Origin of the sequence: Alkalimonas delamerensis, from assembly GCF_030717955.1 — a bacterium.
GTDB lineage: Bacteria > Pseudomonadota > Gammaproteobacteria > Enterobacterales > Alteromonadaceae > Alkalimonas > Alkalimonas delamerensis.
Map to the genome: position 1 here is coordinate 170,283 of NZ_JAUZVY010000007.1, position 57,671 is coordinate 227,953.

Below are 57,671 nucleotides of genomic sequence, written 5' to 3' on the forward strand. Positions count from 1 at the left end.
CTGCAATTTCGGTATCATTTAACCGTTTGTCTTCAGGCCTAAAGCTCTTAATCGTTGTGACGTTGATCTTGCCTTTAATCGCCATTCCATTTCCCTGTGTAGCACCAGTGTAGCAAGTTGAGTATGCTTCCCTGAAACTGAATGAACACTGAAGAACAATGGTGAATTTTTATCTTGCTGAATTACAATGGTTTATTTGTTCATTTTTGCGGGTGGGTGTTCACCTAAGTTCATGGTGACACAGGGTTTTTTCGGCCTCCGGAGGCAGAGGTCTCAGGTTCGAATCCTGACGGGTGCGCCATAAATGAATAAACCGCCACTTCGGCGGTTTTTTCATTTACAGCACCTCGTAGGATGAGAACCTCCTTCGACCAATTTGCCAGGAGCAAATTTGAACCGCTTCAGCGGGCCCGTTAGGGCGAGGGCAGGGATAGCCCGAGTAATCCTGACGGGTGCGCCAAAACAAACAACCGCCACCTCGGCGGATTTTTGTTTTTCATACTTCCACGTAGCGCTGTTTACCCAAGCAGTCGCTGGCTATATCTGTGCATCCCTTCAAAGATGGGGTCGGCAATAAAACCTGGAAAATCAGCGGGCAGTTCAGCAGCAACCTGATTGATCACCGCTGCGGTCCTGGTTCCCATATCGTGCAGTATCTGTTCCATGGTCGATTGTGGAAAACCGACTTCATTCGCAGTGGCGAAAAAGTGCTTTGGGCCGATCAACCGGCATTCGGTTTTTCTTCCTTTAGAGCCTTTTAGTGACATCGCCAGGCGTAGGTTTTTATCATGCCGGCCCTTTTTAGATAGGGCAGGGAAGGCAGACAAGATATCGTATAGCGGTGTCAGCCTGTAGTGATCTTGTCGCTCAATAAAAATGGAGAAGTTTTTAGCGTGGCCATCTGTTGCGCCCAGCAGCCAGAATAAAACCTGGGTGCGCATGAAGGTTTCCCTGTCATGTTTGGGATTTGTCGCACCGAGTAGTTCCTGCATGATGTCCGAAATGCCTGGTCCACCGTCTGGTTCATATTTTCTGGCGGGGGAGATGCCTTTCACCTGACAGAAATCCTCTTGCGGTAGTCGCATGATCCAGCTGTTATCGGGGGACATTGTGCGATCAAAGCGCTCCACCGCCAGCGCCTTAACGCCGTCTGGTACAATCATCTGACAGTTTGCGGCTTTAAAGCCATAGGCTTTGGCGATCTTAAGGCACAGATACTCGTTCTCAACACTGTGTGTCATATCAATGACACGATCATGGGAGCGTATCTCGCCTATTGGCAGCTTGAGTATGTGGGTTGTTGGTGTGGCGTTATGCGGTAAGCACCAATGGCCTTGATGGAACAATAATGCTGTTTTCTCCTGCGCACCGGCCAGTGAAATACGAAAATCCTGCGTATCATCCAGCATGCCCAAGGGCTTTTTCGATTGATAGCCGTTTAATATCTTTGCTATTTCAGCATCTGTCAGTGCGCTTGCCTCGATGCGTTTTATGGCTGGTACATCTGCACCTGATGGCATCAGTTGTATTGCACCGACGCAATCTCTTCCAACCTGTTTCAGGATATCAAAGGGCTCCGTTGAGCTTGCTTTGAAGCGTGCAACCATCCGCTCGCGAATTTCGTGTGAGTCGGGCAGCAAGTTGTCAAAAAAGTTATAGACTTCCGGCCCTGCATAGCGCTCTGGTCGAAGTGTTAAAGAAAGCGATAAGCTTCGACGTCCGGGCGAGCATAGCCAATCCGTATCGTAAATGAACGCATTCGCCCCCCGACTATCTCGCTGGTACTCACCAACCCTGATCCCATTCATGTAAACATCCAGCCTGTCCAATTTACCAACCCTCCTGCCATGAGCTCTGGCCTGGCTCTGAAACCTGATCGCGGGGGCTGATATCCAGCTGTAACTGCAGCGCGGCAAGGATTTTAAAAAAAGTGGCTAACTTGCACGATTCGGGTTTGTTCTCAAAATCAGAAATGGTCGCCACCCGAAGGCCTACGAGCTGCGCTATTTCGGCCTGAGTGACCTTGTGTTTTTTGCGATACGCTTTAATTAGCGTACTAAGCTGCTCCGGGCGGGTGATATGCATGAAAGTTTATGCCAAATCTTGTTGGGTCTTAACTTTATACGCCTTAGCGTAATTAGTGTCAATATACGCTTTACCGTAATTTTTGTTCTTATACGCTAAGGCGTAATTTACGTGTGCTATTTCGCTGTTTATTTAAGTAAAACTAAATCCTGGCGGGCGTGCCAAAACAAACAACCATCCTGTATGAAAACCACCGCGCCAACATCATGTCAACGAACATCACCCGGTTAAAGCAGCACTAAAGTACTAAATCGAAATCACGGCAGCTCCCCTATAGTGGTTTGGCACCCCAGCTTGCTACCGGGGGAGTCAGAGGTCGAAACAAGGAGTCGTAGCGTCGCTGAGGTGTTCACTTACAACGAATAAAGATAAGGAACAACAGACGTGAAAATTCAAGTATTTAGCCGGGCCGGTGTTGTGCTGGCCACGGTGCTGTTCGCAGCTGGTTTGTTTGGCAAGCCTGCTGCGGCTGGCAGTTGGCAGCAGAATGTCAATCGTGGTGGTTTCAACAATGTTCATATCTACACGCCCGACAGTGTCTCGTCCATTGGTCAGGGGCGCGGCTTATTGTTGGTGCTGCATGGCTGTACCCAGTCGATCAACGCCTACCTTACTGCCAATTTAGAGCAGGCCGCAGACCAGTATGGCTTGGTGATCGCGGTGCCTGATGCGATGAACAAAGCCGGTTTTGGCTGCTGGTCGTATTGGCAGGGTACCAAATCCCGCAATGCCGGCGATTACCAAAACCTGATCAACCTGGCCAACAATCTGGTCGCGGATACTCAGTATCAGATTGATCCCAATCAGGTGTATATTGCCGGGTTATCTTCGGGCGCCAGCTTTGCCAATACCACGGCTTGCCTGGCTCCTGATGTGTTTGCCGGCATGGGCATTAGTGCCGGCCCCAGCATCGGCACCAGCTCCAGCGGTGCCATCGGCCCTTGTGAAACGGCCAATGTGGCTGCCCGCTGCGCTCAGTATGCCGGCAGTTTCGCCAGCCACTTTGAGACCCAGATTGCCTCCATTGCTCATGGCCGCAACGATACCACCGTCAATCAGTGCTACAACGAGCAAAATGCCAACGGCATGGCCACACTCTACGGCGTCAGCCAGTTAAGCGGCGAGAACCTGATTAGCCATGGCGCAGGCCGTACCGCCGATGAAACCTTGTGGCAGGATGGCCGGGTCTCGATGCTGTGGCTCAATAATGTGGATCACGCCTGGTCAGGTGGTCAGGGTGCCAGCGGTGCTTACATCAATAGCAATGGCATTAACTATGCACTCTATCTGGGACAATACTTTCTGGAGCACAACCAGCGGGTTAACCGCAACAGTGCCCCCGAGCTAAGCGCTATCAGTGTCAGCCAGCAGAGCAGTGTAGTGACGGTGACCGGCACGGCGACCGATGCCGATGGCGATTCCATTGTTGTTACGGCCAGTTTTACTGACAGCCTGGGTCTGCAGCAACTGGTGAGTGATGCACCGGATGCCTCCGGCAATTTTAGTTTGACCAGTCCGGTACTGGCGGATGACTGGTACCAACTGACAGTAACCGCTACCGATAGTGGCGGCTTGGTCAGCACGGCTTATACCGAGCAGCTGCTGATTGGGCCACCGCCGCCACCGGTACCACCGGAGCTGTCTGAATTGGCGGTGGTGATGGATGGTCAGTGCGCTACGGTCAGCGGTCGGGTATTTGATCTGAATCGCGATTTGGATACCGTCACCGTAGAGTTTAGCAATGGCATTGTGGTTGCTAGTGTCGATGGCGAGGTGTTCAGTGCCGAGCAGTGCCAGTTGGCCGGTGGTGAGCAAACTGCTTTGATCACAGCGACCGATCTGGAGGGTTTGCTTAGCGCTGAGGTGGTGACCTTCACCATTGATGCAGGCCAAAGCGGTACTCTGGATCAGCACATCAGTGCCGGCCGGCTGGATTACACCAATTACGCCAACTGTTATCTGCAATACGGCACCGCCAGCTTTGTGCTGCGTGAGCACGTCGTCAGTGGCGATCAATGTCGCTGGCAAGATGATGATGGCAGCTGCTTTGGGCCAACCCAGACTTGCAGCGGAGCCGCCCCGGGCAATGACGGCGATCAGGGCGGTACGCCACCCCCCAGCGATTGCGTCGCCTTTACCACCAACAATTACAGCCACAAAGTAGCCGGGCGCGCCTACAGTACCGGCAATGTCTTTTTACCGGATTACTTTGCCAATGGCAGCAATGCTGCGATGGCTGGTTCAACCTGGGGAATCACAACGCTGTCATCCTATGATGGCAGTTATTGGGAACTGGGTGCTTGCCCGCAGTAAAGGCTGTGGACTATGAGGTGAGCATCGGTCAGAAAAGACCGGTGCTCATCCAATTGCTGTGGCGCTGGACTGACAGTTTTTGTCAGCTTCTTTGGTGATAAAAGGGCCGGTGAGGCGAAACCAATCAGCCCTTGTTTTTATCAGCGCACCAGATGCCACTGGCTTTGCCGCCCTGCCAGAAAATCACTTATTGCCCGTCAAAATAAGTCCTCTGCTCCAGCATCTATTTGCAATGGAGGTATTCTGTTTGCCTCGCTCAGCCGGTTAATTGGCAATTACCTCTAAAATCAGTTCTATACTAATCTATAAATAGGCATAGCGACATGTTCTGGGTGTTGTCGCTTGCGGCCTTTTTTCGATGCAAGGCAATCCATGGTTGAGCTGATACCTTGTGAGCCTGAATGGTTTTGGAGCACACGCAGTGGTAAAAAGTAAGTCAATTTTGTGGCTCGTGTTGCTGCTGGGTGTTGTCTGCCTGGTATCAACCGGCCATGCTGCAGAGCGCGAGCCCGGATTGGAAGCACGGCTGGATGAGGCCTTTGGTTTAAGCCTGGTATCGCGGGAGCCACAAGCACTGCCTTTAATTTTGCGTGAACTGGACACCCAAATCCCCAGCGCGACCTATGCCCGGGTGCGGGCCTATCAGGCACTGGCCCTCGCCATACAAGACCATGCGGTGGATGAGGCTTTGGCCATGCTGGCTGGCACCCTCAACCAGCCTGCTGTTGCGGACAGTCCTCATGCGCAAGCCGAGCTGCTGCTTGCCCGGGGCGAAATCTACCTGCATGCGCAAAAGCGCGAGGACATGCGTGAATTGCTGGCTGAACTGCAGGCTTTAAACACCGATGAAGCCAGAGTGCAGTTTCATCAACTGCACTTAATTGGACGTGGTTACGATCTACTGCACAACCATGAGCGAGCTCTTCATTACTTATTGCAAGCACACGAGGTGGTGATGACCTTGCAGGACGATAAGCTGCAGCACCGCCGTCAGTTTATTAACTTGCATGTGGGGCGAACGCATGCCCGCTTGCGTCATTTCGAACGCGCCCGTCAAACCCTGGATAACACCATCGAAGAGGCCTACCGTTATGGCATACCCGATCGGTTACCCGAACTTTACATGGTGCGTGGCTTTGTGATTCAAGTCACCGAAGGACATACCGATGTTGCGGAGTCCGACTTCTTAAAGGCAACCACGCCACCACCGGGGGAGCCGGTTGGCCGCACCCAAATGCTGGCTTTCAATAATCTTGGCACCTTGAATCTGCATCGAGAGAATTTCGAGGTGGCTGAACAGTATTTTATCGAGGGTATCCGGATTGGGCGGCAGATAGGCAATAGCTACGAGCTGCACATTATGCGGTTTAACCAGGGCTATGTGATGGTGAAGCAGGGGAATTACGAGCAGGGCTTTCCGATTATGGAGGCTGCCTTTGCCGATTTTAGTCAGCTGGCGCCTGCCGGGATCCAGGCCGATATGCTGAACTACCTGGCCGATGCCTATCAAACCGCTGGCATGGTTGAACGGGCGCTCTCCATTGTACGGCAGCAACTGCAGTTGCGTGAAGCCTCGTATCAAGCCGAACGTGAGCGGTCACTGGCTGAGCTGCAAGTACGTTACGATACGCAGGAAGCCAGTTTGCGCATTCAGTTGCTCGAGCAAGAGTCGGCTTTACGTGATGCCCGCATTGCCGATCAGCAGCGCAATCAGCGCTGGGTGATGTTGCTCTCGGCGGTGCTCTTTATTGCGCTGGCTTTCGCGCTTTTTGGGGCGCGCTATGTGCGCACGCTGAATCGGCAGTTATCAGCCGCCAATCAGGAGCTCACCGAGCTGTCCAATCGAGACCCACTCACTCAGCTTTACAACCGCCGTGCCTTATCGACGTTCCCGGAGCAGCCGGGCGATTTGGTCATCCTGTTCGATCTCGATCAATTCAAGCAGATCAATGACAGCTTTGGCCACGATGTGGGCGATCTGGTTCTGAAAAGCGTCAGCGCACGTTTAACGGACATACTGCGAGCTGAAGATCTGCTGATACGCTGGGGTGGAGAAGAGTTTCTGCTGGTAGTTCGAAGGCTTGACGCTAAAGGACTCGACACAGTGAAAGAAAAAATCCGCGCTGCCATCGTCCATTCACCGGCTGAAGGCGTTCATGTTAATGCCTCGGGCGGTGCTGTGATGATCAAAGCGCCCACCGACACCTGGCAAGCGGCTATTGAGCGAGCCGATGCCTTGTTGTACCAGGCCAAAGAAAACGGGCGGGCACAAGTATGGCTTGAACTGGACGGTGAGCCGCAGGTTTGGCACCTGTCCGATGCAGAGACTGAGAGAGGCTCATCCCGCCCATACTGAAAATAAGCTATTGTATACGCTACATCATGTTGAGCCTATGACGATCAACAGTGCTAAAAACTGCTGGCAGAGGCCATGGCTAGCGAACCAAATGCCACTCGGTCTGCCGCCCGGCCAGATAAATCACCCGCTGCCCATCAAAGTAAGCACTTTGCTCCAGCATAATCTGAATGGTTTGATTGCCCCATTCCGGTAACGGCTGTTTGATATTGCCTTCAATGGCATAGGCCGTATTTGGATAGAGTGGCCAATCACCATTCACTGCGGTAGGTCCCTGATTATCCCACATGCCAATGGTGGGCCCTGGCGCATGGCCAAAAAAGCCAATCGGGTGGGTGTAGGTGCTGCTGTTAAGTCCTGCAGCCTTGCTGGCTATCTGGGTTGCCGCCAGGATTTCATTGCCGCTACGACCGGTTTTAAATTCGGCGGTGAGGATATCCTGCCAGCGGTTGCCCTGGCGCAGTGCATCGCGCAGACCTTGCGGTGCCTCGGTTTCATCGAGCTTCAGCACATAGGCCATTTCCTGAGTATCGGTACACATTTTTAGGTAGCAAATGCCAACATCGGTATGCAGCACATCGCCCCGTTGAATCACCCCTTGGTTGATGCTGCAAAACGGTTGCTCATCGCTGCAGCTTTCCCCCTGACGCTGAAAAGTGACATAGGGCATAAACCAAATGGGCAGGCCCAAATCCTCAAAGCGTTGCCGTAAGTACCAGGCGACATCGTCGGTGGTGGTAACGCCAGGGGTAATCACCCGCGAGCTAAAGCCTTCCGCAATAACGCCGCGTGCCAGGCCAACCGCATGCACATACACACTAAGCTCTGCCTCGGTGCGGGTTTCCAGCCACCGAACCACCAGGTTCTCGGCCGGCTCCAGCCGTTGTTGATACTGCTCTGGCAGCACGGCCAGCAGTCGCTGATGCATGCCCTTGGTCAGGCCATCGGCTTCCGGCCAGTGTTTTGAGACATTGATGCCGATGCGCTTAGGGTCTTTTGCCACAATGAGATCGGCCAGTGCCTGCCATTGCTCGTCCAAATCGCCGCCCGACCAGACCGATTCATAAGGCGCCCCAAAGGGGTAGGTGTTGACCGAGAGCTTCTCAACCGAGCCATCTGCCAGCCGGTTAAAAATCAGCATGGTGGTCCGTCGCGCCGCAAAAGTGGGCTGGGGAACTAAGCTAAAAAACACCGGATCTTCCACGTATTCGCGGTTAATCACCAACCACATATCAAGCTCTGTCTCGGCCATCAGCGCAGGCAGCAGGCTGCTCAAGCGCTCGTTCAGCATGGCATTTTCCGGTGCAATGCGATCGCGGTGAGCGAGCACACTGAATTGATCAGCCGATGCAATCACCCGCCCCTGTGCAGGCGTTTCGGTGGCAGCCTGAGCAGATTGAACACAAAGGCCAAGCAGCAAGCTGGCAACCAGCATGGGCATTTTCGCTTTAAACATGAAGGGCATATCCTTGGTAGTGTTAGCACGATAATTTTTATTCTTAACACACTTTGGTGGCGGGGCAAACTGGCTTTGCTGCGCTTGGGCGGGTAAGTTTTCTAAGTTGTTCGGTGCAAGCCTATCATGCAGTCAATAGTGGCGGTGATCAGACGGTCATCTGAGCCAATGGTTGTATCTGTGCGTACTCATACCCATTGATGCCGTACAACGATTTGGAGGAACGATGAAAAAAGTACTGATTTTTTTGACCAACCACGCCACCCTTGGCGATACCGATGAAGCCAATGGCACCTATGCGCCCGAGCTAACCCATGCACTGGATGTGTTGCTGCAAGCTGGGGTGGATTATGAATTAGCGTCCATCCAAGGCGGTAAAGCGCCGCTTTACGGCACCGATATTGAAGGCGATGCCATCAATGCAAAAATCCTGGCCGATGAGAAATTCCAACAGCGCATCAATAACACCACCGCTGTCGAGCAGTTGACCATTGATGACTACGATGCGATTTTTTACCCAGGTGGCTTTGGTTTGCTGTCGGACTTGGCAACTCATGAGGGCGTGGCCAGGTTAAGTGCCCGGCACTATGAACAAGGCGGGCTGTTGGCGGCTGTTTGCCATGGCCCGGCGGGGTTGCTGCCCATTACGCTGAGCAGTGGTAACAAATTGCTGGCAGAGGCTATTGTGACTGGCTTTACCCGGGAAGAGGAAGTCGATTACGGCACCATCGACAAAATCCCATTCTTGTTGGAAGAGTCACTGGCCCGTACGGCCAAGCAATACCGCAAAGGGCAGCCGTGGGGCGAATTGGTGATTGAAGACAACCGGGTGATTACCGGCCAGAACCCAGCCAGCGCGCATGGCGTTGCGGCTGCTTTGGTGAAACATTTGGTGTAGCTTTAGCAACAGCAGCATGTCTTGGCAGATATGCTGCTGTTGTCTTGACGACTACTTATTGGCTTCAATAAAAGGCACGGTAGCGTTCGGCAGCATGGTGGTAGGCAGTTTGCCATCCCAACGCTCTGCTTTTACCAGCTCCACCAACAGCGGGTTGTTAGCAAGCGCCGCGGCCCGCTCGCGAATGGCTTCCGCCTCGGCGTTACCGCGCAGCCGTATGCTGTCGGCTTCGGCCTGGGCCTGAGCCCGCACCCGATCCGCTTCGGCTGCAGCCCGGGTTCGCACGATATCGGCTTCCACCCGCTCACGCTCCAGGTTTTGCCGTTCACGCTCAACGGCCACTTCTGCCAGCATGCGCTGTTCGACGCTTTCTTCATAGGCCGCACTGAAGGACACGTCTTCCACCTGCACACCCAGAATAATCACTGGCCCGGTGACCGACCTTTGCACCGCTTGCGCCATTTCCAAATTCAAGCGGCCACGCTCACGAATGGAGGTGGCGGCATTGAACTGACCCAGCACAGTTTTGGCTTCTTCCAGCACAATCCGTGTCACCTGGCGGTCAATCAACGCCTGGCGGGTGCCAAAATTCCGGTACACTTCATCCACCCGGCTGCTGTCGATTTGGTAGCGTACCGACAGGTTCATTACCGCCGGTTGCTGGTCATTACTGTAGGCTTCCATATTGCGGTACAGCTCTACCTGCTCTTGCACTGAAATTTTGCGCACACTGTCGATCACCGGCAGTTTAAAATGCAAACCCGGCTCGGCCACGTTGATCAGGCTGCCGTAGCGGATCACCACGCCACGCTCACCTTCATCCACGGTGTAGAAACTGCCGACTGCAAACAGCAGGATAAGAATCCCCAATGCCGCAGCAGCTGCGGTAAAAATGTTTTTATTTTTTGCCATTATTGATCGTCCTTCTTCTTCTTTGACTTGCCGCTAATGATTTCATAGGCCTTAATCGAGCCCAGAATCACCAGCACTAACACAACGAAAAAGCCGATCAGTGATAATCCAAATCCCATAGCTCGCTCCTTCAAAAACAAGAACGGCTATGATAACGGGGTTTTAAGGCAAAATAACAATTTTTAACTCCGAAATTGCAACATTTTGTTACGAAGTAAAAATATATTCATTGCTACCCGAGTGGACTATGCCGCCGGTCTGCAGCTGAGCTTTTAAAGGCTCTCATTTGTGGGTTCACTCAGCATCCATCCGTGACTTGAGGCTGTCATGCTGCGGAAACATAAAGCTTTTACTCTAAAGTTTTTCTCTGGAGTGATGGCATGTCCACTGTTTCCCGTAGGGACTTTTTAAAATTTTCAATGTCTTGTCTCGCTGTCGCTGGTGTTTCAACCGTACTGACAGGGTGCAATCCTTTCACAGGGCCACAGGCACTGAGTCCTGTGGTGTTTAGTCATGGTGTGGCCAGCGGCGATGCCAGCCAAACGGCGGTTATTCTCTGGACCAGAGCTTTGCCTGCCGTGGCCTCGCAGGCCAGCGTCACGGTCGGGTGGCAGTTGGCGACAGATCCTGCATTTACCAACCTTGTTCGCAGCGGTCAGGTAAGCACCTCGGCGGATAAAGATTTTACCGTGAAAATTGACGTGCAGCAGTTGGGCGCAGGTAAGCACTATTACTACCGCTTTGTGGCGGCCGATGGCGAAAGCCGGGTGGGCCAGACACGGACTCTGCCGGCAGAAGGATTGGCGCCCTGGAAACTGGCGGTCTTCTCCTGCTCGAATTATCCGGCCGGTTATTTTCATGTATACCGGGAAGCCTGCAAGCGGCAGGATCTGGATGCCGTGGTGCACTTGGGCGACTACATCTACGAGTACCCGGCCGATGGTTATGCCACCGAGTATGCCGAGCGGCTTGGGCGAACCCTGGCACCGGATAACGCCACAGAAACCATTAGCCTGACCGATTACCGCAAACGGTATGCGCTGTACCGGACCGATCCGGACTTGCAAGAACTGCATGCCACCTTGCCCTGGTACCTGGTATGGGATGATCATGAAATCAGCAACGATACCTGGCACAGTGGGGCCGAAAATCATCAGCCCGAGACCGAGGGCGATTTTTTCGTCCGCCGGGCCGCAGCCGTGCAGGCGTACTACGAGTGGTTGCCCATTCGTCCACCCATGGGGGAAGAGAGCATCCAGATCTACCGCAGCTTTCAGTGCGGCGATTTAGCCAGCCTGCATTTGCTCGATACCCGTTTGATTGCCCGCGATCAGCAGCTGGACTACAAAGATTTTGTCGATCCGCAAAGCGGAGCCTTTGCCACAGACGCATTTCGTCAGGCCATGGGGGCGGAGCGGGCTTTATTGGGGGCAGAGCAGTTGCAGTGGCTGAGCGGGCAGTTGGATGCGTCCACAGCCAAATGGCAGCTCTTGGGACAGCAGGTGCTGATGGCGAAAATGCATTTGCCGGCAGAGTTGCTGGCTGTGACCGATTACAGTACTTTACCGGCGAAACTGCAGGACTTAACCGCCGCCAAACAACGGGTGTTGTTGGCACAGCAGCAGGGGCAGGATCCCGAGCCAACCGATCTGGCCAGAGTCTCACAGCTGATGCCCTACAACCTGGATGCCTGGGATGGCTACCCGCGTGAACGGGAACAGCTGTTTGCGACCGCCAAAATGCTGAATAAACCTTTGGTTGTACTGGCCGGCGACACCCACAATGCCTGGCACAGCGTGCTGAGCGATCAGCATGGAGAATTGGTTGGGGTCGAGTTTGCCACTGCCAGTGTTAGTTCGCCGGGCATTGAAAAGTACCTGTCAATCGCGCCAGAGCAGGCCGCTGGGCTGGCGGCTGCTTTTCAACTGCTGATCCCGGATCTACAATGGTGCAACGTGCATCAGCGTGGTTTTATGATGCTGGACATTTCGGCTGCGCAGGTGCAATGCCAATGGCAGTTTGTTGAAGACGTGCTAACCGAGGACTACCGGCTGGGCACAGCGCATCAGGCCAGCTTTACCGGTTAGCCAGCTGGCGTATACAAAGCCCCTGCGTCGCAGGGGTTATTGGGTGGGCTAGGGCGCTTCGTGACGGAACTGCCAGGACATGCCTGTGTCGTACCTGGCCGGAAAGCCTGGCCAGCCACTTTGCTCCGGGCTGGTTACTTGCCCCTCGCCAGGGGTTGGGCTCAGCTGCAAATAGGCGCACTGCTCTGCCATTTTTTTCAAATGGCAATCGAGCATGGCCAGTGCAAAGTGTTGATTAATAGCATTAATGCTTTGTATCGACCAACTTGGCTCGTGGTAATGGGCAAAGTCCATCGCATCGTGTCGTGCGACTGCAGGGGCTGGGTGTGGCGCAATGTTGTGGCGGGCATGGTGATAGGTCAGCAGGTATTTGCTGGGACTGCCGCTGTGATCATACAACCATTGCATACCCGCATAATCCGATACATCGTCTTGATCGCCCGCCCAGAACATGATCGGAACCTGCATCTGCTGCAGTGCACTGGCAGAGAACAGCCGATGCTGTCCGCCCCAGGGGGCGATGGCGATAGCGGCTTGCCAGGCCGGATCAATCTGACTATCGGCGACCTGACCTCCGGCACAGCTGTTCAACAATTGCTGCAGTGCCGCTGTTTGCTCGGGATCGGAGCTGCCGGTCAAGGCCTGAATGCTCGCAGCCGGGAAGTCAAAACAGCCACCCACCGTATTGATGGCGCCATAGCCACCCATTGAATAGCCAATCACAGCCGCGGTGTCCGTATCGATAACACGATGCAATGGGCTATTGGGTTGCCGAAAGTGTTCAAGTACAAACTGCTGATCGCGTGAGCGATGGTACAGGGTGTTTAAAAATCCCTGAAAAGGCGCTTGAACGGCATCGATTTCGGCGTTGGTTGAATGAGGATGATCCAGCGCAGCCACTACATAACCATGCGATGCCAGATGCTCACCCAGGTAAAACATCAGGGTGCGGTAACCGGTGTAGCCATGCGATAACACCACCAGGGGGAAACTATGTTCCTGCACGGCTTCAGCATCGCGCCAGGCGTGGCCCTGCAGCCGGAAGGGAAGGCCACTTTTGGTCACGTTGTTGTAGGTGGCAGGCACCGCGTTTACAGCGACTGTCGCCGGGTACCAAACCTCCAGCACCAGAGTGCGATCTTCATGCCGTTGGCTGGCCGGTTCCCACTGATGCGGATGAACGGCCTGCATGGTCGTTACCCCCACTGCATAGGGACCCGGTTGTGAAAGACTGGGTTGCAAAGCCGCAGGGCGGGCCGGATACAACTGCTCGGCGGCACGATCCGTGTTGGGTGTCATGGCTGCAAGCAGCAAGCCTGAAAGCAATGCAAAGGTCATGGGGTGAGACTTCCTTAAAAAAGGCTAGGCAGCGGGTGGAGGCTGAAGCCTGCACCCGCGTTGTGGAGGTTACATAAAGGTTTTGCGAAGCTCCAGCCCTACCATCCGTGGAGGTCCGGCAATAAAGCTAGGGTAACCGAAAGCGGCGCCGGTATTGCCAGCATCGACCAGGTACTCTTTATTGAACATATTGTTGGCAAACAAGGTAATCGCCCAGTTGTGCTGGCTGTTCTCCAGCCCTAGCCGGAGGCTGGTTTGCTGCACTGCGGCCTGACTGATATCAAAACCGGCCACTGGCGCATTGTCCTCTTCGAAGAAAACATCGCTGCGGAAGGTGTAGAGCACAGAGCCGGTCATGCGGTAGTGGCGACTCAGATCACGGCCGTATAGCACACCGGTACCAACCGTGTACTCAGGCTGCAAACGGAAGCGATTGCCAGCCAGGTCGCCATTGCTGCTGTTTTCATCTATTTTGGCATCAATCCAGGCCAGGTTGGCAAACCATTCCAAATCCGGTGTAATGGTCGCTTTAAGCTCGGCTTCCACCCCAATGTTGTTGGCATCGCCGGCGTTGTCGACAAAAAAGTTTCCGGCATCATCCTGCAGCGTCACCTGGAAATTGGTGTAGTCCTGGTAAAAGAAAGAGACCGCGTAACGCAAGCGATTGGCATTCAGGCTGCCTTTCAAGCCGGCTTCATAGTTCCAGACGGTTTCCGCCGGAATGATATCAACCCGCGGTACCACACCTTCTGCACTTTGTGTTGACCCTACATCCACCACTTCCGAGCGACGACCTTTGGACACGGTAGCATAAAAATTGAGATTGTCGTTTAAACGGTACAAGGCATTGAAGCGTGGCAACCAGCTGGAAAAGCGGCCGTCGGCACTGAAAATGACATCATTGGTCGATGCCACTGGCAACAAGGGCACGCCAGCCAGCACGGAATTGCCAAAGTTTGAGGCATAGCGGCTGGTTTTGTCTTCACGCACATAACGCAAACCCGCCGTCAGTTCCAACCGCTTGGTGACGGCATAACTCAGATCAAAGAAAGCCGAGTACGCCGTATGCTCACCAAAGTTCTGGAAATAACCCTGGTAGGGCAAGACGTCAAAGGCACCTTGGGTCAGCAAAGGAGTCAGCACAGTGACAGAGCCATCGGCATTGATGCAGGGTACTCCAGACGGAAGCATGCCCATGCAATTTAAGAAAATGGATTCTTCCGTACTAAAAGGAACGCGCTGATGGCCTTCTTCATCAAAATAACTGACGCCTACAAAACCATTCAGTTTTTGCCCGCTGTATGCCAAGCGCAGCTCCTGACTGAACTGTTTGCCGGTAGCATCCTCCGCAAACTCCAAAAACCACGCCTGAGTGCCGTCAGCATCGAACACTTCCAGTGAATCAAAACGACGCTGAGCGCTGATGCTGGTTAATTGCCAATGCTCATTGAGATCCCAGTTCAGGGTCAGGTTCAGATCTTTGACCGTGCGGTCAATGCCCAAATCGGCTTTGCCCAACACCTCGGCAGCAACCGGACTGCCGCTGGCTTCCACAAAGCTAAAGGGACTGGTGTCGCCACCGGTTGGTGCAAAGCGGCGGCTTTTAAACGAGGTGCCGGTATCCGAGTTTCTCTCGTAGTTGTACACCAGATCGATGGTAAGATCTTCACTGGGGGTAAACCGCAGCGAAGGACGGATACCAAAACGCTCAATGCCGTTCAAATCAGGTTGGTTGACGGCAATGTTTTCAATGTACCCCGCCCGTTCACGGTAGGTGAAGGCCAGACGACCCTGGACTGTCGGTTGCCCACCGGTGATATACCCCTGAACGCTTCGGGCAGAAAAGTTACCTAAACCGGCCGTGATACCCGCCTCAAAGTCTTCCTGTGGCTTGCGGGTGGTGACACTCAAAGCGCCAACCGAGGCGGCTGTACCAAACAAGGTAGCCTGTGGGCCTTTCACCACTTCAACCCGTTCAATGTCGAACAGCTCAAAGTAAGAACCGCGCGATCGCGAAATATCGGTGCCATTGTAATACACCGAAACGCGTGGAGCCGCCTGGGACGAACCGCTGTCCGAGGTAATGCCACGAATGACAAAACCCGGATTATTTGGGCTTTGCTCTTGAATAATAAGCCCAGGGGTGATTTCAGACAGCACATCCAAATCCACAATACCCAATTGCTCCAGCATTTCGCCGTTGAAGGCGCTAACCGTAACCGGCACATCCTGAATGGCCTGAACCCGTTTTTGTGTGGTCACCGTGATGCGCTCAACGTCATCCAGCTCTGCATAGGCTGCCATGGAAACACCGGTAAGGCAGGCAGCAACAACTGAACTCACTAAAGAGCGTGGAAAATGTACGGTTGTGAATAAAGCCATAAAATACACCCAAGTCATCCGAGAAAGCAGCTAGAGTAGTTGCTCTAAATGACAATTGGGTGATGATTTGTTGATGAAATGATGAAAATTTTAAGGCAAAACCCTTGCAAAAAAGCCCATCCGGCTGCGAAGCGCGGCCGCTCAGTTCAGACAGGCTGCGCTTGCTTTCATCGAGCAATCAATGCGCCAGGCTATGCAGCACCTCAGTACCATGCAACAAATTATCATGCAGTGGGCAACGGGCGCAGACTTCATCCAGAAACTGCTGCTTTTCTGCATCCGTTAAATCGGCATCAATGCTGGCGCTGATGCGGATTTGCGCAAAACCTACCCGGTCATCGCTCGGCTTGCCCATCAGGCCGGCCGGGTTGTAATCGCCTTCTACCGTAATTTGCATGCTGCGCAGGGTAATTTTTTGCTGAAAAGCCGCAATCCGGCCAATGGTGCCAATGCAACCACCCACCGCAAACAGCATCATTTGCAATGGCGTAGGCCCGGTGCCAGTGCCTTTGGCCGCCACCGGTTGGTCAATCATCACTTTGTGGCCATCAATGTCTGCGGCGATTGCAAAGCCATCGGCCATAGTGGCTTGTACGGTTACGGTTTTATTGCTCATAAAGTTATCCTTAGCCTTGATTACAAAAGCCCTAGCATAACGGTTGTGGCGAAGGCGTGTATGCGGCAGATCAAATTCAAACTCATTAAATTAATTTATTCTAATTTAAATCGCGGGGCAGCGCTGCTGTAGCAAAACAGAGACAAGCTTTTGACTAAAAGTCGTGTTCAGATCAAAGCAAGCCAGGTTCGTTTTGCTAATCTAATAGTCTGGGTTTCACATAGGAAGAGTAGCATGCCTACCACCAAGTTTACCCTCTGGCGTGAGCAGCGCGTGCTATTGGCGCGTGTCAAAGGCAGTTGGAACCGTCTCACTGCCGAGGATTTCAGTACCCAGTTTAAAGCCGAGGCGGCTCCCTTGTGCAACCAGCCTTGGGCGCACATCGTCTACCTGGACGACTGGCAACTGGGTGTGCCGGAAATGGAGCCCGTGATTCAGGATCTGGTGGGCTGGTGCATCCAACACCAACTGCGTTACGTTGCACAGGTCTACTGCCCTAGCATGATCAAAAAATACCAGCTCGACAAAATGATTCGCGACAGCAGTTCGGGCTTTGAAAAGCGGGTTTACCCGTCCGAGCAAGAAGCCTTTGCCTGGCTGGCATCGGTGGGCTTTGGCACCGACACTGCCAGCTTGCAGCAAGCCGGTTAGCATGCAGCAAAACATCCAGCCAAGATAGGAACAGCGCGGCGTACAAGGTGGGCGAAATCTGCTAAGCTGGCAGCCTGATTGTTTATTCTTGCTACTTAGAAGGAACCAGCCATGAGCCGTCATTATGAAAGCGCCCCCGGCCTGTGCGAGCAGCGCGATCCGGCCACCAACGACTTTGTCTTTAACCAAACCATGCTGCGCATTAAAGATCCGGCCGTAAGCCTGGATTTTTACACCCGGGTGCTCGGCATGACATTGGTACGCAAGCTGGATTTCCCCGAAATGACCTTTTCGCTGTTCTTCCTGGCGGCGCTCAGCGAGCAAGAAGCACAGCAGTGGTCCAAGGATACCGATGAGCGCACCATCCAAACCTTCAGCCGCCCGGCCATGCTGGAGCTCACCTGGAACTGGGGCAGCGAAAACGACGACAACTGCCAGTACCACAACGGCAACGACGAGCCCAAAGGATTCGGCCACATCGGCTTCGCCGTCCCCGACCTAACCGCCGCCTGCCAGCGTTTTGAAGCGCTGGGCGTGTCTTTTGTGAAAAAACCAGCCGATGGCAAAATGAAAGACATCGCCTTTATCCGCGACCCGGATGGTTACTGGATTGAGATTTTTGAGCCCGCCAAGCTGCCTGAAGGGCTGGCTGAGTTTTTGGGGTGAATTCTTTTAGGCATAGTATTTATTTTTTTACCTCACATGGGTAAGCCGTGCTGTTATGAGTAAAAATGTTGATATCTATCACAGGCAGGCAAAGCTGTTTGCAGCTCAATACGATGCGCTGAGTTTCGAGCAGGTACATGCGTGTTGGCGGTCGTTTTGGCCCAAAGAACAGCTGGTGCTGGATATTGGCGCTGGCAGTGGCCGAGACGCTCAATGGCTTTCTCGGCAGGGGTGTCAGGTGATAGCTGTCGAGCCAGCTAATGATTTGTTGCAGTTGGGCAAGCTAAAAACAGCTGAGCAAGTTAAGTGGTTGCAAGACAGCTTGCCTGAGCTTAAGGCGGTTTATCAGCTTAATCTCCAGTTCCAAACTATTTTACTCAGTGCTGTGTGGATGCATATTTTGCCGTCTGATCGTGAGCGAGCTTTTCGGAAAATTACCAATTTACTGGCACCTGGTGGCCGTTTTGTTTTAAGCCTGCGTTATGGCAGTTTCAGTGACAACCGGGTGGCTTACCCGGTAGGTATCGATGAAATTTCTGACTTGGCGAAGAAGTTTGGTTTGGTTGTTCGTTATATCAGTGAGCGCACAGCAGACAGTGGCGGACGAAGTGATGTTGAGTGGCAAACTTTAGTCCTAGAGTTGCCTGATGATGGCAGCGGTAGTCTAAGCAAGGTCCGGCATATTGTTGTGAATGACAACAAATCGTCTACTTACAAGTTGGCCTTGCTCCGCTCTTTGGTGCGTATAGCTGATGCGCATCCTGGCGCCGTTGTTGATAAACAAGATGGAACTGTGGCTATCTCCCTTGGTTTGGTGGCGCTTTATTGGATCCGTTTATTTAAGCGTCTGGTTGACAACAATATCCAGCAAAACTCTGATCCTGCGAAAGGGTTAGGGTTTGTTAAAGCGAACGGCTGGGATTTACTCAGTCATCTGACGGCTGATGATTTCGCTATCGGTAACTTTTACACTGGCCAGGATGCACTAGCTCTGCAGCAGTTAATGGTTGATACATTGGCTACTATCAAAGCCGGACCAGTGACTTATATCTGGCAAGGGCACAGAGATAACCGCTTGTTTGCCATCGAGCGTTCCAAGGTTAAGCGACAGAGCTCTGTATTGCTGGATAAAACCTTTCTTGATAGTTTTGGTCGCTTCATTTTAAAAGATGATATGTGGCATTGCTTTCGCCAGTATGGCTGTTGGATTGAGCCTCTATTGGTGCAGCAATGGATTACTGAAATGCAAAAGTATGAGCGGAACCAACAGCAGCAGATATCACTGGATACATACCATCATCAACTGCGTTGGTTAGAGCATCAACACGACACGGCTATGGTTCGAAAGAAGGTTGAGCAGTTGCGCCAACAAGGCATGGATGTCTGTAGCGTCTGGAGTGGTGAGCGGCTTTACAGTTATGACATTGATCATTGTGTTCCATTCAGCTATTGGCCAAATAATGACCTGTGGAATTTACTTCCGGCCAGTACAAAAGAAAATAGGCAAAAACGTGATCGACTTCCGAGTCAGTTGAGGCTTAAATCCTCAAGCTGGTTTATTATCGAGTGGTGGCAACAGGCCTGGCAGAGCGAGTCAGAACAGCGGCGTTTTTTTACAGAGGCGAGTTTGTCGCTGCCAAACCTCTCCGAGGAATGCCAAGATTTTGATGAAGTTTTTGATGCACTGCAGTACCAGGTGCTTGGTGTGAAACAGCGACTTCAGATGGGCGAATGGTAATAACCCCCTGATTAACAAAGCCGATTAATTTTTGTTCCGCTGCCATTTGTTAACTGGTACAATGAGCGTGTTTTTTAACCGCATATTTGAGGGATCAAAATGTCTTTAGCACTTGTTCGTACCGTAGTAGGTGCTGCTGTATTGGCAGTAGCGAGTTTTAGCAGCCAAGCGTCGTTGATTGTAAACGGCGATTTTGAAGCCAACCCGATTAACCCCAATTCCTGGACCTGGAAACCATCCAGCGAAGTGCCAGGCTGGCAGGGCAGCAACATTGAAATCTGGAACTCGATGAATGGTGTGCAGGCGATGACCGGCAATCATTTTATTGAGCTGAATGCGCATGGTGGCAATACCGGCGCCTGGTCCATTTTCCAGAGCTTTGCCACGGATATTGGCCAGAGCTATGAGCTGAGCTTTTATTACCGCGCCCGGAACGGCAGCAATGAACAGTTCGAAGTGACGGTAGCGGATTTGAGCCAAACGCTGAACGAACACACCAACCAAGGCTGGAGCTTCTTTAGCAGCAGCTTTGTCGCCACCGATACCAATACCACCTTGCGCTTTACTTCGCACAACAGCGGCACCATCGGCAACTTTCTGGATGGTGTGAGCGTGGTGGCGCAACAAGGTGTGGCAGCAGTGTCTGCCCCGGCAACCTTTGGTGTGTTTGCTGCTGGTTTATTGGCGTTAGGCCTGACTCGCCGCAGCCGTCACAAGGGCTAAGTTTGCTTCATCTTCGTTAAAGCCGCCTTGTGCGGCTTTTTTGTTGCCAGTGCTCTGGCGACTGTTCCTAGGCTTCAGCCAACCAACGCCCAAAGCCTGCCATTAACCGTGCCTTTTTCCGCTGTCGTTGCACCTGTGCTAAAGTAGCCGGCGGTTTAACGACAGAGGATAACCCATGGTTCCTTTCTTCTCCGGCCGCCTGACGGCGGTTCTGACTTTATCGGCCAGCCTGCTGTGGACTGGCCTGGCCCAGGCCGAGGCGCCAAGACCCCTGACGCCTGAAGACCTGTGGGCGGTACAACGGCCATCGGCACCGGTGATGGCGCCGGATGGTAAAAGTGCGCTGTACGGTGTGAGCAGCTACAGCATGGAAACCGACCGCGGCACCACAGCCCTGCATTGGCTGAACCTGCAAACTGGCCAAAGCCAACAGCTGACCTTTCCGGCCAGTGGCAGCGACAGCGGGGCGGTGTGGCGGCCCGATGGCAGCAAGATTGCCTTTGTGTCGCGCCGTCAGGCCGAGCGCAACCAGATTTTTGTGATGCGGATGGATGGTGGTGAGCCACGCCAGCTGACCGATTTGCCGGTAGCGGTGTCGGCCGTGCAGTGGATGCCGGATGGCCAGAGCCTGGTGTTTATGGCCCAGGTGCCAGCCGACTTTGACGGCGACTTTGCTGCATTGAAAGAGCAGCAAGCTGAAAAGGCCAAATCCAAAGTCTCGGCCTTTGTCACCGAAAACCGTTTGTACCGGCATTGGGATCGCTTCTTAGAGCAAGATGCGTATCCGCGGCTGTTTCGGGTGCAACTGGCCAGCGGCGATGTCACTGAGCTGACACCGGGTTGGCAGCGGTATTTCAACATTGGCGGTGGCATCAGCTACGACATCTCGCCCGATGGCCGGCAAATTGCGCTGACGGCCAATACCACCGAGCCCCCTTTTGATGACTTTAAAGCCGATGTGCTGTTGCTGCAAACCGATGGCAGTGGCAGCTACGTTAATCTGAGCGCGGACAATACCGGTCGCGACATCAATCCGGTGTTTAGCCCGGATGGTCGCTACCTGCTGTGGGGCCGCAGCTTGCGCACGGATTTCTACGCCGATCAGATCAATTTAGTGCAATACGACTTGCGCAACGGCCAGAGCCGCATTTTGACCCAGGATTTTGATCTTACTCCGGTCAACTGGCAGTATTCGCGCAATGGCCGGCAGATCTTCTTCCAGGCCGATGACAGGGCCATGACCTCCCTGTTTGCCATGCCGGCGCGAGGCGGTGCCATTCGTGAGGTGCTGCGAGGCGGTACCAATACTGGCCTGGCTGAGACCGCCGATGGCCGCTTGCTGTTTGTGCATCACGGCCTGACCCAGATGCCGGAGCTGTTCAGTGTGCGGGTAAACGGCCGTGACCGCCGCCAGATCACTCAGCTGAATCAGGCGCTGCAAGACAGCATCGACTGGGGCAAGGTCGAGAATGTGACCTACGCTGGCGCCAACGATGCCCCGGTGCAGATGTTTGTGGTTTATCCGCCGAACTTTGATGCCAGCAAAAAGTGGCCAGTCTTAAACCTGCTGCACGGTGGCCCGCACGGCTTCTTTGGTGATACCTTTCATTTTCGCTGGAACGCTCAGGTGTTTGCCGCTGCCGGTTACATCACCATTCTGCCTAATTTCCATGGCTCCACCAGCTTTGGCCAGGACTTTGCCATTTCGATTCATGGCGATCACCCAACCAAGCCTTTTATCGACTCGGAGCGGGCCGTCGACTTTATGCTGCAGCGTCCCTATGTCGACGGCAATCGGCTGGCAGCAGCCGGCGGCAGCTACGGTGGCTACCTGGTGAGCTGGATAGCCGGCCATACCGACCGTTATCAGGCGCTGATTAACCACGCCGGGGTCTACAACCTGAAAGGTCAGTTTGCCTCCGATACCACAGCGCACCGGGTGCATGCCTATGGCGGAGCGCCCTGGGATGGCATGGAGAACGTGCTGCGTTTTAGCCCTTCGATGCATGCCGCCAACTTTAAAACCCCAATGCTGATCATCCACGGTGAGCTGGATTACCGGGTGCCGGTGACCCAGGGTTTTGAAATCTATGGTGTCTACAAAGGCATGGGGCTGGATGCGCGGCTGGTGTACTTCCCGGATGAAAATCACTGGATCTTAAAGCCGAACAACTCGGTGTTCTGGTTCAATGAATTCACCGGCTGGCTGGACCGCTACTTAGGCCCAGGCCCGAAAGAGTAAGCTTCGCGCATTAAAAAATGCATAAAAAAGCCCCGCCAGTGACCTGGCGGGGCTTTTTTTAGCTTGGTGCTATTTCAGATCAAAGCGATCGTTGTTCATCACCTTGACCCAGGCGTTGACAAAGTCCTGCACAAACTTGGCTTTGTTGTCGTCCTGAGCATAGACCTCGGCGTAAGACCGCAGGATGGAGTTGGAACCAAACACCAGGTCGACCCGGGTTGCCGTCCACTTGGTGGCACCGGTTTTACGCTCGACAATGTTGTACTGGTTCTTGCCGGTTGGCTCCCACTTATAGCTCATGTCGGTCAGGTTGACAAAGAAGTCATTGCTCAGCACGCCGACTTTGTCGGTAAAGACACCATGCTTGCTGCCGCCATGGTTGGTACCCAGCACCCGCATACCACCCAGCAGCACCGTCATTTCCGGTGCAGACAGGCCCATCAATTGGGCACGGTCCAGCATCATTTCTTCCGGCTGCACGCTGTAATCGGCTTTCAGCCAGTTGCGGAAGGCATCGTGCAAGGGCTCCAGCACCTCAAACGACTCGGCATCGGTCATCTCCTGCGTGGCATCGCCACGGCCCGGTGCGAAGGGTACTGTGATGTCGACACCTGCGTCTTTGGCCGCTTTTTCCACTGCCGCACTGCCACCCAGTACAATCAAGTCGGCCATACTGACTTTTTTACTCAGCGAGGCCTGAATGGCTTGCAGTACCTTCAGCACTTTTTGCAGCCGCTCTGGTTCGTTGCCGGCCCAGTCTTTTTGCGGCGCCAACCGGATACGGGCACCATTGGCGCCGCCGCGGTAATCAGAACCCCGGAAGGTACGGGCGCTGTCCCAGGCGGTCGCCACCAGCTCGGACACCGACAAGCCACTGGCCAGTACTTTGGCTTTCAGCTCGCTGATTTCGGCTTCGGTCAGGGTATAATCGGCTTTGGGCACCGGATCTTGCCAAATCAAATCTTCTTTTGGCACATCCGGCCCTAAATAACGGCTTTTCGGTCCCAGATCGCGGTGGGTCAGCTTGAACCAGGCGCGGCGGAAGGTCTCGGCAAAGTACTCCGGATCCTTGTAGAAACGCTCGGAGATTTTGCGGTAGTCCGGGTCCATCTTCATTGCCATGTCGGCATCGGTCATGATGGGGTTATGGCGAATGGATGGATCTTCCGCGTCCGGCACCTTGTGCTCTTCTTTAATGTTGACCGGCTCCCACTGCCAGGCACCGGCCGGGCTCTTTTTCAGCTCCCAGTCGTAGTTTAGCAGCAGCTCAAAGTAGCCGTTGTCCCATTGCGTTGGGTTGCTGGTCCAGGCGCCTTCCAGGCCGCTGGTGACGGCATCGCGGCCAACACCGCGGGTTTTGTGGTTCATCCAGCCAAAACCTTGCTCGTGAAGTTCAGCGCCCTCAGGTGCCGGGCCTAAGTTGGCCGCATCGCCATTGCCGTGTGCTTTACCGACGGTATGGCCACCGGCGGTCAGGGCCACGGTTTCTTCATCGTTCATTGCCATGCGCTGGAAGGTGACCCGTACGTCGTGTGCGGTTTTCAGAGGGTCTGGCTTGCCATCCACCCCTTCCGGGTTGACGTAAATCAGGCCCATCATTACGGCAGCCAGAGGGTTTTCTAAGTCGCGCTCACCAGAATAACGGCTGCCTTCGCTGCCGGATGGTGCCAGCCATTCTTTTTCTGAACCCCAGTAGGTGTCTTTTTCCGGGTGCCAGATGTCTTTGCGACCACCGCCAAAGCCAAAGGTTTTTAAACCCATGGATTCATAAGCCATGTTGCCGGCCAGAATCATCAGATCGGCCCAGGACAGCTTGTTGCCGTATTTTTTCTTAATGGGCCACAGCAAACGGCGGGCCTTGTCCAGGTTGCCGTTATCCGGCCAGCTGTTTAACGGCGCAAAGCGCAGGTTGCCGGTGCCAGCACCACCCCGGCCATCGGCAATCCGGTAACTGCCCGCGCTGTGCCAGGCCATGCGGATAAACAAGCCACCGTAGTGGCCCCAGTCGGCTGGCCACCAGTCCTGGCTATCGGTCATCAGGGCTTTGAGATCGGTTTTTACCGCTTCGAGATCGAGCGATTTAAAGGCTTCGGCGTAGTTAAAGTCGTTGCCGAGAGGGTCGGTTTTGCTGTCGTGCTGGTGCAAAATATCGAGGTTGAGGGCTTTGGGCCACCAGCTCATTACATTGTCGGTGGCAGCGGTGTTGGCGCCGTGCATCACCGGGCATTTGCCGGTGCTTTGATTACTCTTGTCCATGCATCACTCCTTGTTCAGGTTGGTTTTACTGAGCGTACTGCAGGTACTCACGCTTTAGCTGTATCAACTATAGACAGCAAACCACTGTGTCGAAAGTAAATTTTCCTGAATAGGGTAATCGCTTTTTTTGATGACAAGCTGGGCTTTTAATTGTGTACGCTCGTGAGACAGGATGCTGTAGTTGTTCATTGTCACCAAAAAAAAGCCAAAGCCGCTCAGTGGGCGTATACCTGACAATAACTGCTACACTTAAGCGTGATCTGAAACAGGATAACGAACTGATGTTCGGTTATACTGAAGGTAAGCCAACCGCATTTTGGAGCCCCTATGAGCAAATTTATGGCCTCGGTCGATCAGCGAACCAACCTGGTTGGCCAGAACCGTTTGGAATTACTGATTTTTCGGTTAAATGGCGCTCAGCCTTATGGCATCAACGTGTTTAAAGTACGGGAAGTGTTGCAGTGCCCTGAGTTAACGGAAATGCCCGGTGCTTCGCCCCATGTGCGCGGTATTGCCCATCTTCGTGGTGAAGCCATCACTGTGATTGATCTAAGCCAGGCCACCGGTGGCAAAGGCATTCAGGATTTGAAAAAGGCCTTTATTCTGGTAACCGAATACAACCGCACCACCCAGGGCTTCCTGGTGGGGGGCGTGGACCGCATCGTCAACATCAATTGGGAGCAGATCAGCCCACCACCGAAAGGCTCAGGTGCCAATCATTACCTGACGGCGGTGACCAAAGTGGATGACCGTTTGGTGCAGGTGCTGGATGTCGAAAAAGTCTTTGCTGAAATTTCCCCACCGGATGAAGAAGTCAGCGAGAGCCTGAAAAAAGAAGCAGCTCAGATGAATCTGGCAGATATGATTGTGCTTGTTGCTGATGATTCTGCGGTCGCTCGGGGCCAGGTCAAGCGTGCGCTCACCTCGATTGGGGTGAACATTGAGCTGGTTAACGATGGCAAGCAAGCCCTGCAGTGGTTGAAGAAAAAAGCCGAAGAGCTCGGTGGTGATATTTCCAAGAAAGTGCCACTGCTGATTTCAGACATTGAAATGCCGGAGATGGATGGTTATACCTTAACGGCGCAAGTGAAAGCGGACCCTGATTTGGCCAGAATGCATGTGGTGCTGCACTCGTCTTTAAGCGGTGTTTTCAACGAAGCCATGGTGAAAAAAGTCGGTGCCGATCAGTTTATTGCCAAATTCCACCCGGATGAGCTGGCTGCCGCGGTGGAGCATTGGATGAAAGCGGATAATTGACATCATAAAGATAAGCTCAAGCAAAGAGGGGGCCTGACAGCCCCCTATTTTTTTCCCTGAACATGGTAACTGATTTGAGCGCAAGGGTTCAGGTATTCCAGCACCTGGCTGGGTACTTGCTGAGGTTTCAATACTTTGTCGATGGCGATATCGCCGTCTGCCAATGACAGTACCGGCGCTTCCAGTCTTGGGATATCGGGTTCATACACCATAATATCCGGCTGCAACAAGGCGTCGCTGTTGACGGTAATCACCATCCCAACCCGCTCATCGCTGAGTAGCACCAAAGTGCCAGGTGGGTAGACACCCATTTGTTTGATCAACAGCTTTAACTCGGTTTCCGGTAATTTTTCCCGCATTTTTTTGTACATGTACGACAGGGCGGTATGCGGCGAGCGTGTCGCCTGGCCTGGTCCTGGGTGGCAGAGGTTATCAAAGGTGTTCACCACCATCACAATGCGGGCCAAGGGGTCAATGGCATCGCCTTTTAAACCTTTGGGGAAGCCGCTGCCGTCCATGTACTCGTGATGCTGAAAGAGTACAGGAATGGCTTCGGGCGGAAAATCCCCCAGCTTTTCGGCCAGCTCAGCACCGTATTGGGTGTGCAGGTTCAGCAGGTTTTGCTCTGGCTGAGTGAGCGGTTCTTTTTTGCGCATGATCTGGCTTGGTAAGCGCAGCTTGCCGATATCGTGAAACAAGGCCGCAAAACCAACCAAGCGAACCTGAGATTCGCTCAATCCGAGGTTTTTTGCCAACACCATGGCGATGGTGGAGACATTGAGCGCATGGTAGTAGAGGTTTTCCTGATCTTTTTGCGCTGTGGCGATCATGTGCATGGACAAGGCATCGGGCTTGACGATGTCTTCGGCCATTTTGGCGGCCAGCTCGGTTGCTTCTTCGATGGCGGTGACCGGCTGGCTGCTGAGCTTTTTCATCAGCGCATGCAGTTGGTTGAAGGATTGAGAGAAGGCCTTTTCCGTTTTCTGAATGCTGCGACGTCGTGCTTTTGAGGCTTCGATCCTGGCGGATTTTTGTTGCTGCAACTGGGCGCGGTATTCTGCGGCTTCATCAATTTGCTTGAGCACCTCATCGCCTGATGGGGGGGCGCTGGGTGCTGCCGCCAGGCTTTTTTCTGGGTAATGGTAAACAAAGTCCAGTTTCAGCGACTGAATGATCCGGATTTGATGAATGTTTTCAATGGTCAGTTTACTCGACATAAAAGGATGCTGCAGCCAGCTGAGGGGCAGCTTAATGGCATAGCCAATACGGAGTTTGGTCGGACTAATTTTCTCAGGCACCTGTCTTTCCTGTTGATGTAAATCCAGATTTCAGAATTGCAAGTCTAGTACAGTCGCAGGTCCTTCGCTTTGCGCAGGATCAGCGTTCAGGCTTCAGGATCTGTTGAGCCCAGTAGACGGCATCATGGTACAGCATCGCCAAATCTGCGTCGGTATGCAGCTGGCTGGCAAGGTGTTCGGCTTGCTGCCAGTTGGCAGCTTCATAAGCCTCAATCAGGCATAAAAACTGGCCAAGTCGGCCCTGTCGCTCTTCCAATGCCAGCCGAATGCTGTCGGGCAGCGGCAATTGACTCAACACCTGCGTCATTGGCATTTCGACCAACTCATCGACCTTGGAAAAAAGTCCGGTTAAAAAAGCCGTAGGTGGATCTTTGGGTTCGTTGCAGAAGCGGGCCAGTTCATCGCAGTAGCGTGCGCGTACCAGCGAGGTGATGATACGTGCATCATCCTCTCCAGAAGCCAGGTTGGACAAGGCCAACAAGGCAATAAACTTTTTCAGCTCGGCTTCGCCCATATACACCATGGCCAGTTTCAGGGATTCGATGCGCTGCTCTTTGGCGTAGGCGGAGTTGTTGATAAAGCGCAGCAGTCGAAATGACAACGCCACGTCACGTTCCACAATTTGGCTTAGCCGGTCAAAGTTGAGCTGCTCAGCACAGGATTCGCCAATCAGCTCCAGCAGGTTGAGTTTGTTGCTGCTTAGTTGACGGTGCTTCAGCATCTCAGGCCGGGCAAACAAATAGCCCTGAAACAGAGAGAAACCCAACAGTTTTAGCTTTTCAAACTGCTCAGCGGTTTCAACTTTTTCAGCCAGCAAAGTGACCGGGTGGTGCTTAATGCGCTGAATAAACTTGCTAATTTGCAACAGGTTAAATTGCTGAACATCGACTTTGATGTAGCGGGTGTAAGGTAAGAAAACATCCCACTTTGGATCAAAATCGTGATCATCCAGTGCCAACGCATAGCCCATGCCATGCAAGGCTTTGCAGGCTTGCAGCAGTTCCATGCTGATCGGTACTGTTTCGAGGACTTCAATGACGGTGGTTGCCGGGTCGATGGATGTTGGGAAGTGGTGGATCAGGGTTTCTGCAGAGAAATTGATAAAGGCCAGCTTGCCTGCAGCGATTTGCTCAACACCCACCATCAAATGATGCTCGGTGAGCAAACGTGAGGTGGCCATGTCGCCATCTACATTTGGAAAGCAGTTCTGCTCGCCATCACGAAACAGCAACTCATAACCATAAAGGGTCTTGTGTTCATCAAAAATGGGCTGACGTGCAATGTAAGCGTACAACGGCGAGCTCCTCAAACTGCATGGGCAATCTTTAGTGTAGCTGGTGCTAATGGATGCTCAAGCTGAATTAGGGCTGGCGCAGCCAATTTTTTAGCAAACACCAACAATACAGGGTGATGCCGATACCAATGACCAGCAACACCAAGCGATCGGGCCAGGTTGCCACGTAACTTAGTTTTGAGTGAGTAAACCAAGGAGCGACTATCATGCCTGCCAGGCCTGCGCCAATTGCTATGAGCCATAGCAGGGTATGTGCTTTTCCTTGCCGCTGCCGTCCGAGCCATAGGCTGGCGACCAGGACCAGGATAAGCAGTACTATCAGCCACAGCCAGGGCTTGGCTGCGTACCACAGGATCATCAGAATACCATCCAGGCTCATGCCATTTACTCCTTAGACTTTGCCATGCAACATGGCATTGTAAGCCGGTTGCAGCATCTGTTCTTTCATCATCCACACCAGCCAGGACTCTTCGGTGGGGCTGATAAAGCCAAAGGATGGCAGCAGTTTTCCTTCGTAGCCAAACTCCGACAAGATAGCGCGGCCAATGCTGGTGATCAGTGGGCAGGAGGTATAACCATTGTAGCGGGCGCTCAGTGGCTGGCCACTTAAAAAGGCCAGGATATTGCGCTCGGCCACCGGGGCCTGCATTTTGACGCTGGCAGCGGTTTTGCCAAAAGGCGTGCCAATGACATCGCCAACCCCAAATACATTCGGATAGCGGCGATGTTGCAGGCTGTATTGATCGACTTCCAGCCAGTTGCCGGCAAAAGGCCCATCGTGCCAGACCAGGTCGGAATCTTTTATCACATCCGGTGCACTCATCGGAGGTACCAGATGAATAAAATCATACGGTTCCCGACTGCGTGAGCCGTCGGTATGGGCGAAATAGGCGGTGCGGTTTGCTACGTCCAAACCAGTCAGGACGCGCTGGTCAAAGAACCCGACTTTTTGTTCCTGCCAACGCTGCAGTACAAAGTCGTTGTAGGTGGGCACCGCAAACACCCGGTTTTGATACGGAGTAAAAAAATCAACCTGAAAGCGCTCTCGCTGGCCGGTTTTCTCCAGCCGCGACAAGGTGGTGAAGGTCATTTTCAAGGGCGCACCGGCGCACTTGAGCGGGGTATTGCTTAAGGTAAATAAAGCCCGGCCTTCGCCTTTGCTGACTAAGGCATCGATTTGTTCGCTAGTCGCCTGAGCGGCGGCAGGGCTGGCATAGACGCTGCCAATGCCATGCTGGCCAATCATGCTGATATCAAAGCCTTCAATTTCGTGATAATTGAGCTGACAGCCGGTGGCCACCACCAAGAGATCATAAGTCAGTTGCTGTTGGTTACTGAGCTCGACCCGCTGCTGACGGGCATCGATGGCGGTCACATCCTGCGCCAGCCAATCGATGCCGTTGCCAAGCCATTGGCTGGTGCTGGAGAGCACCCGCTTTGCCGGCCATAAGCCCGAGGCTATCATGGTGTAACCGGGTTGGTAGTGATGCTCTTTCCTCGCACCCACCAGTGTAATACGGGCTCCGTCGATGCTTCGCCGAAGTCGATTCGCCATAGCAATGCCAGCAGCTCCGGCCCCCAAGAGTACGATATGGGCCTGGCTCTTCAGGGGCTTGGCCAGCAAGGCGACTGGCGAAGCCGCAGTGGCTCCGGCGGCCAGTCCAAGCAGCAACTTGCGCCGCAGTGGCTGAGTGGGTGATGTGCTCATGAGACCTCCTGGGCTCCAAGTTCAAACCCCTGCAATTGCTGGTGCAAACGTTGCCATTGCACTCGCACACCGCAGACTTTATCGGCACCACTTTGCTGCCACAAGCGTTCGGCCAGTTCGTTGAACCGATACTGCTGATCACAGGCCGTGATTAAGTTTGCTCCTTGCAAACGTTGCAGGGCGGTGCGGATCTCGTCTGGTTCTGCGCCAGGGGGCTGCAGATACGCCATCGCTTGCTGCATCTGAGCAAAGCTGGCGCTTCCTGTGTCCGCCATGGCATAGCGCACAGCCAGTAACACCAAAGAATCAAATAGCTGCAGAGTCTGATTGGTCATGCTTTGGACTTGCAGGTTGAGATGCCGAGCAAGCTGTATGCCGGACAGGTTTTGAATAAACCCGTCAGTAATGGCACCACACCAATCCAGCCCCAGACACCGATGACGCCTGTGGCCGCCAAAGCGATCAGTACAATACCCACGATCAGTCGCAGTGTTTTATCAAGTCCACCTACATTGGTTTTCATTGCAGTATCACCATTGAATTAGATTAACCTTAATTAAAGCTTAGCTGCAAAACGAGCCCAGTACCAGTGTGAAAAACAGCTTTACTTTGATCTGCGACACTATGTCGCAGGCTTTCATAAGAGAAAATTAATGTAATGATTGTATACTTAAGCTTTATCTAATTGTTGGGCAGTGGAGTGATTGCTGGTATGGAAGCCAGAGAAATTCAGTTTGTCTTTACTTTATGGAGAACGTCGATGTTATTTATGCGCATGCTCTGGTTAAGCGGGCTGTTGTTTATCAGCCAGAATTTGTTAGCAGCCAATGACCCCAGTCAAAGCAGTCTTGGGCTCTATGTGACGGCCAAAGAAGCCTATGCGATGCTGGAGCAAGACCCGAAGGCGGTGCTGGTGGATGTGCGCGATCCGGTGGAAATAAAGTTTACCGGTTTTGCCACCCCCACCAAAATTCATGTGCCCTGGTTGCTGACCGATACCAGTCGGCTGAATGCGGATCAGCAAAGCTGGCCGATGCAGCCGAACCCGCAGTTTGATCAGCAGTTACTGAGCCGCTTGCAACAGCTTGGCGTGCAAAAAGACGATGCCATTATCCTCATCTGCCGCAGCGGTGCGACCCGCAGTGCGCCGGCGGTGGACCGGCTGGCAGGTTATGGTTTCCACAATGTCTGGTCGGTGACCGATGGCTTTGAAGGCAATACCTTGCCAGAAGGACCATCCAAAGGCGTACGGGCGCTGGATGGCTGGCGCAATTCCGGTTTGCCCTGGAGCTACCGGGTGTCAGCGGATGTCGCCTGGACAGCCCCAACAGCCGAAACGGCACAGCATTAAATGACAACGATACAGCGCATCCGATTGCAAACCACGGCTTGCAAACCACTACGAAAACCGCTGTGAAAACTACGATGCAAATTACGATACAAATTACGATGATAACCACGAAGGAGAACGATCGATGAAACTATGGCAAACCCTGGCTTGTGCCGCTGTTGTCAGCACAGCCGCTCACGCTGATAACGATGTCTTTGTTTACCTGACCAGCTCGTCCTTGCAAACCCAGGGCATGGCGATGGTACTGGCCGGCCAGATGCAACAGCAAGGTGCCAATGTCTCGGTACTGCTGTGTGATGGGGCCGGCGACTTAGCCCTCAAAGGCCATGAAAGCCCGACGTTAAAGCCAAGAGACGTCACACCAGCTCAGTTGCTGCAGCAATTAATGTCTGGCGGCGCCAGTGTCGAGGTGTGTGCGCTCTATTTACCGAACAAGCCTGCCACCGCCGATGCGCTGCTCGATGGCGTAACGCCAGCGCAGCCGCCGCGGATTGCTGAAAAGATGCTGAATCCGGCGGTAAAAGTTTTTAGCTTTTAACTACCTGGCCGAGCTCAGGAAAACGGTCTTCGGGCCGTTTTTTTGCGCAAGCACAAAGCAAAGCCCTGTTCTATAGGGTAAGCTATCTTTTTAAGTGAAGATGAATATACGAGGTGGGCATGGCAACAAAGGCGTTCTCGGTTGGAAAAAAATTAACCCTGAGTTTTGGCTTGCTGGCGGTTCTGATGGTAGTGGTCGCCGTGGTCGTGCAGCTGGCACAAAACACCATGAATGCTGCCCGCAGTGCCGCAGCTGAAAAGCGAGAACTGTCCATCTTGCAAATGCAGCGGGAAATTGATCACCTGAACTGGGCCAATGAGCTGGCCAGCAGCATGCTGCTGCAACAACCTTTTCGCGGACAGCTCGAGCCCACCCAGTGCAATTTTGGCCGCTGGTACGATGCCTTTCGCGCATCCGAAGCGTACACCACGGCAAGTCCTGAACTAAAACGAGCCCTGGATGCGATGGATCGGCCGCACCGTGAGCTGCATGCCTCTGCCAAAGCCATCGTAGCAGCCAGCCCGCAAGAGCAAATTCGCATTTATCAGCAGCAAACCCTACAACATCTGAGCGATATGCGTGGTTATCTGAATGAAGTTGCGCAGCTTTTTCAGGCCGAGCGTGATGCCATTATTGCTAAAGCTGAGCGTTCAGACCGTCGCTCCATGGGCTTGGTCTGGACGGCTATGGCACTTACGATTGTTATTGCCATTGCTTTGATTTTCTTATTGCGCCGCTTGATTTCAGAGCCGATGAAAACGCTGAAGAACCGTGCTCAGCAAATTGCCGGAGGTGATTTAACCGGTGCGCCTTTGCAGGTTGCCAGTACCGATGAAGTGGGGATGGCGGCGCTGGCATTTAATGAGATGCAACAGCAACTGCACGACCTGATGGCAGGTTTAATCGGTAATGCCAACAAAGTTGCCGAGCATGCTGCGCATGTGGCGGTGATTACCAGCGAAACCGATCAGGATTTGCAACGTCAGGCCGCTGAAATCGATCAGTTAGCAACTGCCATGAATGAAATGGCGGCGACCATTGCCGAGGTCGCCAAGCACGCACAAAATACCTCGACAGCGACGCACGATTCAGAGCAACACGCAGAGCAAGGGCAAACCATTGTCCGGCGTGTTATTGACGCCATCAGCGACATCGCTGCCGAGGTGGAGCAGGCGTCAGGGACCATTACAACGGTGCAGCAGGAAAGCACCAATATCGGCGGGATCCTGGATACGATTCAGGCGATTGCCGAGCAAACCAACTTGCTGGCATTGAATGCGGCCATCGAGGCCGCCCGCGCCGGCGAGCAAGGTCGGGGCTTTGCGGTGGTGGCCGATGAAGTACGAACCTTAGCGGCCAGAACGCAGCAATCGACGACTGAAATTAAAACCTTGATTGACCGCCTGCAGCAAAGCTCCGGTGCCGCGGTGGCCACCATGCAAACGGGCGTTGAGAAAGCCAAAGGCGGTGTCGCTCTGGCCGATCAAGCTGGTAGTGCACTGACCGATATCATGAGCTCTGTCAGTTCCATCACCGATATGACATTGCAAATCGCCAGTGCGACCGAGCAGCAGAGCACCGTGGTGCAGGAGATGGATCAAAACCTGTTGAAGGTGAATAGCCTGACGGTAGAAACCAAAGCCCGTTCGCAGCAAGCGGATGCCACTTCCACCGAGCTGGAGCGGATGGCACAAGACCTGCTGGCTTATGGCAAGCGTTTTAAAATTTAACTCTGCTTGCAGGTGCCAACGCGGATTGGCACCTGCATAAAATCCGCACTAATTGGTGAAATTCACCAACCTCCTATTTTTCTCTTCGTGGCAAGGCTGGTCCAGAGATGAGCTTTCTGGCTTTAATGTTATTGATTTAAAATGAAAAAATAATTTTCGGTAGATGTGGCACGGCTCTTGAAAATGCTATTGGGACATCATTTACTCCAGGTAGAAAAAAGGGAAAATCCTATGAATGCACTGAACCGTTTTACCGATATCATCAATGCCAATCTGCACGCCCTGCTGGATAAAGCCGAGCAGCCGGAGAAAATGCTGCGTTTGCTGGTGCAGCAAATGGAAGACTCGTTGGCGGAGTTACGCACCCTGGCTGCTGGTCATCTGGCCGAGCGCAAGCAGCTGCAGCGCCGGATTCGCCAGCTGGATGTGGCCATTGCCGATTGGCAGCAAAAAGCCGAGCGCGCCCTGGCACACGATAAAGAAGATTTAGCCCGTGCGGCGCTGGCAGAGCGTTTGAGCGAAGAGCAAGAGCGAAGCAAGCTGCAGCAGGCGTTGGCGCAGCAGCAACAGCTAGTGGATGACCTGGAGGGCGATATCAGCCGGGTGCAAAGCAAGTTGGATGAAGCGCGGCAGCGCTACCAGCAACTGACGCGCCGGGCGGATTGCGCTGAAGTGCGTTTGCAGGTTCACAGCAAGCAGCATCAGCACAAAGTGACCGATGCACTGCACAAGTTTGAGCGTTATGAGCAAAAAGTCGATGATATGGAAGCGCAGTTGGAAGCGATGGATCTGGGGCGAGGTTCCGATACGGCGGCCAGTGTCAAACAACAGTTCCGCGATCTGGAGCAACAGGAGGCCATTGAGCAGGCATTAACGGCACTGAAACAGCAGCAACCCAACAAGGAGCCCAGTCATGCGTAATGTTATGATTGCTATCGCGTTACTGGCCATGATTGTCTGGCTTGGGCCTGCCTTGCTGGGCCTGGTGGCAGCCCTACTGGTTGGCGGCGTGGTGATGATCTTTGATGTGTTGATCGCCGCAGTGGTAGTGCTCTGTCTGGCCGGCCTGGCTTATTTACTGGGTGCTATTGTACTGAACAGTCTGATGCTTGGCATGGTGTTGGCAGGAATCGTGCTGTTGGTCGTAGGCTTTAGTGTGCTTTGGCCCTTGTTACTGCTGCTGGCATTGGTGTGGTTGGTAAGCAGCCGCTCTCCACGTCAGCTGGTTTGATAACCTTCTGGTAAGGGGCGTATAAATGCGCTCCTTACTGCTCGTTAAACTGCTGCTTCGACATCAGATTGACGGTTTCATGCAGCTCAGAAAACACCAGGACGACCTCACCGGATTGCAGTTGCGCTCGGACCTGAGCGACTTTTTGTGCTAGCGATATTTCCTGCTCGCCATAATCGGTGCCTTCGCGCAGTACATAGTATTCAATCAAATTGTTCAGCGTTTCTGTCTCAAGCTGTTGCCAGGGAATAATCACTGCTTCAGTACCTCTTGGAAAAATAGCGGGATCCGCTGGTTCAGCCAGAACACCGGCTTCAATGGGTTGCGGCCACTGACAAAGCCAACATGGCCACCTGAAGGCCAGGCCTCATGAAGCACCAGCTCCGGTAGCTCTGCCTGGTTTGGCACCACGTCAGGGGCCAGAAAAGGATCGTCTTGGGCGTGGATAATCAGGCTGGGAACCTGGATTGCGGGTAAAAACTGCCGGCCACTGGCGCGCTGATAGTAATCGGCAGCATTTAAAAAACCATGCAAGGGTGCGGTAAAGCCATCGTCGAAGGCTTCAATGCTGCGCATACCCTTTACGGTCTGGTGCGAAAGTGGAATAGGGAAGTCAGCAAAGCGTTGCAGCTTTTGCAGCGCGCTTTGTTTCAGCTGGCGCAGCAGGTAGCGCTGATACAGCTTGCTAAAACCCTGATTGATGCGTTTGGCGCTACTGGCCAGTGCCAGTGGGGCACAGACTGCCACAGCAGCACGCAACGGGTTTTGCTGTTGCTGCTCACCGCAGTATTTCATCAGTACATTGCCACCCAGCGAAAAGCCTACGGCCAGCAGCTGAGTACCAGGGTAGCGTTGCTGCAATTGTTGCAGCACGAAACGCAGATCCTCGGTTTCACCCGAGTGGTAAGCACGGGGTAATTGATTAGGCCGGCTGCCACAACCACGGAAATGCATCAGCACCACCGGCCAACCCAGCTGCTGAAAAGCAGTAAACATGCCTTGCACGTAATGGCTGTGCCGGTTGCCAGCCAGGCCATGCAGCAGCACCACCAAGGGCCCCTGGTAATCGGCGTTCAGGCTTTGACTCCAGCACAGCTCCAACTCATCGCCATCGGCCAGCGGCAGCCACTCAGTGGTTAAACTGCCTTGATAGCGTGGGTGCAGGTATTTGGCTGCCAGTGTTTGTAAATGGCCGCCTGGGAGCCACCAGGCCGGCCGAAAGCTAGGATATCGGGTCAAGTTCAGTGAGCCTTGTGTTGTCATTCATGCCATTTAAGCGGCGAAGTTTACCTGTTTTTATCGCAAAACTCCCGCCAGACTGCCATTACGCTTAGTTTACATTTGTTGTTTTACTGGTCTGTTTTTTGTTGTATGGTTGCGGTGTAAAATCAAAGGAGTGTTGAGTATGCGACGACGTGTGATGTTAACAATTGCCTTACTCGGGGCCGGATTATTTTCTACAATGGCAATGGCCAGCGAGCCAGACAACAGCCATCGAATTGGGGTGAGTTTCTTTTGGGGCTCTACCAAGGTCGCCGATCCTGAATCGGATCGGGAGCAAAACTTTTCAGATTTTAATGGTTACAACCTGTTTTATCGTTACCAATGGGATCCTCAATATGGTGTTGAACTGGCCTACCGTCACGGCTCTATGGGCATCGGTAGTGCGGTTTCCAATATTTTTTTTGGTGAACTGGAAGACATCGATTACCGTGCCATTAGCATCAGTGGCTATGCCGGCTATCCGTTAACGCAACAGCTGCAGCTCTACGCAAAGCTAGGTCTTAGCCAAAATCGGGTGGCGATGCAGTATCGCACACGTCGCTTCAGTGAAACTGAGGTTGGGGTCATTGGTGCAGTTGGCTGGCAGTATCAGTTTAACAATGGGCTGGGTTTTCAAACCGAAGCCAGTTACAGCTCTGGCAAAACCTTTAAATCTTTTGGCACCGTGCTGTTTGGTCTGAATTACCGTTTTTAGCCTTACTGCTGCTGGGTGTAGTGCTGGATTAACTGCAGCACCACACCCTCCTGCTGCATTCTGTCCAGCTCTTGTTGCAAGCGCTGCACCAGGCTGGCAGGGGTGTTGGGGTGTAGCGCCAGGTAATTGTCACCGACATCCTCTAACTTAAGCCAGGCTTCGGCACTGTCTTCGTCTGCGCCATGTTTTTGCAACCAGCTGCGCACGGAGCGTCTGGAGCCAACCAACAAATCGATGCGCTTGGCCAAAAACAACGGCACCGGCTCGGATTTGGTGGCAAAGTCGAGCATGTTGATACCGTACTGAAAGCCTCGTTCTTTAAAGTAGCTTTCATAGACATCGCCACGGGCAACCGCCAACCGAAAAGCTTTGGCTTCCTCCAGGTCGGCAGGATTCACTTCGGCTCTGCCACGTAAGCGAAACAAATACCCCCAGTCGGATGCCAGGGGACCAACCCACTGAAACAAAGCTTCACGCGCTTCATTGCGTGAGGTGGAGAACACCCCGCTCATGGGCTGCTGCTGCGCCTGCTCAAAGGCTCTGGGCCAGGGCAGCAGCTCAAACTGGCACTTGACCTGAGTTCGCTCGCAAAGCTGTCGCAGCAAGGCCACATTGATGCCATCGACCTTGTCCTGTTCCAGGTAGCTGTAGGGTGGCATGTGCTCGGTGTATAGCTGAAGCTGGATGGCAGGTATTTCGGCCCAGACGGCAAGACTGAACAAGGCCCACAGCAAGCACCAACGCATCATCGCTCTCCATTCATGCAGACTGATACCAGCTTAGCGCAGAAAGGCCGGACCAGCCACCGTCGATTTGTACCCTCTTTCAGGTTATGATGCAAACGGATGCTGCAGACACCTGAGGAACCCATGAAACGCCGGGCTTTTTTACAACTTGCTGTTGCGACCCCAGTGGTGCTGTGGACCGGCCTGCATATTGGTGCCACGCTGCGACGGCCATCTTTGCAGGCATTAACCAATTATTTGGAACGCTTGCCCTTGGCGCAATTGCAGGCTACGGGCGACTGGGGAGTCAGTGAGATTTTTCAGCATTGCGCCCAAAGCGTGCGCTATTCGCGTATTGGCTATCCAGAGCAGCACTCCCGACTGTTTCAGTTGACGGTCGGTGGTATGGCATTAGCGGCTTTTAGCACCGCCGGCAATATGCGGCATTCGTTGAATGAGCCTTTACCCGGAGCCCCCAAATTGCGCGCCACTGTGCCTGTGGATGTTGCTCATGCCGAGCTCATTTCAGAGTTGGAGCAGTTTATACGTTGGCAAGGGCCGCTGGCACCGCATTTTGCGTATGGCCGTTTAAGCAAAGCGCAATACTACAATGCCCATTGGCTGCATCTGCAGGATCATCTGCAGGAGATAACGCTGGTGTAAGCATCGGCTTTTTCGGCTACAGCCAGCGCCGGGTTTGCTGGCAGTAGTGCTGCCAACTGTCGCCAAAACGCTCGGCCAGCGCCCGTTCCTCTGGCATTATTTGCCAATACTGCAACCAGAACACAAAGAGCGGCAGCCATAAAAAGCTGCTCAGGCTGTGCGACCAAAAGGATAGAGCCAGCAGCAACAACAGAAACCCCAGATACATCGGGTTACGGCTAAACTGATAGAGTCCATGGGTGACCAGCTGACTGCTGCGCTCCGGGTAGCGTGGGTCAACTGTGGTGTTGGCCCGGCGGAATTGCCAAAAAGCCCAGCCACAAAAGATGCTGCCATCCAGCAGCAACAGTATCGCCAACAGTTGACTGAACCACAGCGGCCAGGGCGCTGGCCAACTGGCTGTTAGCCAAATCAGCCCGGCAAAGACCACAAACAACAGTAAGGGCGGGATTTTCTTTTCCATAGCACAGGCTCCACAACAGGTTTTTTGCAAGCATAGCAAGTCTGAACCTGCTCCGGTCAAGCAGTAAAGCAACTGATCCGCCTTGTTTTAACCGTCTTTAACCGGTAACTTAGCGACACTTCAGCATGAATTTGCTGCAAATATCGGCAAACTATCCAGATAACAACGATAAAAGACGGGCTCATGGCAACTCACTCTTCCTATTCCGCAGCAACTTTGCGCGGCGATCTCTTTGGTGGCTTAACCGCGGGCATTGTCGCTTTGCCTCTGGCACTGGCGTTTGGGGTTGCTTCCGGGGCAGGGGCTGCCGCTGGTTTGTATGGGGCCATTGCGCTGGGCTTAGTGGCTGCGCTTTTTGGTGGCACCCGGGTGCAGATTTCCGGCCCCACCGGCCCAATGACGGTGGTGTTTGCCTCGGCCATTGCGGCTTTAGGCGGCAGTTTTGAAATGGCGCTGGCGGTGGTGCTGGTAGGTGGGGTGCTGCAAATTGCGCTGGGCTTGCTCAAAGTCGGCGGCCTGGTACGCTACATCCCCTATCCGGTTATTTCCGGCTTTATGAGCGGTATCGGGGTCATCATTATTTTGCTGCAGCTGGCGCCGTTAATGGGGGCAGCGCCATCGCCGTCGCCGCTGCAGGCGTTGGCAAAATTACCGGATACGCTGGCAGAGCTCAATCTGCACGCTTTAGCACTTGGACTGATGACCTTCGCCATTGTCTGGTTTACCCCGATGCGCATCAGCCGTTACCTGCCGTCGCCCTTACTGGCGCTTTGTTTGTGTACCCTGGCTGCGGTGCTGCTGGAGTGGCAGGTGCCGGTGATTGGCGATATCCCAACCGGTTTGCCGGAGCTGCATCTGCCGCATTTTAGTCTGGTGCAGTGGAGCCTGATTTTCACCTTGGGGCTGACCCTGGCGCTGCTGGGCACCATCGACAGCCTGCTCACCTCGCTGGTGGCGGATTCCATCACCCGTACCCGGCATAAACCAAACAAAGAGCTGATCGGTCAGGGCCTTGGCAATGTGCTGTGCTCCTTTATTGGTGGCTTGCCGGGCGCTGGCGCTACCATGCGGACTGTGGTCAATGTCAACGCCGGTGGCCGCACCCGGTTAAGTGGCATGGTGCATGCGCTTTTCCTGCTGGCCTTACTACTGGGGCTGGGCCCTTTGGCGGCGCAAATTCCGCTGGCGGTGCTGGCTGGTATTTTGGTGAAAGTGGGGCTGGATATCCTCGATTACCGCTTACTAAAACGCATTTCCGGCACGCCTAAACCCGAAGTGATCATTATGCTCAGCGTCTTTGCGCTGACGGTGTTAGTGGATCTGGTGATTGCCGTCGGCGTGGGTGTGGTGCTGGCGATGGGCCTGGTGACCTGGCGCATGGCCAAAACGGCACACATTCATCTGGAAGACGACGAACTGCTGGATGTGCCGAATGATCCAGAGCACCCTGGGGTACGACTGGTACGCTTGAGCGGCCCGCTGTTTTTTGGCTCCATGGCCGAGATGCTGGATCGGATGGACAAGGTCGACCAGGTACTGGATACCCACGATATTGTGCTGGATTGCCGCGGGGTCGATTACATGGACCTAACGGCGGTGTTTGCCATTGAAGACATGTTGCAAAAACTTCAGCACAAAAAATTGCGGCCCAGGTTGCTGCTGGACGACGACGCCCTGCGCCAGCGCTTGCTGGCACTGCAAAGTGCTGTTTTTACCGAACAAACGCTGTGTATGTCGGTGGAGCAGGTGCTGGACGGGTGCTGTACGTCCGATGAAAGGATAAGCAAGCCATGATCACCATTCAGCTGGATCCGCTCGAATCCACCGCCGTCATCGAGCTGCTGCAGGGCCATCTGGCCGATATGTACGCCACCTCGCCGCCCGAGAGTGTGCATGCGCTGGATTTAAGCAAATTAAAAGCACCGGCTATCCGCTTTTGGACCGCCTGGGAAAACGAAGCATTGCTGGGTTGTGTCGCACTAAAGCAGCACAGTGCCAGCATGGGCGAGATAAAGTCGATGCGCACCGATCCAAAGATGCGTGGCAAGGGCATTGGCCGGGCTTTGCTGCAACATGTGCTGACCGAAGCTGCGGCCAGTGGCATCACCGAGCTCTATCTGGAAACCGGTTCGATGGATTTTTTCCAACCCGCTCGTAGCTTGTACCAAAGCGCAGGCTTTGTGTTTTGCGGTCCTTTTGCCGATTACCCGGACGATGAAAACAGCTGCTTTATGCACAAAAACCTGCAGGCAGCTGCAGATATGTCCGAGCCGGTACAGCGCCAGCTCGATGCCTACAATGCCAAAGACTTAGCGGCTTTTTGCCGCTGTTATCACCCGGATATTGCCATTTACCGCATGCCGGCAAGCGCCCCTGCACTGCAGGGCCTAGACGCACTGCGGCAGTTCTATGCCACCGAGCGTTTTACCTTACCAGCGCTACGCGCCGAAGTGCTCAGTCGGATGGTGGTCGGCAATAAGGTGATTGATCACGAGCGGGTCTATAGCCTAAGCGACACGCCATCCGAAGTGGCGGTGGTATACGAAGTTGACGCTGGCCGGATAAAAACCTGCTGGTTTTATCCCTCACGCTAAATCCTGTTGGCCCTCAGCGGCGTATTGCCTCTGTAGGGTGACGGTGAGGGCTTGGCGTGAAACTCTGGATTCTCATACTTTTGTTGCCATTTAGCCTGCCAGCGGATGAGCTGGCATGGCAAGCCTGGCGTGATGGCAACGCCGTTTTAATCATGCGCCATGCGTTAGCGCCAGGTACCGGCGACCCGCCAGGTTTTGTGCTGCAAGACTGCAGCACCCAGCGTAATCTGAATGCACAAGGTCGTCAGCAGGCCCAGGCCTGGGGTGATCTTCTGCAGCAAAAAACAGCTGCCGATGTGCAGATTTTTAGCAGTGAATGGTGCCGCTGCCTTGAAACCGGTGAGCTGATGGCGCTTTCAGCGGTTGAACCCTTGCCACTGCTGAATTCATTCTTTGCCGGCCGTGGTGACAGGCAGGCACAAACCAGCGGATTGAGAGCATTTCTGGCGCAGACTCCCTTGAGCACACCTACAGTGCTGATTACGCATCAGGTCAATATCACCGCACTGACCGGCATTTTCCCCGCTTCCGGCGAAGGCTTACTGTTAGCCTTGCCGCTAACCGACCCCGTGACTGTGCTGGCACGGGTGCCGCCGGAGTGACAGAATGCAAGTTCAAATGAATTTTTCGGGGTAGTAAGCCGACAGGTTGTGTCGCATTACAAGCACACTGCTATCAGTTGGCAATGTACCTTTTTATAGGAGATAGCTCATTCAAGGTGACAAAGCGATAGTCCTGGTGAAATAGCTCTTTGATCATCAATGGCAGTGCTTCGCCAGAGCCGTAAAAGCACTGTTGGCAAGGTTTCCGAAATGATATAGTTGCGCTCAATTTGTTATCTTCGTCCTTTCAACTGTATGGAAGCAGTATCAATGCCTTGCTTTGTTTCTCCTCTACGCTACCTTGCGTTGGCTGCCAGTTTGTTCTTGTTTGGTTGTAGCGTAACGACGAATGAGACTGCCACAAACCATCCATCAAGTTCAGTTCAGCAACTACAAGGTGACTGGCGTGGAGTCCTTAGCCATAACAGTGGCTTCGATCAAGTGCTCAGGATGCGGGTTTCAGCGGAACTGCAAGGTGAGCTTCTTATATACAATTTACTTCAGATGCAAAGGAATCAGACTCCGGGGCGATTTGTCTTTTCTGAGCACGACATTACTCAGCACGATGGATTTTGGGAAATTGAATTGAACTCGGTTGTTTACCCTGGCCTCAACCGTGTTCGCCTTGTGCTTGCGCCGACCATGACTGGCTCTTTGCGCGGTTTTCGGCTGCTTGATATGCATTCTGAGGGTCGTATCCTGAGTCGCCAGAGTCAGGTTGAATTGATGAGGAACCAAAGTGAGTAACAAAACATGCTGGATTGGATGGCTATTAATTGGTTTGTGGCTGCCGGTGGTTGCTTCTGCGGCTCACCCTTTAGCAGGAAGCTGGCGTGGCGTATCTCATGCTGTGGTGCCTTATTTGGAGGAGTTCTTTTTTTATGCTGAAGGTTCCGGTTGTTATCGTTATGCCCTGATTTCCGATGCAACTCAGGGCCGAGCTAAGTGTTTTGAAGAGTCCCAACTGATTGAAAAAGATGGGTATTTTCATCTGACGCTGGATGATGCCATCAGCTTTCTGTTGGTGCTTAACTCGGGTGGAGAGCTCAGCGTTGTACAAATTGTTGAGCTGACAAGCATAGAGAACGTAAGCCTTAAAAGTACACGTTTTGTGAAGATGGTCAAAGACATTGATCAGACTGAACCGGTTTGGCGTTCGGAATTGAGCCCCGACTGCCGTTTATGTCAGTAAGACTGGCTCAAGCAATATCCGCTGCATCTTTTGCTGGCGCAGCCAGCTCAGGGCCTGAAGCCCCAAGGCTGGCTGCATCAGGCGGCCTTGAGTGTGATCTGAATATCACGAATAAGCAGCAGCGCATTCACGTCGCTGGCCGGGGCTTCTTCGCGCAAGATGCGGAACATCCGCTTTTCTTCCAGCGGCAGCGCCTGGAACTCGGCGATGATCTGATACAGCCAGATTTCGCTGTCCCACTCCAGTTGTTGCTGCGCCAGGTACTCCAGCGCGCTTAGTTTGCCGCCCTGATCAATCACTCGCAGGTAGAAGTTTTCCACATCGGTTTTCAGTGCTTGCTGGCGGGCAGCGATTTCTTCATCGGCCAAAAGCTCAGCAAAGCTGGCGCTGTGCTGTTCGGGTAAGACGATGGGGTTAGGCCGTGGCAGGGCGCGCACCAGTTCAGCCAGCTCGGCCCGCTCGCTGGCTTTATCCAGTGCGATGGCGGCCTGTGGCCGAATCGCTGTGGCCTGATTGAACAAGGCCGGTAACTCGGAGCGGTTGGGGTAATCGGCCGGCTGGTACTTCGGATGCTGGCGTAAAAAAGCCGCCATATTGGCGATCAGCAGCGAGCGGGCCTGCTGCTGGCGGAATTTGGCCAGCAGTTGCACCAGTCGTTTTTGCACTTCCAGCAAGCTGCTGTGGTGCGAGCTCAGCTGGTTTTGCAGCTGGCTGACCAGCAATTTGCGCAAATGGTTGTTGCCCTCAGACAGCTCAATCAACTCGTTGAAATCGAGCAAATCCAGGCCATCGAGCAAACGGCGCAATTGCTTTTGCGCTCGTTCGTTTTCGCGGATTTTATCGTCCAAGCTACTGACAAAGCCAAAGTCGCTGTTCAGCCGGTGCCAGAGGCTGTCGATGGCCTCTTCAAACTGGCCGCTTAAATCGTGCACATGCTCGGTCAGGCGCTGCAGTTGCAGCTCGGCCACGCTGTAATCGCCTTTGTACTGCGCATCGCGGTAGGCCTGCACCCGGTTGCGGATTTGCTCCAGCTTCTCCGCCACATCGGCGTTGATCTGGCGGCGGTTTTCATCGGCCACCATGCTGGCAATCAGCTCGCTGACCAAGGGCCTGAGTGCCAGTGGCTGCTGCTCGTCCGGGCGCCATAAAATACGGGCGGCCATCAGCTTTTTCAGCGCACTGTCGCTAAAGACGGTTTCATCGATATGGCCATCGAGATACCCTTGCATCAGCGCCTTGTGGTGCTTGCCCAGCAAGGCCAGACGCTCGGCGCCAATGGCAAACAGATTGGAGGCGGGTTCCAGTGGTGCCATCAGAGCAAGGCCTCCTGACTGGGGGTATCTTCGACCGGCAGCTGTTCTTCATCACGGATAAAGCGGATCACATCCAGCAGGTAGTCAATTTTGCCGGTGACAATGTAGTACTGGCGCTCGCTGTGCGGTTGCAGCAGGTAGCCGTGCTCTTTTAAACGGCGGAAAATCAGCTTGACCTGGCTGTCGAGCTGCTCGCTTTGACTGTTGAAGAAGCGATCGCTGGCCAGTGCATTCAGCCGCTGGCGCAGGCTCTGGTTGTCTTCGGTGCGCAGCACAAATTCCTGCAGCTTGATGGTATCGCCGGCGGTTAAGGCGCTGTCGCGGCCGAGGGTCTCCTGCACCAGTTGCAACCATTCCAATAGCGGCAGCAAGGATTGCACCGTCAGCGCAAACTGGCTGCTTAAATGCTCACGGGCAGTTTTGTTCAGCTCCTGATAACCCAAATAAAACACCGTGCCATCGTCGTTGCTGACCAAGCGGCGATTAAGCGGTCGCAGGTAGTGGTTGATGTCCTGCTGGGTTTGCTCCTGGCTTAGGTGACGAAAAGCATCTTCGTCCGTTACCTGGCAGATAAAGTCGCCGGCCAACAGCCGCTCCAGTAAAGGTCCGTGTTGCAGCATCAGCTCGCCTCCTGCTGTTTCTGCGCCAGGCGTTCGGCCAGGCGGCTGATTTTAGGTTGAATGCGTTTCAGCTGGCGCTTACTGGGATCCTGCTGGCTTGGTTCTATCAGATAGCGGTGCTGGAACAGCATCAGCACATCGGATTCCGGGTTCGGGAAGGCGCCAACAATTACAATGTCGTTCTGGCTGCAGGCCTGGAACAGTTTTTCCACATTGTGGTAGGCCAGGGTGCCGATTTCATCAATCGGCCAGTGGATCCGTACCTTGGCCTCGCCCCGCAGCAGCCGGGTAAAGGCCAGCAGGTATTTGCACAGGATCAGGTAGGCCATGCCGTGACTGGAGGATTCCAGCAACTGACGATCATTTTTGATCACCAGCTCGGAGCCGCCTTCACTTAAATGCAGCTCCAGCCGCAGCAAGGATTCAATGCTGTACTGCTCGTCGGCCCTTAGCAGCTCGACCACATCGGCCAGGGCGTTCAGATACTGATCCGACGGCAGTGCCTTACCAGAGTTGCCCCAGTCGTCGTAGAGCTTGGCGAAGTGTTTCAGCGGTTGCCAGAAGCCGAGTTCGTCGATGGTGGACAAAATCCGCACTTCGGATTTGCTGATCCCCTCCAGTACCAGATCGTCGGCCACGGCTTCGCTTAAGCGGCGGCTTTGCAGCGCAATGCGGCGGTTGATGTCGCTAAAGACGGTAAAGAATTTCTTCAAATCGCCGCCGATGTTCTCGCCCATTTCCAGCAGTTGCTGCTGGGCATCCTGCAGAATTTGCAGCAGGTTGTGCAAAATCGGCAGTTGCTGGCGTTTGCCGGCGTAATCCGGCAGTTTGCGTTTTTCGTGCTCCAACCGATCTAAAAATTCCGGGCCGGCATCTTTGCTCAGCAGGCTCTCGAAGTGCTCCAATGCCTGTTGCAGCGCGCTGTCGACTTTGCTGCGCTGCTCCAGAGCTTCGCCGGCGCGGGCCAGGCGCTCCACCACATCGGCCGAGGGGGCCAGGCTGGCCGGCGTGACACTGGCCAGGTGCAATTCGGCCAGTTTGCTGACGCAGGGTTTTAACTGCGCCAGTCGCTGCTCGGCTTGCTGCATTTGCTCCTGGTGCTGCTGCTTCTGCGCTTCCAGGTTTTTTTGCTGTTGGCTGTGATCGGCTTTCAGCTGCTCCAGCGCTTGCTTGCTGCTGCGCTGCTGCTGTTTCAGCTGGGTTTCCTGCTCCAGCAGCTGGGGCCGCAGCTGTTGCCAGTCCAGTTGCATAAAGCTTTGCCAGGCGCTTAATTCGTTCTGACGAGCGCTGACTGCCTGAATGTCGGTTTTTAACTGCTCTTGTTTTTGCTTTAAGTCGGTCAGGCGGCGCGGGTCAATGCCTTTGGCCGAGAGCTCCTCAGCAAAGGCTTGCTGCAGTTCGCGCAACTGGCTTTTGTTGTCGTCGCGCTTGCGCTCGAGTTGACGCTCCAGCTCGTCCATTTGCTCGTCGAACACCTGCAGCTCGGCCTGCCAGTCGGCTTTGAGCTCCATTTTCTGGTCGTTGTGATCGTCTTTTAAGGCGGCGAGATCCTGTTGCTGCTGCTGTTGCAGTTTTTCCAGCTGTTGCTGGCGGCTGTGCAGTTCGCTGCGACCTTGCGTCTGGCGCTGTTTCACCAGCTCGCGCTGCTGGGCTTCCAAGCGGTTACGGGCGTCGCGGGCGTAGTCGATGTTTTGCTCGTACTGGGTCAGTTGCCACTCGGCCTGATCCAGTTGGGCTCGTACCAGCTCGGTCTGCTCGTGCTGCTCTTTAAGCGCTTTTTCCGCAGCTGCTTTTTGCGCTTTGGCCTGCTCCAGCTGCTGGGCGGCACTTTCAATGCGGTGGCGGATGGCGGCTTCATCCTGAGCGTAATCCGGCGTATCGATGGCGGCTAAATCCAGCTGCAGACCATAGAGGCTGTCGGTCAGATCCAGCAGATGCGGTTGCAGATCATGGCGCTCCAGCAGGCTTTCATCCAACACCTTGCCCAGTTGTTGCTCCCAGCCGTGGTAATGCAGTCGCAGGTAATGGCGCAAACTGCCTTGCTCCGGGCTGAGCTGGCGGTGCAATTGCTGCAGCTGCTGCTCGGCGCTGTGCAGGGCTTTGCGGCTGGACTCCAGCTGCTGATCGGCCTGCTCACGTTGCTGTTTGGCGTGCTGGTACTGCTTTTGCAGTTGCTGCAGCTGACGGGCTTGTTGCTGGGCTTGTTGCTGCGCTTGCTCCAGCCGCAGTTCGGCGGCGCGCAACTCGTCGTGCTCAGCTTCACTGAGTGGCGAGGTCTGCAGCTGGCTTTGCAGCACGGCTATGGCATTGCTGCATTCGGTCAGCTGGGCGGCAAACAGTTGTTGCTGCTGTTGCAACCGCCCCTGAAAGGCTTGCTCCAGGTCGCTGAGCTTTTGCTCCTGCTGCTCGCGGGTTTGATCTTTTTGCTGCTGCAACTGCTTGGCTTTGGCACGGTGCTGCTCGCTCAGGCGGTTAAAGGCTTCGGCCAGCTTGGCTTTGCGCTGTTCGAGCTGACGCTCCAGATCGCCGTGTTGCTCCACCATCAGCTGGTACTGCTCGGCCAGCTCTTGCAGGCTTTCACGCCACAGCGGCAGCGCATCGGTATCGCGCTGCAGTTTCGGCATGTCTTTGCTGTCAAAATCGTCGAACTGCTGCTGCAAACGATCAAGCCGGGCCGTGGTTTCATGCAGGCTGGCTTCGGTCTGCGCCAGTTGGCTGCTCAGCTCCATTTGCTGTTGGCTGTAGCTTTCTTTGGCGCTGTGCAGTTGTTGGCGCAGGCTTTGCACTTGTTGCTCGGCATCGGCACGCTGCTGTTTCAGCTGCTGCTCGTCTTGCTCCAGCAACGGCTGCAAGGCCGCCAGCTGTGCCTCGGCACCATCCAGTTGCACGGCCAGCTGCTGCAGTTGTTCAAAATCCTGTTTCAACCGGCCAAGGCGCATTGACTGGCGCATTTGCTGGATCCAGTCCCGCACCTTGGCACTTTTTTGTTTGGTGGTGGGCAGGGTAACGCCGTCCTCTTCAAAAATCGCTGCCAGCATGGCTTTGAGCGTATCCATTTTGCCTTCTTTGGCGTGGACGGCGCTGACCAGCTTTTCGATATGGCGCAGCTTGTGGCCACTGTCGGCCAGACTAAAGCTGGCGGCCAGCCGGCGCAGCTTGATGCTGTCGGCATTGTTGCCACGCAGCGCCGCGGCATCGTTTTGGATAATGCTGCGGTATTCGCTGGTGGCGCTGATTTTAGCCGAGACTTGCACTTCGGGCCGGCCGCGCATGGCGCTGGCCCAATCGCTGTAGCTGAGGGCTTTGACGCCTTCGTCGCTTTGCTGCAAATAAAAATCGCTTTGATAAGGCGCGCCAATAAAGCGGTACTCAACCCCGCCATCGCTTTTTTTAGTCAACACGGCCTGACAGACGGCACCGTTTTCGCGCTGGTACTCGTACACCAGGTAGCTGTTGCTGAAAGGCAGGTAGAATTCATCAAATTTTTTGCGGGTTTTGGGCACCACCCGGTTTGGCTGCTCGCCATAAAATACCGGTACCAAGCGTTGCAGGGTGGTTTTGCCCGAGGCATTGGTACCGCAAATATTGGTGTGCTGATCCAGCTGCAACTCCACCACGCCAGGCAGGTGGGTGTGGATCAGCACAATACGAAGTAATTGAGACATAGCGCATCCTGTCTGCAGTCCGATTCGGCTGCTATGGTGTCATTTTTGTCGTGTTATAACGGCTATTATCCATGGAATAGCGGGAAATGCCAAAGAGGAAATCAGCGGTTGCTGTCAATGACGGCGCTGCCTGCAGTCAGATTGCTCAGCTGCTGGCAAAAGACGGCTTCAGCGCTTTGTGGTAGGCGGATGGTAAGGGTGACCAGATGGCTGTAATCGCTGCTTAATAGCTCGCCCTGATGCTGGCTTAGCAGCTGCCGTACTTTGCTTTCATCGGCAAAACCAAGCTGAATACGAAGTTCGGTTTGTGGGCTGACGGTGCCAAGCTCTGCCAGATTGGCCGCTTGCGACACCGCGGCCGAATAGGCCCGTACCAGGCCGCCGGCGCCAAGCTTGATGCCGCCAAAATAACGCACCACCACCGCCAGACAGTTGCCCAGCTCGCGCTCGGTCAGTACATGCAGCATTGGCCGGCCAGCCGTACCGCTGGGCTCGCCATCGTCGCTGCAGGCCTGCGCCTCGGGCTGGCGGGTGTTGCCAATACTATAAGCCCAGCAGACATGGCTGGCATCCGGGTAGCGCTCGCGGTAGTGCTGTACCCAGTGCATGGCTTCATCGCGGTTTTCTACCGGCTGCAAGAAGGTCAGAAAGTCGCTGTTTTTTTCTAACAGGCGGTGTTCAACCGGAGTGGCTAGGATGGTGTAAGTCTGCGCATTGTTGGTAGCTGTATTCATGGTGGCGCTAGTATAACGAAAAAGAGGGCCATCGTCTGTGCCCTCTTGTTGATGCTGTCACGCTTTTTTTATAGTACGTAACTGATGTGCTGGAAAAAACGCACCGTCAGGTTTTGGTGGTTGCCATCAAAGCCGATGCCTTTGGCGAAGCTGCGCAGTGCGTCTTCCACCTGATTCATAAAGCGGCCATAGCCCATTTCGGTGTTGTCTTCCTTGCTTGCTACCAGCACAAAATGCGCGCTTTCTACCAGATTATCGGCTTGCCAGAAGGTCAGGTACTGCGGCTCGGTGCAATCCGGGTTAAAGCTGATCTTTTGCAGCTCACGGTTTTTATCGTGCTGATCCCATTTGCTGTTGCGCACCAGCGGGGTGAGCCCATTGGCCACCATAGCGAGGCGGTCCAGTTTTTTGCCGGCACAGGCTTGCTGGAATTTATCCTGCAAATTTTGGTAGAGCGGGCTGAAGTCCTCACTGCGCTCGTGCAGCAGTTGTTGTTTCAGCGCCCGGCTGAGCGGTAGCGTGACGGTGACATAGGTGATTTCACTGTGCTCTGCTGGCAGCTCGCAATGCCGTGCCTGATAGCGCGGGTACAGACCACGCAGCTTGTAGCCGTAGCTTTCTTTGTGGCCTTTGCTTTTGGCAAAGAGGTCGTACGACAGATGCTGGTGATCGCGCAGCTTAATGGCGCAGGGCTCGGCCAGCTGCTCTTTTAGCTGCTTTAGCAGCTGCACCACTTTGCTATGGAAGCTGGCGGCTTGGCTGCGCAGCTCTTCGCCGGTGGCTAAAAACAGCAAGCGAATCTTTCTTGCCTGGTAATCCGGGGTGACAAACAGATTCTGGCCTTCGTGGTATCTGGGGTTGTAGAAGAACAGGATTTGCTTCTCAGTTTGAAAGGTGTAGGACTCGGTATGAAAACGCACCACGGGCAGTTTGTCATTCGCAATTAAATGCACATTGCGCAGCTCCAATGCATCGGCCAGCTGAAACAGCTGCTGCGCCAGCCCCTGATAGCAGTCGTCCGTGCTGGCATAGTGGCGGTAAAAGCCATCGTCCAGTTTGATTTCGGCCAACAGGTACTGGTTGGAATGGGCATTGGTTGGGATGTACACGCGATGTGGGTTGTGCGATGCCATCTAAGACTCCTTGGATGCTTCTTGATAATGTCCATCAGTCTAAAGCATGCCGATGATGGTTTTATTGTTCTGGATTAAGTTTTGTGCCAGCTGGTTGTTGTGTATGACTTTGCAGATAATCCAGCAGTTGAGCTGCCGGCATGGGTTTGGCAAAGTAATAGCCTTGGTAGAGCTGGCAGCCCATCTGCAGCAGCAGCTCGCGTTCATAGTCGTGCTCGACACCCTCGGCAATGGTCAGTAACTTCATGCGTTGCCCGATGGCAATGATGCTGGCTGTCATATTGCGACAGGCTTCATCATCACGAATACAGTCGATAAAGCTTTTATCAATCTTGAGCTCATCCACCGGTAGAGTTCGCAGCATGCTTAACGAGGAATAACCGGTACCAAAATCGTCCATGGAGACTTTGCAACCAAGTTGCTTAATGTTGCCAAGCAGCTGGCACACGTGGTTATGGTCTTCAATCAGAATGCTCTCAGTCAGCTCCAGGGTAAGCTGCTCAGCAAGCAGTTCGTATTGCTGTATTTTGCTGCGCAGTAGGGTCAGGAAGTCACTGTGCAGTAGTTGGCGCACTGAAATATTCAGGGACAGTTGGAAGCGCTGCCCAAACTGGTGCTGAATGGTGCTGATGTCTGCAAACGCCTGCTGCATGATGAACTGGCCGAGCTGGGGCATCTGGCCGCTTTCTTCAGCAACCGATACAAACTGATCCGGAGGGATAAAGCCATCAATCGGATCCTGCCAGCGCACCAAGGCTTCAACGCCATAGAGCTGGCCTTCATTGTCGATTTGAGGTTGGTACACCATAAACAGGTGTTTTTGCTCCATTGCAGCCCTAAGCCGCTGCTCGATGGCAAAGCGGCGCTGGTAGAGTGCATCCAGTGGTTTGTTGTATAAGTAAATATTGTTTTTGGTTTTTTTTGCTTCGTACATGGCAACATCTGCTGCCCGGATCAGTTCATTCAGTTGGTTGGCGTCGTTAGGGTAATGAGCCATGCCAATACTGGCACCCAGCACAAAGCGTAATTTGTCTATTTGATAGGGGCTGGATAATTGCTCAATCAACTGGTTTGCCAGCTGTGCGGTCGCCTGTTCGGTTGCGGCTGGTTGGAAAATGAGAAACTCATCGCCACCGTGGCGAACAATAGCGCCAGAGTTACCTACCTGAGCTTTAATTCTGCGGGTCACCTCTCTAAGAACTGCATCTCCCAGCTCGTGGCCAAAAGAGTCATTGATGGTTTTAAAGTTGTCTAAATCCAGAAATAGTAAGTAGCAACCGTCAGTCGAAGAATCCAGTAACTGCTCCTTGTATTGACGAAGGTAATTGCGGTTCGGCAGTCCGGTAAGCTGGTCGTGGGTGGCTTCAAACAACAACTCAGCCCGACGTGAGCGGTCGGCCTGCGCAATGGTGCGTACCAGAAAAAACAACAAAAGTTGGCTTAGAAAAAATACCAACAAATAACGCCATGCACTGTGCCAAAAGGCTTCCTGCATGACTTTGCTGTGCAATTTAGAAACAGCCCACAACTGATAATCGGGTAAATAGCGGATCACTGCCTGGATCCGGCCTTCAGGCAATGTTAGCCATGCACTGTAAGTTTCTTCCGATAGCCTGAGCTGTTGTAGGTTGGCGCCTGAATTTTTGGCTAATCTGGCTTGCAATTGTTGCAGTACACTCAGTGCGATCGGTGTCTGATAACGCTCTGCTGTATTGGGTGCTTCGCCGGCAAAGAACTGATAATAGCCATCTTGCTGTCGAAGCAAAGCGACATTGTTCCTTTTCGGTAAGAGCAATGGAGTGACAAAGTCACTTAGCTCCGACTTTAAAGAAACGCCGAGTGCCATCACGGCGACAGCTTTGCCATCGGAGGAGCGCAGCGATTTTCGGACAGGAAAAGTCCATGCATCTAAAGGTTCAATGTAATAAGTCCGGCCAAGCACCAGCTTTTCTGAAGCCAGAGCCTGCTCGAACTCACCATGATCCCGGGCGTAACGGCGCAGGTTACCCAGCTGCTCAATGCTTCGGTTGGAGCTCACCATCAGCAAATCACCGTCAGGGCGTGCTACAGCATAAGCGGTGGCATAGCGATTATTGTGCATCAGGTGGTCAAGCAGCCGGGTGCCTTGCTCGACATCCAGTTGCTCGGACTGCACCAATTGGACCAACTGATCGTGGTATAAATCGGCCAGCACTTGTTGCACTGAAAGCAGCGATTGCACTGAGGACGTTAGCTGCTGCACTTGAGTTTGTTGTTGCTGACTGTGTTCCTGCACCACCAATTGCCAGCGCTGATGCAGGAAGAAAATCAACAGCACGCAACTGCCGGCAAAGAGCAGGGCGAACAGAAACCAGATGTTTTGTCGTAATTTAGCCAACGCACTCCCCCGTCAAGCGGATAAGGTGTCAGTGTATACCGATATTTCTGGTTCTGCCTGCTATACGTTGTTTGCCGCAGCTAATCTTGGCGGTAGCGGGCAAACCAAGCCAGAGTATGCTCGGTTTTGGCAATCATCCGGCTGGGGCGGTTGGAGACCGCATGGGCCGCACCAGGCACCCGCACCATGGCGGTATCGATTTGTCGCAGTCGCAATGCCTGGTAGAACTGCTCGGTTTCGGCCATCGGGGTACGGCGATCCAGCTCACCGGTAAAGAGCAAGGTTGGTGTGCTGACATTGCCCACCAGCGACAATGGTGAGCGCTGCCAGTAATGGTCCAAATGCTCCCACGGCATGCCTGGAAACTGATTCTGAATTTGCGCCATGTAACTGTCCGCTGCCAGCACCTTGCTGACCCAGTTGATCACCGGGTTGGTGGCCGCGGCTGCGTTAAAACGGTCTGTCAGGCCTATCGCATAGGCGGTGGCAATACCGCCGGCAGAGCCGCCGGCAATAAAGAGATTGTTCGCATCGATAAAGCCTTTGGCAATCATCGCATCGACGCCGGACATATGATCGGCAAAATCGTCGGTCGAGGCGTATTTGTTTTGCAGCAAGAGGGCAAAACGCTCACCGTAGGAAGTGCTGCCCCGATAGTTGTTGTACAGCACTACATAGCCTTCGGCAGCGTAGCGTTGCAATTCAGCACTAAAATGCGGGCCATACGGCAGGTGCGGGCCACCGTGAATTTCCAGGATCAGCGGGTACTTTTTCTCAGGGTCAAAGCCGGGTGGAGTGATGTACCAGGCATGGATCTCTTCATCGTCCAGTTTGGAGCGGTAAGTGAACTCGTGTACCTTGCCGAGCTGACGCTGGCCCAGCAAATCCTCATTCAACCGGGTGAGATTGCGGACCTGGCCATGTTGCCAAATGGCCACATCGGCCAGCCGTTGCGACGAGCCCCGGGTATACGCGAGCTGGCCTTTATCCGACAGGCTGAACATGCCGCTGAGGTATGGCCGGCCAGAATTGGCACCGGATAAGTCGCTGACCAGATCGGCCATCCGGTTGCGCAGCGTCACTCGGGCGACCTTGGTCAGACCGCGGTCCTCGTATTGGAACACCAGCTGTTGGTTGTCCTGCCAGACTGGCTGTTCAACCGAGCGATCCAACTCCGTCAACAGGGGCATCACCTGATTGCTGCGCAAATCCAGCACTTTCAGCTTGCTGTTGCGATAGGCAACCGGCTCGGCCGAGGCAAAAAGGTAGGCCAGTTGCAAGCCATCGGGCGAAAAGACTGGGTGGTAATGTTGGCCATCGCCCTGCACCAAAGGAGTGATGCGGCTGTCTTTTAGCCTCAACTGGTAGAGATCGCGCTGACGAGGCTGGTACTCCCAATCGGTGGAGCGGTTGGCAGAAAATACCAGCTGCTGGCTATCCGGTGTCCAGGCCAGAGGGCCCTGATGCAGGTAGGGGCCGTCGGTGAGCTGACGGGCTGTGCCACCAGTGGCAGGCACCACAAACACCTGGTGGTAGGCGGAGCTGAGTAAGCCCCGGCCATCCTGCTGATAGTAGGTGCGCTCCACGATCACGGGTTTTTCGGCCCACTCAGCGCCTGCTGGCATGGTAGGGCGATACACACTTTGAGCAAAGTCGGTAGGCCTGGCCGGTACTTCCATCACAAAAGCCAGCTGTTGACCGTCCGGTGACCAGCTGATTTGCTGAGGGCGCTGCGACAGATTGCTGATGCGGGCGGTGCGGCGCTGGCTTAGCCAGTGCACATGGATCTGCTCGCTGCCACTGCGGTTGGAGATGAAGGCGATGCGGTTGCTGTCAGGCGCCCAGCGTGGCTGGCTATATTGATGCTCGTCGTCCAGTAAGGGCCAATGCTGACCGGTACTGGTGTCGAGGATCCACAGTCGTTGCAAGGTATTGTCTGCCTTAATGTTGTTGCTGTTGCGGACATAGACAATGTGCTGACCATCCGGCGATATCTGCACATCGCTGGCAAATTCCAGCTCAAAAATGTCTTCAGCGCTGAAGTGTGGTAAGCCGGCGTGCGCCAGCGGTAGCATCAGCAATAAACAAAGAGCAAGCCAGCCACGGAACAATGGGGTGTGCGACAACATGCAGAGCAGTCCTCTTTTGATTAGTTCGGATTTAATAACAGTTCGGCCAGCTCGGTGCCCAAGTGGCGCTCCATGATGCGGCGGTAACCCGCACTGTGCAGATAACCACCTTCAGCAGCGAAAAAGGCCTGGATAAAGGTGCCCCAGTCGCTGTTTAACGGCATAATAATGCCAAAGGTTTCATCGGTTTCTGCCGCCAATGGGTGATCGCGCAATGGCATACCGGCCTGACGGGCGCGCCAGTAGTTGTAGGCATCGACATAGCTGTAAAAGTCACCGGATGCGACCAGCTCCAACAAGTCCGGATTGGAAGTGACACGCTGAATGGCCAGCCCTGGCTGATGCTGGTCTCGCAACCGGCGGATCCGGACTTCGTGCAGGGTACCGGAGAATGCCAGCGGCTCCAGCTCTGCAAAGTGGCTGCCGAAGTCGGCCCAGTCTTGCAGCTCCGGCACATCCTGATGAGTGATCAAGGCTGCGACATTGTTCATGTACGGCGGTGAAAATTGCAACTCTTGCCGGCGTGCATCGGTAATGGTGACATTGCCCAGCCCAAAGACACCGCCTTCGGCTTGCATCACGCGCTGGTAAAAGCGTTGCCAATTGGTTTCGGCTACAAAGTGAAGATCCAATTGCAGCCGGTGATGTTGCTCTGCCCAGCGGGCAAAGTCGCGCATAATTTCAACACTGACACCGGTCAGCGCACCCTGAGCATCGGTATAGGCGAAACCTTCGGCAGGCACATAAAGCACGGTCAGGCTGGCACCGCCCTGGCGCTGAGCTTGTTGAAAAGTATCACCACTGTCTTCGCCGAGTGCTTGGGGCGCGACATCGGTGGCTGGTGAGCAGGCAAAAAGAAAAACACTCAGCAGCAAGGTGCTGGCTGTACGTAGCAGAGTCGACCGCATAATCTGTCCTGAAAAAAGTGTGGTTAGGATATACCCATATATAGTTGCAAAGCAGGCTGCTACTGTCAAAGCCGAACATCGCGCAGCAAGCCCGACTAGCCGATAAAAGCGTCGGACTGGCTGCTGCAGTCAAGGCGCTGCGGGCAGTAATGCATAATAAGCCGCTAAGGCCTCGATGTCCTGATCAGAGAGGCCCCGGGCTTGGGGAGACATCAATGGGTTGCTCTTGTCGCCATTGCGATAGGCCTCCAGCAGCTCGCTCATCCGCTCTGATGGTAAACCAGCAATGCTGGGGTACATGCGATTGCGTGAAATTCCCTGAGGACCATGGCAAGCCGCACAGCTGCGGGCTCTGGCTTCGCCATGGCGGACCAGCTCGCGCTCTGATTCTGACAACTGGGCAAATGGATCCTGCGGCGGTGCCTCACTCTGGCTGGCAGGTTCAGAGCAGGCGGCCAGTAAGCCAATACTGACGAAGATCAAAAGGCTGTGGAGTCGATTCATGCTATGCTGTTTCTCTGTTTTTTGTGTCAGCCTGCCACAGACCGGTCAGGAACACCAGCCCTTACCCCATGGGGAGTAGCGTGGCTGGCCTGACATGAGTTGCTTTGCTAATCTTATTGAACTTCAGTGCGTTAACTCAAGATCAAACCACCCATAGGGGACGACTTTGTTTGCCATGATTCGAACCATCTGGCCCTTGCTGCTTGGCATGTTGATTGTCGGCATGACCACGGGGCTGCAAAATACCTTGTTGTCAATTCGTGCTGAAATGGAAGGCTTCAGCAGCGCCAGTACCGGCATGATTCTGGCCGGCTATTTCATTGGCTTTTTGCTGGGGGCGATTCGGGCGCCGAAGATGATTCACCGGGTGGGACATATCCGGGCCTTTGCTGCGCTTGCTGCGCTGGCCTCCATTAGTATTTTGGTGCACGCCATTTGGGTCAATACCGGTGTCTGGTTTGTGCTGCGAATGATCTCGGGCTTTTGTTTTTCGGCCATTTTTGTCATTGCCGAAAGCTGGATCAATGCCGGTGCTACCAACAAGAATCGCGGCAAACTGATGTCGCTGTATGTGATGATGCTGTTTGGCGGTATTGGTTTGGGGCAGTTTTTGCTTTACATTGGCGATCCCCGCGATTTTATTCAGTTTACCCTGGTGTCGATTTTAATCAGCGCTGCGGTGATCCCTTTGCTGATTACCACAACCAGCACTCCAGCCTTTGGCCAGCCGAAAAAAATGCCGGCCAGTGAGCTGATGCGGGTTGCACCCCTTGGCATCATTGGCTGCTTTTTAATGCAGTTTGCTTATGCCTCTTTGTTTGGCCTTGGCCCGGTGTATTTTTCCCGCCTTGGTCTGGAACTGACTCAAATTGCCAACCTGGTGGCGTGCCTGATTTTTGGCTCGCTCTGCTTTCAGTTTCAGTTGGGCAAGCTGTCCGACACATT

The 57,671-nt window shown here is 53.9% G+C and carries 50 protein-coding genes and 1 pseudogene (2 of these 51 cut by a window edge); 23 read left to right on the forward strand and 28 right to left on the reverse strand.

Going from position 1 to position 57,671, the window contains the following annotated elements; translation table 11 throughout:
* The 3 genes from Q3O59_RS15260 to Q3O59_RS15270 all read right to left on the reverse strand — a co-directional run.
* On the reverse strand, positions 1 to 85 hold the 5' portion of the coding sequence (locus tag Q3O59_RS15260; protein ID WP_305946399.1) for a site-specific integrase. 1,151 nt of this gene lie to the left of the window's left edge; only the first 85 of its 1,236 coding nucleotides appear in the window; the start codon lies at positions 83 to 85; its stop codon lies beyond the left edge, outside the window.
* 433 nt (positions 86 to 518) lie between these two features.
* On the reverse strand, positions 519 to 1,829 hold the full coding sequence (locus Q3O59_RS15265; RefSeq protein WP_305946400.1) for a type II toxin-antitoxin system HipA family toxin: 1,311 nt from the start codon (positions 1,827 to 1,829) through the stop codon (positions 519 to 521).
* Position 1,830: 1 nt separating this feature from the next.
* Positions 1,831 to 2,085, reverse strand: coding sequence for a helix-turn-helix domain-containing protein (locus tag Q3O59_RS15270; protein ID WP_091344711.1), 255 nt, complete (start codon positions 2,083 to 2,085; stop codon positions 1,831 to 1,833).
* Between the two features lie 384 nt (positions 2,086 to 2,469).
* Here Q3O59_RS15270 and Q3O59_RS15275 point away from each other — a divergent pair, with 384 nt between their 5' ends.
* A complete protein-coding gene (locus Q3O59_RS15275; RefSeq protein ID WP_305946401.1) occupies positions 2,470 to 4,398 on the forward strand; it encodes an extracellular catalytic domain type 1 short-chain-length polyhydroxyalkanoate depolymerase in 1,929 nt (642 codons plus the stop codon).
* A gap of 421 nt (positions 4,399 to 4,819) precedes the next feature.
* The gene (locus tag Q3O59_RS15280) at positions 4,820 to 6,754 is read left to right on the forward strand and encodes a tetratricopeptide repeat-containing diguanylate cyclase (protein WP_305946402.1); all 1,935 of its coding nucleotides are present in this window, start codon (positions 4,820 to 4,822) and stop codon (positions 6,752 to 6,754) included.
* Positions 6,755 to 6,833: 79 nt separating this feature from the next.
* Here the strand turns inward: Q3O59_RS15280 and Q3O59_RS15285 are convergent, their stop codons facing one another.
* Positions 6,834 to 8,210 (reverse strand): M24 family metallopeptidase, encoded by a 1,377-nt coding sequence (locus tag Q3O59_RS15285; protein ID WP_305946403.1) that lies wholly within the window; start codon positions 8,208 to 8,210, stop codon positions 6,834 to 6,836.
* 226 nt (positions 8,211 to 8,436) lie between these two features.
* Between Q3O59_RS15285 and Q3O59_RS15290 the strand changes: the two genes are divergently transcribed.
* Positions 8,437 to 9,108: a type 1 glutamine amidotransferase domain-containing protein gene (locus Q3O59_RS15290; protein WP_305946404.1), complete on the forward strand. Its 672-nt coding sequence runs from the start codon at positions 8,437 to 8,439 to the stop codon at positions 9,106 to 9,108.
* A gap of 51 nt (positions 9,109 to 9,159) precedes the next feature.
* Here Q3O59_RS15290 and Q3O59_RS15295 read toward each other — a convergent pair whose 3' ends face one another.
* On the reverse strand, positions 9,160 to 10,020 hold the full coding sequence (locus Q3O59_RS15295) for a prohibitin family protein (RefSeq protein WP_305946405.1): 861 nt from the start codon (positions 10,018 to 10,020) through the stop codon (positions 9,160 to 9,162).
* A 380-nt stretch (positions 10,021 to 10,400) separates the two neighbouring features.
* On the opposite strand from Q3O59_RS15295, the gene Q3O59_RS15300 reads away from it, so the two are divergent.
* Positions 10,401 to 12,107 (forward strand): alkaline phosphatase D family protein, encoded by a 1,707-nt coding sequence (locus Q3O59_RS15300; RefSeq protein WP_305946406.1) that lies wholly within the window; start codon positions 10,401 to 10,403, stop codon positions 12,105 to 12,107.
* Positions 12,108 to 12,155: 48 nt separating this feature from the next.
* Here the strand turns inward: Q3O59_RS15300 and Q3O59_RS15305 are convergent, their stop codons facing one another.
* The 3 genes from Q3O59_RS15305 to Q3O59_RS15315 all read right to left on the reverse strand — a co-directional run bounded on the left by Q3O59_RS15305 (position 12,156) and on the right by Q3O59_RS15315 (position 16,443).
* Positions 12,156 to 13,445 carry an alpha/beta hydrolase family protein gene (locus Q3O59_RS15305; protein ID WP_305946407.1) on the reverse strand — a complete coding sequence of 430 codons (1,290 nt, stop codon included), beginning with the start codon at positions 13,443 to 13,445 and terminating at the stop codon, positions 12,156 to 12,158.
* A gap of 69 nt (positions 13,446 to 13,514) precedes the next feature.
* Positions 13,515 to 15,749, reverse strand: a complete 2,235-nt coding sequence (locus Q3O59_RS15310; protein WP_305946408.1) for a TonB-dependent receptor — start codon at positions 15,747 to 15,749, stop codon at positions 13,515 to 13,517.
* A 256-nt stretch (positions 15,750 to 16,005) separates the two neighbouring features.
* Complete coding sequence (locus Q3O59_RS15315) at positions 16,006 to 16,443, reverse strand: OsmC family protein (RefSeq protein WP_305946409.1); 438 nt, start codon at positions 16,441 to 16,443, stop codon at positions 16,006 to 16,008.
* Between the two features lie 234 nt (positions 16,444 to 16,677).
* On the opposite strand from Q3O59_RS15315, the gene Q3O59_RS15320 reads away from it, so the two are divergent.
* The 5 genes from Q3O59_RS15320 (at position 16,678) to Q3O59_RS15340 (ending at position 22,463) form a co-directional block, all read left to right on the forward strand.
* Positions 16,678 to 17,094, forward strand: a complete 417-nt coding sequence (locus Q3O59_RS15320) for a hypothetical protein (protein ID WP_305946410.1) — start codon at positions 16,678 to 16,680, stop codon at positions 17,092 to 17,094.
* 111 nt (positions 17,095 to 17,205) lie between these two features.
* On the forward strand, positions 17,206 to 17,760 hold the full coding sequence (gloA, locus tag Q3O59_RS15325; RefSeq protein WP_305946411.1) for a lactoylglutathione lyase: 555 nt from the start codon (positions 17,206 to 17,208) through the stop codon (positions 17,758 to 17,760).
* 55 nt (positions 17,761 to 17,815) lie between these two features.
* A complete protein-coding gene (locus tag Q3O59_RS15330) occupies positions 17,816 to 19,498 on the forward strand; it encodes a class I SAM-dependent methyltransferase (RefSeq protein WP_305946412.1) in 1,683 nt (560 codons plus the stop codon).
* A gap of 99 nt (positions 19,499 to 19,597) precedes the next feature.
* A complete protein-coding gene (locus Q3O59_RS15335) occupies positions 19,598 to 20,221 on the forward strand; it encodes a DUF642 domain-containing protein (RefSeq protein ID WP_305946413.1) in 624 nt (207 codons plus the stop codon).
* Positions 20,222 to 20,396: 175 nt separating this feature from the next.
* Positions 20,397 to 22,463 (forward strand): S9 family peptidase, encoded by a 2,067-nt coding sequence (locus tag Q3O59_RS15340; protein ID WP_305946414.1) that lies wholly within the window; start codon positions 20,397 to 20,399, stop codon positions 22,461 to 22,463.
* 69 nt (positions 22,464 to 22,532) lie between these two features.
* On the opposite strand, the gene katG is transcribed toward Q3O59_RS15340, so the two are convergent.
* On the reverse strand, positions 22,533 to 24,719 hold the full coding sequence (gene katG / locus Q3O59_RS15345; RefSeq protein ID WP_305946415.1) for a catalase/peroxidase HPI: 2,187 nt from the start codon (positions 24,717 to 24,719) through the stop codon (positions 22,533 to 22,535).
* A 327-nt stretch (positions 24,720 to 25,046) separates the two neighbouring features.
* On the opposite strand from katG, the gene Q3O59_RS15350 reads away from it, so the two are divergent.
* Positions 25,047 to 25,976, forward strand: coding sequence for a chemotaxis protein CheV (locus Q3O59_RS15350; RefSeq protein WP_305946416.1), 930 nt, complete (start codon positions 25,047 to 25,049; stop codon positions 25,974 to 25,976).
* A 44-nt stretch (positions 25,977 to 26,020) separates the two neighbouring features.
* Here the strand turns inward: Q3O59_RS15350 and Q3O59_RS15355 are convergent, their stop codons facing one another.
* The 6 genes from Q3O59_RS15355 to Q3O59_RS15380 all read right to left on the reverse strand — a co-directional run bounded on the left by Q3O59_RS15355 (position 26,021) and on the right by Q3O59_RS15380 (position 30,799).
* On the reverse strand, positions 26,021 to 27,274 hold the full coding sequence (locus Q3O59_RS15355; protein WP_305946417.1) for an HD-GYP domain-containing protein: 1,254 nt from the start codon (positions 27,272 to 27,274) through the stop codon (positions 26,021 to 26,023).
* A gap of 79 nt (positions 27,275 to 27,353) precedes the next feature.
* On the reverse strand, positions 27,354 to 28,568 hold the full coding sequence (locus Q3O59_RS15360; RefSeq protein WP_305946418.1) for an EAL and HDOD domain-containing protein: 1,215 nt from the start codon (positions 28,566 to 28,568) through the stop codon (positions 27,354 to 27,356).
* A 67-nt stretch (positions 28,569 to 28,635) separates the two neighbouring features.
* Positions 28,636 to 28,947 carry an oxidoreductase gene (locus tag Q3O59_RS15365; protein WP_305946419.1) on the reverse strand — a complete coding sequence of 104 codons (312 nt, stop codon included), beginning with the start codon at positions 28,945 to 28,947 and terminating at the stop codon, positions 28,636 to 28,638.
* Between the two features lie 12 nt (positions 28,948 to 28,959).
* On the reverse strand, positions 28,960 to 30,276 hold the full coding sequence (locus Q3O59_RS15370; RefSeq protein ID WP_305946420.1) for an NAD(P)/FAD-dependent oxidoreductase: 1,317 nt from the start codon (positions 30,274 to 30,276) through the stop codon (positions 28,960 to 28,962).
* Positions 30,273 to 30,611, reverse strand: a complete 339-nt coding sequence (locus Q3O59_RS15375; protein WP_305946421.1) for a hypothetical protein — start codon at positions 30,609 to 30,611, stop codon at positions 30,273 to 30,275. Before Q3O59_RS15375 ends, Q3O59_RS15370 begins: the two co-directional genes overlap by 4 nt.
* On the reverse strand, positions 30,608 to 30,799 hold the full coding sequence (locus tag Q3O59_RS15380) for a YgaP family membrane protein (protein WP_305946422.1): 192 nt from the start codon (positions 30,797 to 30,799) through the stop codon (positions 30,608 to 30,610). Before Q3O59_RS15380 ends, Q3O59_RS15375 begins: the two co-directional genes overlap by 4 nt.
* Before the next feature lie 237 nt (positions 30,800 to 31,036).
* Between Q3O59_RS15380 and Q3O59_RS15385 the strand changes: the two genes are divergently transcribed.
* The 5 genes from Q3O59_RS15385 (at position 31,037) to Q3O59_RS15405 (ending at position 35,126) form a co-directional block, all read left to right on the forward strand.
* Positions 31,037 to 31,627, forward strand: a complete 591-nt coding sequence (locus tag Q3O59_RS15385) for a rhodanese-like domain-containing protein (protein WP_305946423.1) — start codon at positions 31,037 to 31,039, stop codon at positions 31,625 to 31,627.
* Positions 31,628 to 31,751: 124 nt separating this feature from the next.
* Positions 31,752 to 32,165, forward strand: coding sequence for a DsrE family protein (locus tag Q3O59_RS15390; protein ID WP_305946424.1), 414 nt, complete (start codon positions 31,752 to 31,754; stop codon positions 32,163 to 32,165).
* Positions 32,166 to 32,284: 119 nt separating this feature from the next.
* Entirely contained in the window at positions 32,285 to 33,895 is a 1,611-nt protein-coding gene (locus Q3O59_RS15395; RefSeq protein ID WP_305946425.1) for a methyl-accepting chemotaxis protein, read from the forward strand.
* 231 nt (positions 33,896 to 34,126) lie between these two features.
* Complete coding sequence (locus Q3O59_RS15400; RefSeq protein ID WP_305946426.1) at positions 34,127 to 34,816, forward strand: PspA/IM30 family protein; 690 nt, start codon at positions 34,127 to 34,129, stop codon at positions 34,814 to 34,816.
* On the forward strand, positions 34,809 to 35,126 hold the full coding sequence (locus Q3O59_RS15405) for a hypothetical protein (protein WP_305946427.1): 318 nt from the start codon (positions 34,809 to 34,811) through the stop codon (positions 35,124 to 35,126). The genes Q3O59_RS15400 and Q3O59_RS15405 overlap by 8 nt, the downstream gene beginning before the upstream one ends.
* Before the next feature lie 34 nt (positions 35,127 to 35,160).
* Here Q3O59_RS15405 and Q3O59_RS15410 read toward each other — a convergent pair whose 3' ends face one another.
* Together Q3O59_RS15410 and Q3O59_RS15415 are read right to left on the reverse strand one after the other, a co-directional pair.
* Positions 35,161 to 35,382, reverse strand: a complete 222-nt coding sequence (locus Q3O59_RS15410) for a YheU family protein (RefSeq protein WP_228591866.1) — start codon at positions 35,380 to 35,382, stop codon at positions 35,161 to 35,163.
* Complete coding sequence (locus Q3O59_RS15415) at positions 35,379 to 36,365, reverse strand: hydrolase (RefSeq protein ID WP_305946428.1); 987 nt, start codon at positions 36,363 to 36,365, stop codon at positions 35,379 to 35,381. The genes Q3O59_RS15410 and Q3O59_RS15415 overlap by 4 nt, the downstream gene beginning before the upstream one ends.
* 166 nt (positions 36,366 to 36,531) lie before the next feature.
* On the opposite strand from Q3O59_RS15415, the gene Q3O59_RS15420 reads away from it, so the two are divergent.
* A complete protein-coding gene (locus Q3O59_RS15420) occupies positions 36,532 to 37,104 on the forward strand; it encodes a porin family protein (protein ID WP_305946429.1) in 573 nt (190 codons plus the stop codon).
* A gap of 2 nt (positions 37,105 to 37,106) precedes the next feature.
* Here Q3O59_RS15420 and Q3O59_RS15425 read toward each other — a convergent pair whose 3' ends face one another.
* Positions 37,107 to 37,853 (reverse strand): substrate-binding periplasmic protein, encoded by a 747-nt coding sequence (locus tag Q3O59_RS15425; protein WP_305946430.1) that lies wholly within the window; start codon positions 37,851 to 37,853, stop codon positions 37,107 to 37,109.
* Positions 37,854 to 37,973: 120 nt separating this feature from the next.
* Between Q3O59_RS15425 and Q3O59_RS15430 the strand changes: the two genes are divergently transcribed.
* Positions 37,974 to 38,492, forward strand: a complete 519-nt coding sequence (locus Q3O59_RS15430; RefSeq protein WP_305946431.1) for a DUF1569 domain-containing protein — start codon at positions 37,974 to 37,976, stop codon at positions 38,490 to 38,492.
* Positions 38,493 to 38,508: 16 nt separating this feature from the next.
* Here Q3O59_RS15430 and Q3O59_RS15435 read toward each other — a convergent pair whose 3' ends face one another.
* Entirely contained in the window at positions 38,509 to 38,955 is a 447-nt protein-coding gene (locus Q3O59_RS15435; protein WP_305946432.1) for a methyltransferase family protein, read from the reverse strand.
* Between the two features lie 183 nt (positions 38,956 to 39,138).
* Here Q3O59_RS15435 and Q3O59_RS15440 point away from each other — a divergent pair, with 183 nt between their 5' ends.
* The 5 genes and pseudogenes from Q3O59_RS15440 to Q3O59_RS15460 all read left to right on the forward strand — a co-directional run bounded on the left by Q3O59_RS15440 (position 39,139) and on the right by Q3O59_RS15460 (position 43,343).
* Entirely contained in the window at positions 39,139 to 40,749 is a 1,611-nt protein-coding gene (locus Q3O59_RS15440) for a SulP family inorganic anion transporter (RefSeq protein WP_305946433.1), read from the forward strand.
* A pseudogene (locus Q3O59_RS15445) lies at positions 40,749 to 41,204 on the forward strand (GNAT family N-acetyltransferase); the annotation flags it as partial. The gene Q3O59_RS15440 and the pseudogene Q3O59_RS15445, both read left to right, overlap by 1 nt.
* Before the next feature lie 12 nt (positions 41,205 to 41,216).
* Complete coding sequence (locus Q3O59_RS15450) at positions 41,217 to 41,549, forward strand: nuclear transport factor 2 family protein (RefSeq protein WP_305946467.1); 333 nt, start codon at positions 41,217 to 41,219, stop codon at positions 41,547 to 41,549.
* A gap of 74 nt (positions 41,550 to 41,623) precedes the next feature.
* Positions 41,624 to 42,151 carry a histidine phosphatase family protein gene (locus Q3O59_RS15455; RefSeq protein ID WP_305946468.1) on the forward strand — a complete coding sequence of 176 codons (528 nt, stop codon included), beginning with the start codon at positions 41,624 to 41,626 and terminating at the stop codon, positions 42,149 to 42,151.
* Positions 42,152 to 42,890: 739 nt separating this feature from the next.
* Positions 42,891 to 43,343: a hypothetical protein gene (locus Q3O59_RS15460; RefSeq protein ID WP_305946434.1), complete on the forward strand. Its 453-nt coding sequence runs from the start codon at positions 42,891 to 42,893 to the stop codon at positions 43,341 to 43,343.
* A 77-nt stretch (positions 43,344 to 43,420) separates the two neighbouring features.
* On the opposite strand, the gene Q3O59_RS15465 is transcribed toward Q3O59_RS15460, so the two are convergent.
* The 9 genes from Q3O59_RS15465 to Q3O59_RS15505 form a co-directional block, all read right to left on the reverse strand.
* Positions 43,421 to 44,656 carry a hypothetical protein gene (locus Q3O59_RS15465; protein ID WP_305946435.1) on the reverse strand — a complete coding sequence of 412 codons (1,236 nt, stop codon included), beginning with the start codon at positions 44,654 to 44,656 and terminating at the stop codon, positions 43,421 to 43,423.
* Positions 44,656 to 45,276 carry a condensin complex protein MksE gene (locus tag Q3O59_RS15470; RefSeq protein WP_305946436.1) on the reverse strand — a complete coding sequence of 207 codons (621 nt, stop codon included), beginning with the start codon at positions 45,274 to 45,276 and terminating at the stop codon, positions 44,656 to 44,658. The genes Q3O59_RS15465 and Q3O59_RS15470 overlap by 1 nt, the downstream gene beginning before the upstream one ends.
* Positions 45,276 to 48,941, reverse strand: a complete 3,666-nt coding sequence (locus Q3O59_RS15475; protein WP_305946437.1) for an ATP-binding protein — start codon at positions 48,939 to 48,941, stop codon at positions 45,276 to 45,278. The genes Q3O59_RS15470 and Q3O59_RS15475 overlap by 1 nt, the downstream gene beginning before the upstream one ends.
* Before the next feature lie 101 nt (positions 48,942 to 49,042).
* A complete protein-coding gene (locus Q3O59_RS15480) occupies positions 49,043 to 49,675 on the reverse strand; it encodes a YigZ family protein (protein ID WP_305946438.1) in 633 nt (210 codons plus the stop codon).
* A gap of 68 nt (positions 49,676 to 49,743) precedes the next feature.
* On the reverse strand, positions 49,744 to 50,808 hold the full coding sequence (locus Q3O59_RS15485; RefSeq protein ID WP_305946439.1) for a DUF3083 family protein: 1,065 nt from the start codon (positions 50,806 to 50,808) through the stop codon (positions 49,744 to 49,746).
* Positions 50,809 to 50,869: 61 nt separating this feature from the next.
* Complete coding sequence (locus tag Q3O59_RS15490; protein WP_305946440.1) at positions 50,870 to 53,185, reverse strand: putative bifunctional diguanylate cyclase/phosphodiesterase; 2,316 nt, start codon at positions 53,183 to 53,185, stop codon at positions 50,870 to 50,872.
* Between the two features lie 80 nt (positions 53,186 to 53,265).
* Entirely contained in the window at positions 53,266 to 55,314 is a 2,049-nt protein-coding gene (locus Q3O59_RS15495) for a S9 family peptidase (protein WP_305946441.1), read from the reverse strand.
* 20 nt (positions 55,315 to 55,334) lie between these two features.
* Positions 55,335 to 56,222: a substrate-binding periplasmic protein gene (locus tag Q3O59_RS15500; protein ID WP_305946442.1), complete on the reverse strand. Its 888-nt coding sequence runs from the start codon at positions 56,220 to 56,222 to the stop codon at positions 55,335 to 55,337.
* A 129-nt stretch (positions 56,223 to 56,351) separates the two neighbouring features.
* Complete coding sequence (locus Q3O59_RS15505) at positions 56,352 to 56,726, reverse strand: c-type cytochrome (RefSeq protein ID WP_305946443.1); 375 nt, start codon at positions 56,724 to 56,726, stop codon at positions 56,352 to 56,354.
* A 175-nt stretch (positions 56,727 to 56,901) separates the two neighbouring features.
* Between Q3O59_RS15505 and Q3O59_RS15510 the strand changes: the two genes are divergently transcribed.
* Positions 56,902 to 57,671 carry the 5' portion of an MFS transporter gene (locus Q3O59_RS15510; RefSeq protein WP_305946469.1) on the forward strand. 463 nt of this gene lie beyond the right edge of the window, so only the first 770 of its 1,233 coding nucleotides appear in the window; the start codon lies at positions 56,902 to 56,904; its stop codon lies beyond the right edge, outside the window.

Bases quoted from the DNA above. Each gene is read 5' to 3' on its own strand.
- katG (WP_305946415.1), bottom strand. From the start codon at position 24,719: ATGGACAAGAGTAATCAAAGCACCGGCAAATGCCCGGTGATGCACGGC.
- Q3O59_RS15335 (WP_305946413.1), top strand. From the start codon at position 19,598: ATGTCTTTAGCACTTGTTCGTACCGTAGTAGGTGCTGCTGTATTGGCA.
- Q3O59_RS15315 (WP_305946409.1), bottom strand. From the start codon at position 16,443: ATGAGCAATAAAACCGTAACCGTACAAGCCACTATGGCCGATGGCTTT.
- Q3O59_RS15475 (WP_305946437.1), bottom strand. From the start codon at position 48,941: ATGTCTCAATTACTTCGTATTGTGCTGATCCACACCCACCTGCCTGGC.
- Q3O59_RS15470 (WP_305946436.1), bottom strand. From the start codon at position 45,276: ATGCTGCAACACGGACCTTTACTGGAGCGGCTGTTGGCCGGCGACTTT.
- Q3O59_RS15365 (WP_305946419.1), bottom strand. From the start codon at position 28,947: ATGAGCCTGGATGGTATTCTGATGATCCTGTGGTACGCAGCCAAGCCC.
- Q3O59_RS15390 (WP_305946424.1), top strand. From the start codon at position 31,752: ATGAAACTATGGCAAACCCTGGCTTGTGCCGCTGTTGTCAGCACAGCC.
- Q3O59_RS15400 (WP_305946426.1), top strand. From the start codon at position 34,127: ATGAATGCACTGAACCGTTTTACCGATATCATCAATGCCAATCTGCAC.
- Q3O59_RS15425 (WP_305946430.1), bottom strand. From the start codon at position 37,853: ATGATGCGTTGGTGCTTGCTGTGGGCCTTGTTCAGTCTTGCCGTCTGG.
- Q3O59_RS15430 (WP_305946431.1), top strand. From the start codon at position 37,974: ATGAAACGCCGGGCTTTTTTACAACTTGCTGTTGCGACCCCAGTGGTG.
- Q3O59_RS15350 (WP_305946416.1), top strand. From the start codon at position 25,047: ATGAGCAAATTTATGGCCTCGGTCGATCAGCGAACCAACCTGGTTGGC.
- Q3O59_RS15465 (WP_305946435.1), bottom strand. From the start codon at position 44,656: ATGGCACCACTGGAACCCGCCTCCAATCTGTTTGCCATTGGCGCCGAG.
- Q3O59_RS15285 (WP_305946403.1), bottom strand. From the start codon at position 8,210: ATGTTTAAAGCGAAAATGCCCATGCTGGTTGCCAGCTTGCTGCTTGGC.
- Q3O59_RS15435 (WP_305946432.1), bottom strand. From the start codon at position 38,955: ATGGAAAAGAAAATCCCGCCCTTACTGTTGTTTGTGGTCTTTGCCGGG.
- Q3O59_RS15320 (WP_305946410.1), top strand. From the start codon at position 16,678: ATGCCTACCACCAAGTTTACCCTCTGGCGTGAGCAGCGCGTGCTATTG.
- Q3O59_RS15420 (WP_305946429.1), top strand. From the start codon at position 36,532: ATGCGACGACGTGTGATGTTAACAATTGCCTTACTCGGGGCCGGATTA.
- Q3O59_RS15480 (WP_305946438.1), bottom strand. From the start codon at position 49,675: ATGAATACAGCTACCAACAATGCGCAGACTTACACCATCCTAGCCACT.
- Q3O59_RS15450 (WP_305946467.1), top strand. From the start codon at position 41,217: ATGTCCGAGCCGGTACAGCGCCAGCTCGATGCCTACAATGCCAAAGAC.
- Q3O59_RS15385 (WP_305946423.1), top strand. From the start codon at position 31,037: ATGTTATTTATGCGCATGCTCTGGTTAAGCGGGCTGTTGTTTATCAGC.
- Q3O59_RS15340 (WP_305946414.1), top strand. From the start codon at position 20,397: ATGGTTCCTTTCTTCTCCGGCCGCCTGACGGCGGTTCTGACTTTATCG.
- Q3O59_RS15330 (WP_305946412.1), top strand. From the start codon at position 17,816: ATGAGTAAAAATGTTGATATCTATCACAGGCAGGCAAAGCTGTTTGCA.
- Q3O59_RS15395 (WP_305946425.1), top strand. From the start codon at position 32,285: ATGGCAACAAAGGCGTTCTCGGTTGGAAAAAAATTAACCCTGAGTTTT.
- Q3O59_RS15500 (WP_305946442.1), bottom strand. From the start codon at position 56,222: ATGCGGTCGACTCTGCTACGTACAGCCAGCACCTTGCTGCTGAGTGTT.
- Q3O59_RS15495 (WP_305946441.1), bottom strand. From the start codon at position 55,314: ATGTTGTCGCACACCCCATTGTTCCGTGGCTGGCTTGCTCTTTGTTTA.
- Q3O59_RS15305 (WP_305946407.1), bottom strand. From the start codon at position 13,445: ATGACCTTTGCATTGCTTTCAGGCTTGCTGCTTGCAGCCATGACACCC.
- Q3O59_RS15290 (WP_305946404.1), top strand. From the start codon at position 8,437: ATGAAAAAAGTACTGATTTTTTTGACCAACCACGCCACCCTTGGCGAT.
- Q3O59_RS15300 (WP_305946406.1), top strand. From the start codon at position 10,401: ATGTCCACTGTTTCCCGTAGGGACTTTTTAAAATTTTCAATGTCTTGT.
- Q3O59_RS15440 (WP_305946433.1), top strand. From the start codon at position 39,139: ATGGCAACTCACTCTTCCTATTCCGCAGCAACTTTGCGCGGCGATCTC.
- Q3O59_RS15295 (WP_305946405.1), bottom strand. From the start codon at position 10,020: ATGGCAAAAAATAAAAACATTTTTACCGCAGCTGCTGCGGCATTGGGG.
- Q3O59_RS15370 (WP_305946420.1), bottom strand. From the start codon at position 30,276: ATGAGCACATCACCCACTCAGCCACTGCGGCGCAAGTTGCTGCTTGGA.
- Q3O59_RS15405 (WP_305946427.1), top strand. From the start codon at position 34,809: ATGCGTAATGTTATGATTGCTATCGCGTTACTGGCCATGATTGTCTGG.
- Q3O59_RS15505 (WP_305946443.1), bottom strand. From the start codon at position 56,726: ATGAATCGACTCCACAGCCTTTTGATCTTCGTCAGTATTGGCTTACTG.
- Q3O59_RS15310 (WP_305946408.1), bottom strand. From the start codon at position 15,749: ATGGCAGCCTATGCAGAGCTGGATGACGTTGAGCGCATCACGGTGACC.
- Q3O59_RS15270 (WP_091344711.1), bottom strand. From the start codon at position 2,085: ATGCATATCACCCGCCCGGAGCAGCTTAGTACGCTAATTAAAGCGTAT.
- Q3O59_RS15485 (WP_305946439.1), bottom strand. From the start codon at position 50,808: ATGGCATCGCACAACCCACATCGCGTGTACATCCCAACCAATGCCCAT.
- Q3O59_RS15380 (WP_305946422.1), bottom strand. From the start codon at position 30,799: ATGAAAACCAATGTAGGTGGACTTGATAAAACACTGCGACTGATCGTG.
- gloA (WP_305946411.1), top strand. From the start codon at position 17,206: ATGAGCCGTCATTATGAAAGCGCCCCCGGCCTGTGCGAGCAGCGCGAT.
- Q3O59_RS15375 (WP_305946421.1), bottom strand. From the start codon at position 30,611: ATGACCAATCAGACTCTGCAGCTATTTGATTCTTTGGTGTTACTGGCT.